Source organism: Crenalkalicoccus roseus, assembly GCF_004761865.1.
Classification (GTDB): domain Bacteria; phylum Pseudomonadota; class Alphaproteobacteria; order Acetobacterales; family Acetobacteraceae; genus Crenalkalicoccus; species Crenalkalicoccus roseus.
In genome coordinates this window covers 1-55,582 of the sequence record NZ_SJDM01000013.1, presented here as the reverse complement: position 1 = coordinate 55,582, position 55,582 = coordinate 1, and the positions used below count along the sequence as shown (strand labels likewise).

At 75.3% G+C, this 55,582-nt stretch carries 51 protein-coding genes and 1 pseudogene (1 of these 52 cut by a window edge); 38 read left to right on the top strand and 14 right to left on the bottom strand.

Features of this window, described 5'->3' with window-relative positions; all coding sequences use genetic code 11:
• Positions 1–187, bottom strand: partial view of a 2,3,4,5-tetrahydropyridine-2,6-dicarboxylate N-succinyltransferase gene (gene dapD, locus ET526_RS11380; RefSeq protein WP_135467819.1) — the beginning only. The gene continues 650 nt to the left of window position 1, outside the view; only the first 187 of its 837 coding nucleotides appear in the window; it begins with the start codon at positions 185–187; the stop codon falls past the left edge of the window.
• 201 nt (positions 188–388) lie between these two features.
• On the opposite strand from dapD, the gene ET526_RS11375 reads away from it, so the two are divergent.
• Both ET526_RS11375 and ET526_RS11370 read left to right on the top strand, forming a co-directional pair.
• A complete protein-coding gene (locus tag ET526_RS11375; protein ID WP_158295563.1) occupies positions 389–1,753 on the top strand; it encodes a sensor domain-containing diguanylate cyclase in 1,365 nt (454 codons plus the stop codon).
• Positions 1,750–2,931, top strand: a complete 1,182-nt coding sequence (locus tag ET526_RS11370; protein ID WP_135467817.1) for a DUF2336 domain-containing protein — start codon at positions 1,750–1,752, stop codon at positions 2,929–2,931. The genes ET526_RS11375 and ET526_RS11370 overlap by 4 nt, the downstream gene beginning before the upstream one ends.
• Positions 2,932–2,943: 12 nt before the next feature.
• Here ET526_RS11370 and argB read toward each other — a convergent pair whose 3' ends face one another.
• The 6 genes from argB to rpmH are packed head-to-tail and all read right to left on the bottom strand — an operon-like array spanning position 2,944 to position 7,204.
• Positions 2,944–3,825: an acetylglutamate kinase gene (argB, locus tag ET526_RS11365; RefSeq protein ID WP_135467816.1), complete on the bottom strand. Its 882-nt coding sequence runs from the start codon at positions 3,823–3,825 to the stop codon at positions 2,944–2,946.
• A gap of 58 nt (positions 3,826–3,883) precedes the next feature.
• Positions 3,884–4,552 carry a ribosome biogenesis GTP-binding protein YihA/YsxC gene (yihA, locus tag ET526_RS11360; protein WP_135467851.1) on the bottom strand — a complete coding sequence of 223 codons (669 nt, stop codon included), beginning with the start codon at positions 4,550–4,552 and terminating at the stop codon, positions 3,884–3,886.
• Between the two features lie 20 nt (positions 4,553–4,572).
• Positions 4,573–6,387 (bottom strand): membrane protein insertase YidC, encoded by a 1,815-nt coding sequence (gene yidC / locus ET526_RS11355; protein WP_135467815.1) that lies wholly within the window; start codon positions 6,385–6,387, stop codon positions 4,573–4,575.
• Between the two features lie 9 nt (positions 6,388–6,396).
• A complete protein-coding gene (gene yidD / locus ET526_RS11350; protein ID WP_135467814.1) occupies positions 6,397–6,678 on the bottom strand; it encodes a membrane protein insertion efficiency factor YidD in 282 nt (93 codons plus the stop codon).
• Positions 6,675–7,046, bottom strand: coding sequence for a ribonuclease P protein component (gene rnpA, locus ET526_RS11345; protein ID WP_135467813.1), 372 nt, complete (start codon positions 7,044–7,046; stop codon positions 6,675–6,677). Before rnpA ends, yidD begins: the two co-directional genes overlap by 4 nt.
• A 23-nt stretch (positions 7,047–7,069) precedes the next feature.
• Positions 7,070–7,204: a 50S ribosomal protein L34 gene (gene rpmH, locus ET526_RS11340; protein WP_135467812.1), complete on the bottom strand. Its 135-nt coding sequence runs from the start codon at positions 7,202–7,204 to the stop codon at positions 7,070–7,072.
• Positions 7,205–7,382: 178 nt separating this feature from the next.
• Between rpmH and ET526_RS11335 the strand changes: the two genes are divergently transcribed.
• From ET526_RS11335 to ET526_RS11310, 6 genes are all read left to right on the top strand, one after another.
• Positions 7,383–8,138, top strand: coding sequence for a TVP38/TMEM64 family protein (locus ET526_RS11335; protein ID WP_135467811.1), 756 nt, complete (start codon positions 7,383–7,385; stop codon positions 8,136–8,138).
• Complete coding sequence (locus ET526_RS11330; protein WP_135467810.1) at positions 8,131–9,582, top strand: dihydrolipoyl dehydrogenase family protein; 1,452 nt, start codon at positions 8,131–8,133, stop codon at positions 9,580–9,582. Before ET526_RS11335 ends, ET526_RS11330 begins: the two co-directional genes overlap by 8 nt.
• 32 nt (positions 9,583–9,614) lie before the next feature.
• Positions 9,615–10,409 (top strand): 3-hydroxybutyrate dehydrogenase, encoded by a 795-nt coding sequence (locus ET526_RS11325; RefSeq protein WP_135467809.1) that lies wholly within the window; start codon positions 9,615–9,617, stop codon positions 10,407–10,409.
• Entirely contained in the window at positions 10,406–11,524 is a 1,119-nt protein-coding gene (locus ET526_RS11320) for a patatin-like phospholipase family protein (RefSeq protein WP_240048363.1), read from the top strand. Before ET526_RS11325 ends, ET526_RS11320 begins: the two co-directional genes overlap by 4 nt.
• Before the next feature lie 104 nt (positions 11,525–11,628).
• Positions 11,629–12,411 (top strand): methyltransferase domain-containing protein, encoded by a 783-nt coding sequence (locus tag ET526_RS11315; protein WP_135467808.1) that lies wholly within the window; start codon positions 11,629–11,631, stop codon positions 12,409–12,411.
• 31 nt (positions 12,412–12,442) lie between these two features.
• Positions 12,443–13,837, top strand: a complete 1,395-nt coding sequence (locus tag ET526_RS11310) for an MmgE/PrpD family protein (RefSeq protein ID WP_158295562.1) — start codon at positions 12,443–12,445, stop codon at positions 13,835–13,837.
• Positions 13,838–13,982: 145 nt separating this feature from the next.
• Here ET526_RS11310 and ET526_RS22610 read toward each other — a convergent pair.
• Both ET526_RS22610 and ET526_RS11300 read right to left on the bottom strand, forming a co-directional pair.
• Positions 13,983–14,306 (bottom strand): annotated as a pseudogene (locus tag ET526_RS22610) (DUF3293 domain-containing protein); the annotation flags it as partial.
• A complete protein-coding gene (locus ET526_RS11300; RefSeq protein ID WP_135467805.1) occupies positions 14,303–15,502 on the bottom strand; it encodes a class I SAM-dependent rRNA methyltransferase in 1,200 nt (399 codons plus the stop codon). The pseudogene ET526_RS22610 and the gene ET526_RS11300, both read right to left, overlap by 4 nt.
• A gap of 64 nt (positions 15,503–15,566) precedes the next feature.
• Here ET526_RS11300 and panC point away from each other — a divergent pair, with 64 nt between their 5' ends.
• Positions 15,567–16,385, top strand: coding sequence for a pantoate--beta-alanine ligase (gene panC, locus ET526_RS11295; RefSeq protein ID WP_135467804.1), 819 nt, complete (start codon positions 15,567–15,569; stop codon positions 16,383–16,385).
• Positions 16,386–16,394: 9 nt separating this feature from the next.
• Here the strand turns inward: panC and ET526_RS11290 are convergent, their stop codons facing one another.
• On the bottom strand, positions 16,395–17,285 hold the full coding sequence (locus ET526_RS11290) for a DMT family transporter (protein ID WP_135467803.1): 891 nt from the start codon (positions 17,283–17,285) through the stop codon (positions 16,395–16,397).
• 52 nt (positions 17,286–17,337) lie between these two features.
• Between ET526_RS11290 and ET526_RS11285 the strand changes: the two genes are divergently transcribed.
• On the top strand, positions 17,338–18,537 hold the full coding sequence (locus tag ET526_RS11285; protein ID WP_158295561.1) for a phospholipase D-like domain-containing protein: 1,200 nt from the start codon (positions 17,338–17,340) through the stop codon (positions 18,535–18,537).
• 147 nt (positions 18,538–18,684) lie between these two features.
• Positions 18,685–21,534: a class I SAM-dependent DNA methyltransferase gene (locus ET526_RS11280; RefSeq protein WP_135467801.1), complete on the top strand. Its 2,850-nt coding sequence runs from the start codon at positions 18,685–18,687 to the stop codon at positions 21,532–21,534.
• Between the two features lie 6 nt (positions 21,535–21,540).
• On the opposite strand, the gene ET526_RS11275 is transcribed toward ET526_RS11280, so the two are convergent.
• Positions 21,541–22,530: a hypothetical protein gene (locus ET526_RS11275; RefSeq protein ID WP_135467800.1), complete on the bottom strand. Its 990-nt coding sequence runs from the start codon at positions 22,528–22,530 to the stop codon at positions 21,541–21,543.
• Positions 22,531–22,646: 116 nt separating this feature from the next.
• Here ET526_RS11275 and queA point away from each other — a divergent pair, with 116 nt between their 5' ends.
• Genes queA through ET526_RS11245 form a run of 6 tightly spaced genes read left to right on the top strand, consistent with a single transcriptional unit; the run spans position 22,647 to position 27,686 of the window.
• Positions 22,647–23,741, top strand: a complete 1,095-nt coding sequence (queA, locus tag ET526_RS11270; protein ID WP_135467849.1) for a tRNA preQ1(34) S-adenosylmethionine ribosyltransferase-isomerase QueA — start codon at positions 22,647–22,649, stop codon at positions 23,739–23,741.
• On the top strand, positions 23,738–24,907 hold the full coding sequence (gene tgt, locus ET526_RS11265) for a tRNA guanosine(34) transglycosylase Tgt (protein ID WP_135467799.1): 1,170 nt from the start codon (positions 23,738–23,740) through the stop codon (positions 24,905–24,907). The genes queA and tgt overlap by 4 nt, the downstream gene beginning before the upstream one ends.
• Positions 24,904–25,377: a preQ(1) synthase gene (gene queF / locus ET526_RS11260; protein WP_135467798.1), complete on the top strand. Its 474-nt coding sequence runs from the start codon at positions 24,904–24,906 to the stop codon at positions 25,375–25,377. Before tgt ends, queF begins: the two co-directional genes overlap by 4 nt.
• Positions 25,364–26,413 (top strand): tRNA epoxyqueuosine(34) reductase QueG, encoded by a 1,050-nt coding sequence (gene queG / locus ET526_RS11255; RefSeq protein WP_135467797.1) that lies wholly within the window; start codon positions 25,364–25,366, stop codon positions 26,411–26,413. The genes queF and queG overlap by 14 nt, the downstream gene beginning before the upstream one ends.
• Positions 26,410–27,114, top strand: coding sequence for a 7-cyano-7-deazaguanine synthase QueC (gene queC / locus ET526_RS11250; RefSeq protein ID WP_135467796.1), 705 nt, complete (start codon positions 26,410–26,412; stop codon positions 27,112–27,114). The genes queG and queC overlap by 4 nt, the downstream gene beginning before the upstream one ends.
• A 5-nt stretch (positions 27,115–27,119) precedes the next feature.
• Positions 27,120–27,686 (top strand): VUT family protein, encoded by a 567-nt coding sequence (locus ET526_RS11245; RefSeq protein ID WP_135467795.1) that lies wholly within the window; start codon positions 27,120–27,122, stop codon positions 27,684–27,686.
• Between the two features lie 4 nt (positions 27,687–27,690).
• Here ET526_RS11245 and ET526_RS11240 read toward each other — a convergent pair whose 3' ends face one another.
• The gene (locus ET526_RS11240; protein WP_135467794.1) at positions 27,691–28,314 is read right to left on the bottom strand and encodes a calcium-binding protein; all 624 of its coding nucleotides are present in this window, start codon (positions 28,312–28,314) and stop codon (positions 27,691–27,693) included.
• 337 nt (positions 28,315–28,651) lie between these two features.
• Between ET526_RS11240 and ET526_RS22395 the strand changes: the two genes are divergently transcribed.
• The 7 genes from ET526_RS22395 to ET526_RS11205 all read left to right on the top strand — a co-directional run bounded on the left by ET526_RS22395 (position 28,652) and on the right by ET526_RS11205 (position 38,476).
• Positions 28,652–29,428, top strand: a complete 777-nt coding sequence (locus tag ET526_RS22395; protein ID WP_158295560.1) for a calcium-binding protein — start codon at positions 28,652–28,654, stop codon at positions 29,426–29,428.
• A 129-nt stretch (positions 29,429–29,557) separates the two neighbouring features.
• Positions 29,558–31,666, top strand: a complete 2,109-nt coding sequence (locus ET526_RS11230; RefSeq protein WP_135467792.1) for a glycosyltransferase — start codon at positions 29,558–29,560, stop codon at positions 31,664–31,666.
• Positions 31,667–31,670: 4 nt separating this feature from the next.
• Positions 31,671–32,915, top strand: a complete 1,245-nt coding sequence (locus ET526_RS11225; protein ID WP_135467791.1) for a glycosyltransferase family 4 protein — start codon at positions 31,671–31,673, stop codon at positions 32,913–32,915.
• A gap of 33 nt (positions 32,916–32,948) precedes the next feature.
• Complete coding sequence (locus ET526_RS11220) at positions 32,949–33,677, top strand: hypothetical protein (RefSeq protein ID WP_135467790.1); 729 nt, start codon at positions 32,949–32,951, stop codon at positions 33,675–33,677.
• Positions 33,678–33,682: 5 nt separating this feature from the next.
• Positions 33,683–35,413 (top strand): ATP-binding cassette domain-containing protein, encoded by a 1,731-nt coding sequence (locus ET526_RS11215; RefSeq protein WP_135467789.1) that lies wholly within the window; start codon positions 33,683–33,685, stop codon positions 35,411–35,413.
• The gene (locus ET526_RS11210) at positions 35,410–37,110 is read left to right on the top strand and encodes an ATP-binding cassette domain-containing protein (RefSeq protein WP_135467788.1); all 1,701 of its coding nucleotides are present in this window, start codon (positions 35,410–35,412) and stop codon (positions 37,108–37,110) included. The genes ET526_RS11215 and ET526_RS11210 overlap by 4 nt, the downstream gene beginning before the upstream one ends.
• Positions 37,094–38,476: an HlyD family type I secretion periplasmic adaptor subunit gene (locus ET526_RS11205; protein ID WP_135467787.1), complete on the top strand. Its 1,383-nt coding sequence runs from the start codon at positions 37,094–37,096 to the stop codon at positions 38,474–38,476. The genes ET526_RS11210 and ET526_RS11205 overlap by 17 nt, the downstream gene beginning before the upstream one ends.
• A 163-nt stretch (positions 38,477–38,639) precedes the next feature.
• On the opposite strand, the gene ET526_RS11200 is transcribed toward ET526_RS11205, so the two are convergent.
• A complete protein-coding gene (locus tag ET526_RS11200) occupies positions 38,640–39,536 on the bottom strand; it encodes an MBL fold metallo-hydrolase (RefSeq protein WP_135467786.1) in 897 nt (298 codons plus the stop codon).
• Positions 39,537–39,647: 111 nt separating this feature from the next.
• On the opposite strand from ET526_RS11200, the gene ET526_RS11195 reads away from it, so the two are divergent.
• The 7 genes from ET526_RS11195 to ET526_RS11165 all read left to right on the top strand — a co-directional run bounded on the left by ET526_RS11195 (position 39,648) and on the right by ET526_RS11165 (position 44,637).
• Positions 39,648–39,962: an ArsR/SmtB family transcription factor gene (locus tag ET526_RS11195; RefSeq protein ID WP_192898685.1), complete on the top strand. Its 315-nt coding sequence runs from the start codon at positions 39,648–39,650 to the stop codon at positions 39,960–39,962.
• Between the two features lie 23 nt (positions 39,963–39,985).
• Entirely contained in the window at positions 39,986–40,513 is a 528-nt protein-coding gene (locus ET526_RS11190; RefSeq protein WP_135467784.1) for a rhodanese-like domain-containing protein, read from the top strand.
• An 87-nt stretch (positions 40,514–40,600) separates the two neighbouring features.
• The gene (locus ET526_RS11185; protein WP_135467783.1) at positions 40,601–41,389 is read left to right on the top strand and encodes a sulfite exporter TauE/SafE family protein; all 789 of its coding nucleotides are present in this window, start codon (positions 40,601–40,603) and stop codon (positions 41,387–41,389) included.
• A 35-nt stretch (positions 41,390–41,424) separates the two neighbouring features.
• Complete coding sequence (locus ET526_RS11180) at positions 41,425–42,195, top strand: substrate-binding domain-containing protein (RefSeq protein WP_135467782.1); 771 nt, start codon at positions 41,425–41,427, stop codon at positions 42,193–42,195.
• A 90-nt stretch (positions 42,196–42,285) separates the two neighbouring features.
• Positions 42,286–42,705, top strand: coding sequence for a CoA-binding protein (locus ET526_RS11175; RefSeq protein ID WP_135467781.1), 420 nt, complete (start codon positions 42,286–42,288; stop codon positions 42,703–42,705).
• A gap of 125 nt (positions 42,706–42,830) precedes the next feature.
• Positions 42,831–43,565, top strand: coding sequence for a DUF2076 domain-containing protein (locus ET526_RS11170; RefSeq protein ID WP_135467780.1), 735 nt, complete (start codon positions 42,831–42,833; stop codon positions 43,563–43,565).
• A 187-nt stretch (positions 43,566–43,752) separates the two neighbouring features.
• Positions 43,753–44,637 (top strand): LysR family transcriptional regulator, encoded by an 885-nt coding sequence (locus tag ET526_RS11165; protein WP_240048362.1) that lies wholly within the window; start codon positions 43,753–43,755, stop codon positions 44,635–44,637.
• Between the two features lie 11 nt (positions 44,638–44,648).
• On the opposite strand, the gene hemW is transcribed toward ET526_RS11165, so the two are convergent.
• Positions 44,649–45,803, bottom strand: coding sequence for a radical SAM family heme chaperone HemW (gene hemW / locus ET526_RS11160; RefSeq protein ID WP_135467779.1), 1,155 nt, complete (start codon positions 45,801–45,803; stop codon positions 44,649–44,651).
• Between the two features lie 241 nt (positions 45,804–46,044).
• Here hemW and ileS point away from each other — a divergent pair, with 241 nt between their 5' ends.
• From ileS to mutL, 7 genes are all read left to right on the top strand, one after another.
• On the top strand, positions 46,045–48,867 hold the full coding sequence (gene ileS, locus ET526_RS11155) for an isoleucine--tRNA ligase (RefSeq protein ID WP_135467778.1): 2,823 nt from the start codon (positions 46,045–46,047) through the stop codon (positions 48,865–48,867).
• Between the two features lie 11 nt (positions 48,868–48,878).
• On the top strand, positions 48,879–49,400 hold the full coding sequence (gene lspA / locus ET526_RS11150; protein WP_135467847.1) for a signal peptidase II: 522 nt from the start codon (positions 48,879–48,881) through the stop codon (positions 49,398–49,400).
• A complete protein-coding gene (locus ET526_RS11145; RefSeq protein ID WP_135467777.1) occupies positions 49,397–49,969 on the top strand; it encodes a DUF3035 domain-containing protein in 573 nt (190 codons plus the stop codon). Before lspA ends, ET526_RS11145 begins: the two co-directional genes overlap by 4 nt.
• A 68-nt stretch (positions 49,970–50,037) precedes the next feature.
• A complete protein-coding gene (locus ET526_RS11140; RefSeq protein WP_240048361.1) occupies positions 50,038–51,444 on the top strand; it encodes a M16 family metallopeptidase in 1,407 nt (468 codons plus the stop codon).
• Entirely contained in the window at positions 51,441–52,697 is a 1,257-nt protein-coding gene (locus ET526_RS11135) for a M16 family metallopeptidase (protein ID WP_135467775.1), read from the top strand. The genes ET526_RS11140 and ET526_RS11135 overlap by 4 nt, the downstream gene beginning before the upstream one ends.
• Positions 52,698–52,846: 149 nt before the next feature.
• A complete protein-coding gene (pgi, locus tag ET526_RS11130) occupies positions 52,847–54,505 on the top strand; it encodes a glucose-6-phosphate isomerase (RefSeq protein WP_135467774.1) in 1,659 nt (552 codons plus the stop codon).
• Between the two features lie 22 nt (positions 54,506–54,527).
• On the top strand, positions 54,528–55,582 hold a 1,055-nt coding region (gene mutL, locus ET526_RS11125), incomplete at its 3' end, for a DNA mismatch repair endonuclease MutL (RefSeq protein ID WP_135467773.1).

Sequence of the window (55,582 nt, the reverse complement as noted above, 5' to 3'; positions counted from 1 at the left end):
GCTTCAACCACTGGTTCACCCGCCAGCCGCCCTGCCCGTCCGGCTCGGCGACGCGGGCGCGGCCGGCGTCGAGCGCCTCCAGCGCCGCCTCCACCGCGGCGCGGTCCTCGCCGCCGCTCGAGGGGGAGAGCGTGTCGCGCCGCTCCCACAGGGCCTCGATGCGTGTCCTGAGCGTGCTGACATCCATTGCCGCCGATCCCCCGGGTGCAGAGCGGGCGGACCATGCCGAGGCCCCGGCGCCGCGTCAACGCGCCCAGGCCCGGCCTGTGCCGGAACCGAACCGAACGGGTTCCCGTGCTAACGGCGCATTCATCGGGCCGCCCGCAAGGTCGCGTCCATGCAGCCCGCCCCGCTCGCCATGACGCATCCCGCTTTGGAAGAGCAGCCCATGACGGCCACGGCACCGCCCCCCCGCGCCGGCCTGCCGCCGGCGGCGCACGGAACCCTGCTCGAATCGCGCCAGCGCTGGCGCGACTTCGCCGCCCTCTCCGCCGACTTCGCCTTCGAGACCGATACCGAGGGCAGGATCACCTTCGCCATGCCGGAGGCCGTGCTGGGCTGGCCCTCCTCGGCGCTGCTCGGCCACCCGGCGAACTGGCTGCTGCTGCAGCCCGAGCCCGACCCCTTCGCCCTCACCCACGAGGTGCGCGACCTGCGCGCCTGGCTGCGCCGCGCCGACGGGGAGGCCGCCTGCCTCAGCTTCAACGTCGCCCCGCTCGCCACGCTGGAGGGCGGCTTCGCCGGGCTGCGCGGCACCGCCCGGGACGTGACGGCGGAGATGCGCGAGATCGAGGCGCAGGCGAGCGCGCTGCGCCGGGCGCTCGCCGTGCAGGCGCTGGTGCGGCGGGTGCGCGAGGCGGCGCTCGCCCCGCGCATGCTGCCGGCGCTGATGCGCCTGCTGCCGGCCGCGATCGGCTGCGTCGGCGCGGCGGTGATCGCCTATGACGCGGACGGCCAGATCCGCGTCACCCACAGGGAGGACGGGGACCCGAGCGGCCTCCTGGCCTGCCTGCCGCGGCTCGAGGGCACGCGGCCGATCTTCGCCGAGGGGCCGGAGGGCGAGCGGCTCGCCCTGGTCGCCCAGCCGGTCGGCGCCAAGGACACCCAGGCGCTGCTGGTCTGGCGCGAGCCCGGCGCGCCGCCCTTCGACGAGGACGAGCGCCACCTGCTCTCCGTGCTGTCCGACCTGCTCGCCGTGGTGCTCGGCAACCACGTCCTGCTGCGCGAGCTCGAGCGCCAGGCGCGGACCGAGCCGCTGACGGGGCTGCTGAACCGGCGCAGCTTCCTCGAGGAGCTGAGCCGCCGCCTGGGCGGCCCGCGCCGCGGCGGGCGGGGCGGCGTGCTGCTGTTCCTCGACCTCGACAACCTCAAGCCGATCAACGACCGCCTCGGGCACGATGCGGGGGATGCCGCCCTCGTCGCCCTGGCCGGGCTGCTGGCCCGCTCCTTCCGCCCCTGCGACCTCGCGGCGCGCTGCGGAGGGGACGAGTTCGCCGTCTGGCTCGACGGGGCCGGGGAGGGGGTGGGCACCGCGCGCGCCGCCGCCCTCTGCCAGGAGATCGCCAGGCTGCAGGAGGTGCCGGCGCGCCTCAGCGTCAGCATCGGCTGCGCCGTGGTTCCGCCGGGGGTGCCGGAAACGCCGGAGGCGCTGCTCGCCCGTGCCGACGTGGCGATGTACGCGGCCAAGCACGACGGGGGCAATGGCTGGCGCCTCGCCGCCCCCGTCGGCGGCAGGGAGGCCGACCGGGCATGACGGCGGAGAACCAGCGCGACGCGAAGCGGATCGCCCGCAGCGGCACGCAGGCCGAGCGTGCCGCCCTGGCCGGCGAGGCGGAGACCGCGCCGGAGCTGCTCTACTACCTCGCGCGCGACCCGGACCGGGCGGTGCGCGCCGCGGTCGCGGCCAATACGGCGACGCCGCCGCAGGCCGACCGGCTGCTGGCGGGAGACGAGGACACGGCGGTGCGGGAGGCGCTGGGGCGCAAGCTCGCCCCCCTTGCGCCGGTGCTCTCCCAGACGCACCGGGACCGGCTGCAGCGCATGGCGTGGGAGACGCTCTGCCGCCTCGTCAGCGACGCGGCGGTGACGGTGCGCGCGGCGATCGCCGAGGCGCTGAAGGCGATGCCGGACGCGCCGCGGGAGACCATCCTGAAGCTCGCGCGCGACGCCTCGATGGAGGTGGCGGAGCCGGTGATCCGCTTCTCCCCCCTGCTGACCGAGGCCGACCTCACCGCGCTGGTGATGGGGCCGCCGGTGCCGGAGACGGTGGTGGCGGTGGCGCGCCGACCCGATCTGAGCGAGGCGGTCTCGGACGCGATCGCCGAGGCGGGGGACCCGGTCGCCATCACGGCGCTGCTCGGCAATTCCTCGGCCGCGATCCGCGAGGCGACGCTCGATGCGCTGATCGCCGGGGCCGGCCAGCAGGTCGCCTGGCAGGAGAAGCTGGTGGCGCGCCCCGGCCTGCCGAAGGGCGCGGCCCAGGCGCTGGTGATGATCGTCGCCGACCACCTGCTCGGCGCGCTCGCCGCGCGGCCCGATCTCGACCCGGCCGTGACCGCCTCGATCCGCCAGAGGGTGGCGGCCCGGCTCGCCGAGCAGGCGAACCCGCCCCCGCCCACCGCCGCGCGCTCGCCGGCGGAGAGCTTCGCCGAGGCGGCCCGGCTGGGCGACCGCGCCACCATGGTGCGCCTCCTCAGCGAGGGCGCGGCGGTGCCGGTCGCGGCGGTGCAGCGGGCGGTGCGCCTGCGCAGTGGCAAGACGCTGGTCAGCCTGTGCTGGAAGGCGGGGCTGACGCCGCGCTGCGCCCTGCTCGCCCAGACCGTGCTGGCCGGCATGCAGCCGAGCCTGAGCCTGGCGCCGCATGGCGGCTGGCCCTATCCGCCCGAGGAGATGAAGTGGCAGCTCGAACTGCTGGTCGAGGCCGCGTGCTGAAGGCCGCGGCCCTCAGGGCTTGATCAGCGTGCCCGCGCCGCGGTCGGTGAACAGCTCGCGCAGCACCGCGTGCGGCACCCGCCCGTCCAGGATCACCGCGCCCTTCACCCCGCGCTCGATGGCGTAGATGCAGGTCTCGACCTTCGGGATCATGCCGCCCGAGATCCAGCCGGCCTCGATCCCGGCGCGCACCTCGGCCACCGTCATCTCCGGGATCAGCCGCTCGTCGGGGCCGAGCACGCCGCGCACGTCGGTCAGCATCAGCAGCCGCTCGGCGCCGAGCGCGCCGGCGATGGCGCCGGCCACCGTGTCGGCGTTGATGTTGTAGGTCTGCCCGTCCGCCCCCACCCCCACCGGGGCGACCACGGGCACGATGTCGGCGCCGATCAGCAGGTGCAGCAGGCGCGTGTCCACCTGCTCCGGCTCGCCGACGAAGCCGAGGTCGAGCACCTGCTCGATGTTCGAGCCCGGGTCGCGCACCGTCCGGGTCAGCTTGCGGGCCCGGATCAGCCCGCCATCCTTGCCCGAGATGCCGACGGCGATGGCGCCGGCGCGGGTGATCGCCTCCGCCACCTGCTTGTTGACCGGGCCGGCGAGGACCATCTCGACCACGTCGAGCATCTCCGCATCCGTCACCCGCAGGCCCTGCACGAAGCTCGACTTCACGTTCAGCCGCTTGAGCATGGCGTTGATCTGCGGCCCGCCGCCATGCACCACCACGGGGTTCACCCCCACCTGTTCCAGCAGCGCGATGTCGCGGCCGAAGCGCAGCGCCGTCTCCTCCTCGCCCATGGCGTGGCCGCCGTACTTCACCACGATGATCTGGTCGTCGTAGCGCTTCAGGAAGGGCAGCGCGCCGGCGAGGATCTGCATCGGGTCGGGCGTGTCGGTCATCGGCGGGGATCCGGTGCGCGGGCAGGCGACCGGCCTCTAGAAGCGGGGGGGGTCGGGGTCAAGCGGGCGCGGCCAGGGCGGCGATCTCGGCGCGGATGTCGGGGATGCCCTCCCCGGTCTCGGCGCTGCTCACCAGCACCAGAGGGTGGCCTGCGGTGTGGGCGCGCGCCAAGCGCTCCGCCTCCTCCCGCCGCTGCCGCAGCCAGAAGGGCTTGGCGCCGTCCGCCTTGGTCAGCACGATCTGGAAGGGGACGGCGGCGTCGGTCAGCAGCTGCATCGCCGTGCGGTCGGCCGGCTTGGTCTCGATCCGCGCGTCCATCAGCAGCATCACGCGCCGGAGCGTCGGGCGGCCGCGCAGGTAGTCGAACATCAGCCCCTGCCAGTCCGCCTTCACGCTCTTCGGCGCCTGGGCGTAGCCGTAGCCCGGCATGTCCACGAGCACGAGCCGCCCGCCGAGGTCGAAGAAGTTGAGCTGCCGCGTCCGCCCCGGCGTGTGGGAGACGCGGGCGAGCGCCCGCTGCCCGGTCAGGGCATTGACCAGGGAGGACTTGCCCACGTTGGAGCGGCCGCAGAACGCCACCTCCGGCAGGCCGGGCGGGGGAAGCTGGTCGAGGCGCTGCGCCGCGTGGAAGAAGCGGCAGGGCCGGGCGAAGAGCAGCCGCCCGGCCTCCAGCAGCGCCGCCCGCTCCGCCGCGTCGGCGGCCTCGGCGAGGCCGCCCGGGGGCAGCGGCGCCGGCGGCGGCCGCGTCACCCCTTCTTCGGCTTCGCCGCCGCGGCGGGAGGCGGCGCCTCGGGCACCCCCGCCTTGGCATTGCGCTGCCGCTCCAGCCGCATGATCCACCACTGCTGCGCGATGGAGAGGATGTTGTTCCAGGTCCAGTAGATGATCAGCCCGGCCGGGAAGCTCGCCAGCATGAAGGTGAAGATCAGCGGCATCCAGGCGAAGATCTTGGCCTGGATCGGGTCCGGTGGCGTCGGGTTCAGCTTGAACTGCAGCCACATCGTGATGCCCATGAAGATCGCCCAGGCGGGCATGTGGAGGAAGGTGCTCCACGCCGCCGGGTCGAAGGGCAGCAGCCCGAACAGGTTGAACAGGTTGGTCGGGTCGGGCGCCGAGAGGTCGCGCACCCAGCCGAAGAAGGGCTGGTGGCGCATCTCGATCGTCACGAACAGCACCTTGTAGAGCGCGAAGAAGACCGGGATCTGGATCAGGATCGGCAGGCAACCGGAGGCCGGATTGATCTTCTCGGCGCGGTAGAGCGCCATCATCTCCGCCTGTGCCTTGGCCGGGTCGTCCTTGTAGCGCTCCTTGATCTCCTGCATCTTCGGCGCCAGCACCTTCATCCGGCTCATGGACTTGTAGGCCTTGTTGGCCAGCGGGAAGAAGGCGAGCTTCAGCGCCACGGTGAAGACCAGGATGGCGACGCCGAAATTGCCGAAGATCTCGGCCAGCCAGTGCAGCGCGTAGAAGAACGGCTTGGTCAGGAAGTAGAACCAGCCGAAATCCACCGCCTTGTCGAAGTCGGGAATGCCCAGCCGGTCGCGGTAGCTGTCGAGCAGGTGCACCTCCTTCGCCCCGGCGAAGAGCCGGGTCGAGAGCGCGGCCTGCCCGCCCGCCGGCACCGGCTGCGCCGAGGCGGGGGCGAGGTCCACCTGCCAGCGGTCGCGCCCGCCCTCGGGCACGTGGCGGTAGGCGGCGCGGTGGCGCAGGGAGGGGTCCACGGCGGTCAGCGCCGCCAGCCAGTACTTGTCGGTGATGCCGAGCCAGCCCGCACCCGTTTCCTGCTCCAGCGCCGGGCCGCGGCGCTTCTCCGCCTCGCTGCGCGCGTCGCTGTAGGTCATCTCGCGCAGGCGGCCGTCGAGCACGCCGGTGAAGCCCTCGTGCAGGATGAAGAAGCCCGCGGTCTGCGGCGTATGCTCGCGCCGCACCCGCGCCCAGGGCAGCACCTGCACCGGCTCGGGGCCGCGGTTGATCACCTGCTGCTCGGCGGTGAACATGAAGTTGTCGTCCACCGAGAGGATGATCCGGAACTCCTGCCCCTGCCCGTTCTCCCAGGATAGGGTGACCGGCCGCCCCGGTGCCAGCGGGCCGCCGCTCGCGCTCCACTCCGTCTCCAGACCCGGCACCGGGGTGCGGCCGTCGGCAGCGGTCCATCCCCATTGCGCGAAGTAGCCGGCCGGCGCGTAGCGCGGCGCGAGCAGGCGCACCTGCGGCGAGTCAGGGCGCACCGTCTCACGGTAGTCCTTCAGGATCAGGTCGTCGATCGCGGCGCCGCGCAGGTTCAGGGTGCCGGACAGGCGCGGCGTCTCGATGCGCAGCCGCGGCGCCTCGCGCTGCGGCTCGCCGATCGCGGCCGAGCGCTCGCCGGTGGGCGGCGTGATCAGGCCGGAGATCGGCCCGGGCGTCGGCACCTCCGGTGCCGCCGGCTGGGGGGTGACCTGCGCCATCTCCTGCTGGCGGCGCAGCTGCGCTTCCCGCGCCGGCTGGTTCCAGAGGATTTCGAAGATCAGCAGGATGCCGATCGAGATGGCGATCGCCGCGATGAGGCGCTTCTGGTCCATGGAGCGTGTTCAGCTTTCCGAGGCCGCCCGGCCGGGCCGGGCGGCGGGCGCGGGGGCGCCCCGGGGGGAGGCCGGAGGCACCGGGTCGTAGCCGCCCGGATGCCAGGGGTTGCAGCGCAGGATGCGCCGCCCGGCGAGCCAAGTGCCGCGCAGCGCACCGTGGGCCGAGAGTGCCTCCAGCGCGTAGTCGCTGCAGGAGGGGTAAAAGCGGCAATTGCAGCCGAGGACCGGCCGCAGGGTCCACTGGTAGGCGATGACGGCGCCCCGCAGCGCCAGGGTCGCAGGCCTCATGCGTCCTCTCCCTTCGCCTCCCGCCGGGGCGGCGTCACCCCCGCCTGGCGCAGCGCCGCGGCGAGGTCGGCGAGCAGCGCCGCGAAGGGCCGGGTCGCCGTCGCCTCGCGCGCCACCAGCACCAGGTCCCACCCTTCGGGGGGCGCGGCGCCGAGGGTCAGCCGCGCCGCCTCGCGCAGGCGGCGCTTGGCGCGGTTGCGCACCACCGCCCCGCCGATGCGCTTCGTGGCGGTGAAGCCGAGGCGCAGCGGTCCGCCCGTGCCGGGCAGCGCCTGCAGCAGCAGCCCCGGCCGCGCAATCTTGCGGCCCCGCCCGGCGACCCTCAGGAACTCGCGCCGCCGGGTCAGCCGTGGCGGACGGCCGGGCATCGCCCGCGCCCTCCTGCCTGCCCTCAGGCGGACAGGCGCTTGCGGCCTTTGGCCCGGCGGTTGGCGAGCACCTTGCGGCCGGCCGTCGTCGCCATGCGGCTGCGGAAGCCATGCCGGCGCTTCCGGACGAGCTTGGAGGGCTGGTAGGTACGCTTCACGGTCGGTCTCCGTCTGGGAAGGTGCCCGGCCCTGCCCGATCCGGGGCGATGGTGCGCGGACGGCCGGCGGCCACCCGGCGGCGCCCCGGCACAGGCCGGGACGTATAGGTATCCGGCGGGAGGCGCGTCAACCGCGGCCGGCGTAACGGCACCGCCGCCCGCGGCGAAGGAGGCCCGCTTGTCCCTGCCGCATGCCTGGCGCCGCCTCTGGCCGCTCGCCCTGGTGCTGGGCGGCCTGCTGCTCGCCCTGGCGCTCGGCCTGCACCGGGGGCTCAGCCTCGAGGCGCTGGCGGCGCACCGCGCGGCGCTGCTGGCGGCGGTGGCGGAGCGGCCGGTGCTGGCCGCGCTCGCCTATCTCGGCGCCTATGTCGCCGTCGTCGCCCTCTCCCTGCCCGGGGGAGCGGTGATGACGCTCGCCGGCGGCTTCCTGTTCGGCCCCCTGCTCGGCACCCTGCTCGCGGCGCTGGGGGCGACGGCGGGGGCCTGCCTGCTGTTCCTCGCCGCCCGGCACGCCCTGGCGGAGGCGCTGGCGGCCAGGGGCGGGGCGCTGCTCGCGCGGCTGCGGGAGGCGCTGCGGCGGGAGGGGTTCTGGTACCTGCTCGCCATCCGGCTGCTGCCGGTGGTGCCGTTCTGGCTGGCCAACCTCGCCCCGGCCCTGGCGGGGATGCCCTTCCGCAGCTATGCGCTGGCGACGCTGGTGGGGATCCTCCCCGCCACCGCGGTCTTCGCCGGGATCGGCGCCGGCCTCGGCCAGGTGTTCGAGGCCGGCGGGCGGCCCGAGCCCGGCCTGCTCCTCTCGCCCGGCATCCTGCTGCCGCTGGCCGGCCTCGCGGCGCTGTCGCTGCTCGGCGCCTGGTGGCGGAGGCGGCGGCGGATGGCGGGGCGGGGCCGGGGCGACGCGGGCGAGGAAGGGGGCGGAAGAGGGCATGGCTGACGTTGACGTGGCGGTGATCGGCGCCGGCGCCGCCGGCCTCTCGGTGGCGGCGATCTCGGCCGCGCTCGGGCGGAGGGTGGCGCTGATCGAGCGCGGGCGGATGGGGGGCGAGTGCCTGAACCACGGCTGCGTGCCCTCCAAGGCGCTGCTCGCTGCCGCCCATGCCGCCGCCGCCGCCCGCCGCGCCCCGCGCCTCGGCCTCCGCCTGCCCGAGCCGGAGATAGACTGGGGCGGGGTGCGCGCGCATGTGCAGGGCGCCATCGCCCGCATCGCGCCGAACGATTCCGCTGCCCGCTATCGCGGCATGGGGGTGGAGGTGATCGAGGCCCCGGCGCATTTCCTCGCCCCCGACACCCTCGCCGTCGGGGCGCGGCGCCTGCGCTTCCGCCACGCGGTCATCGCCGCCGGCTCGACGCCGGCGATCCCCGACCTGCCCGGTCTCGACCGCGTGCCCTACCTCACCAACGAGACGCTGTTCGGGCTGGAGGAGCCGCCCGGCCACCTGCTGGTCCTGGGCGGCGGGCCGCTCGGGCTCGAGATGGCGCAGGCCCATGCCCGGCTCGGTTGCCTGGTGACGGTGCTGGAGGCGGCGCCGCGCATCGCCGGGGGCGAGGATGAGGAGCTGGCCGAAGGGCTGCGCCTCGCGCTCCGCCGCGACGGGGTGGAGATCCGCGAGGGCGCGCGCGTGGCGCGGGTGGAGCCGCTCGACCCCGCCGCGCCGCCCGAGGCGCGGGGCGTCGTCGCCGTGCTCGCCGACGGCAGCCGCATCAGCGGCACCCATCTGCTGCTCGCGGTGGGGCGGGTGCCGCGCCTCGCCGGGCTCGACCTGCCGGCCGGCGGGGTGGAGGCCGGGCCGCGGGGCATCCGCACCCGGACCGACCTGCGCTCCGTCTCCAACCGCCGGGTCTGGGCGGCGGGCGACATCGCCGATCCGGAGGGGCTCGGGCCGCGCGCCTTCACCCATGTGGCGAGCCAGCACGCCGCCATCCTGGTCCGCGCCATGCTGTTCCGCCTGCCGGCGCGGCTCGACTACGCCGCCCTGCCGCGCGTCACCTACACCGACCCCGAGCTGGCCCAGATCGGGCTGACGGAGGAGGAGGCGCTGGCGCGGGGGGAGCGTGGCCTCCGCATCCACCGCTGGCCGCTGTCCGAGAACGACCGCGCCGTGGCCGAGGGGCGGCCGGAGGGGCTGGTGAAGCTGGTGGCGACCGCCCGGGGCCGGCTGCTCGGCGCCGGCATCCTCGCCCCCCATGCCGGGGAGATGGCGGGCGCCTACGGGCTGATGATCGGGCGGCGGATCCCGCTCTCCGCCCTCGCCACGGCGGTGCTGCCCTATCCGACCCTGGCCGAGGCCGGCAAGCGAGCGGCGGGCGAGTTCTACGCTCCCCGATTGTTGTCGCCCTTCGCGAAAGGTCTTATCCGCTTTCTCCAATGGCTGCCCTAGGCGTTGGGCCCGGGGGCGGAGGAACACGGCGCATGGAACGCGTACTTGAGGGGCGCTGCGCGCTCGTCACCGGCAGCACGAGCGGCATCGGCCTCGGCATCGCCCTGCTCTACGCGCAGGCGGGGGCGCGGGTGATGCTGAACGGCTTCGGCCGGCCGCAGGACATCGCCCGCGCCCGCGCCGAGGTCGGCGCGGCCCAGGGCGGCGGCGAGGCCCCCTATTCGGATGCCGACATCGCCGACCCGGCGGCGGTGCGGCGCATGGTCGCCGAGGCGGAGGCGACGCTCGGCAGGGTGGACATCCTCGTCAACAACGCCGGCATCCAGCATGTCAGCCCCGTGGAGGAGTTCCCCGAGGCGAAGTGGGATGCGATCCTCGCGGTGAACCTCTCCTCCAACTTCCACGCCATCAAGGCGGCGCTGCCGGGGATGAAGGCGCGGAACTGGGGGCGCATCGTCAACATCGCCTCGGCGCACGGCCTCGTCGCCTCCCCCTACAAGACCGCCTACGTGGCGGCGAAACACGGCGTGGTCGGGCTGACCAAGGCCGTGGCGCTCGAGGTGGCGCGCACCCCGATCACCTGCAACGCCATCTGCCCCGGCTTCGTCCGCACGCCCCTCGCCGAGGCGCAGGTGAAGCCGCTCGCCGAGAAGCACGGCGTCTCCGAGGAGGCGGCGCTGACCGACTACCTGCTGGAGAAGCAGCCCTCCAAGCGCTGGGTCGAGGTGGAGGAGGTGGCGCGGATGGCGCTCTATCTCTGCGGGCCGGACAGCGGCGCGGTGAACGGCGCGGCGCTGTCCATCGACGGGGGCTGGCTCGCCGCGTGACCGACCTCTCCCCTCCCGAGGCGCCCTCCCCCGCCGCCGCCCGGGAGACGGCGGGGCAGGCCGCACCGCTCTCCCGCCCCGCCGTGGCGCGCCCCGCCACCGTCCGGCGCGTGAACCTGGCGCTGCAGGGCGGCGGCACGCACGGGGCCTTCACCTGGGGGGTGCTGGAGCGCCTCCTGGAGGATGAGCGGCTGGAGGTGGACGCCGTCTCCGGCACCTCGGCCGGGGCGATCAACGGCACCATCCTGGTGCAGGGCCTGGCCGCGGGCGGGCGGCGGGGTGCGATCGCGGCGCTGGAGCGGCTGTGGACCGATGTCGGCCACCGCCTCGCCTTCAGCCCGCTGCGCAACACGCCGATCGAGAAGGCGATCTGGGGCTACGACCTCACCTACTCCTTCGCCTATCAGGCCTTCGACACGCTGACCCGCGTGCTCTCCCCCTACCAGTTCAACCCCTTCCCGGTGGAGTTCAACCCGCTGCGGCAGGTGCTGCAGGACAACCTCGACATCGAGCGGCTGCGCCAGGACCCGAAGGCGCTGCGGCTGTTCGTCTCGGCCACCAACGTGCGCACCGGCAAGCCCCGCGTCTTCTCCCGCCGGGAGATGAGCGTCGAGGTGCTGCTCGCCTCCGCCTGCCTGCCCAACATCTTCCGCGCGGTGGAGATCGAGGGCGAGCACTACTGGGACGGCGGCTATCTCGGCAACCCGGCGCTGTGGCCGCTCTATCACGAGCGCGGCGCGCCGGACATCGTGCTGGTGCAGATCAACGCCCTGCTGCGGCCGGAGCTGCCCACCACGCCGTCGGACATCATGAACCGGCTGAACGAGATCAGCTTCAACGCCTCGCTGATGGCGGAGATCCGCGCCATAGACTTCGTGCAGCGCCTGCTCGACGCCGGGCGGCTGGAACAGCCGCGCTACCGCCGCATCTTCCTGCACCTGATCGAGGACGAGGAGCGGATGCGGGAGTTCAAGCTCTCCACCAAGCTGAACGGGGATTGGGAGTTCCTGCAGCGGCTGCGCCGCTTCGGGCGCGAGGCGGCGGAACGCTTCCTCGCCGGCAGCCTGGAGGCGCTCGGCCGCGAGAGCACGCTCGACATCCGCCGGTTCCTGTAGGGGGTCGCGCCCGGCCGGAGCGGGGCGCCGGCGGCCGCCTTCGCGGCGCGGCAGGGGAGAGCCATACTGCGCCGCGCACACCCCGCGGCAAGGAGCAGAGCCCCATGAGCGGCAATCCCGGCTGGGATCCGAACCAGTATCTCCGCTTCGGCGAGGAGCGCCTGCGCCCCGCGCTCGACCTGATCGCCCGCATCCCGCATCCCGGCCCGCGCCGGGTGGTGGACCTCGGCTGCGGGGCGGGCAACGCGCTGCCGGCCCTCGCGGCGCGCTTCCCCGGCGCCACGGTGCGGGGCGTGGACGGCTCGGCCGAGATGCTGGCCAGGGCCGCCGCCACCGGCTTCGCCACCGAGCGCGCGGACATCGCGGACTGGGCGCCGGCCGAGCCGGTGGACGTGCTGTTCAGCAACGCCGCGCTGCACTGGCTGCCCGACCACGCGGCGCTGTTCCCCCGCCTGCTCGGCTGCCTCGCGCCCGGCGGGTGGCTCGCGGTGCAGATGCCGGCGATGCACGCCGCCCCCGTGCGCGCCGTGCAGGACCGGCTGGCCCAGGAAGGACCGTGGGCGGCGCGCCTGGCCGGCATCCGCAGCGCGCCGCCGATCCTCGACCCGGGCGGCTACTACGACCTGCTGGCGCCACGCTGCGCCGCGCTCGACCTCTGGGTCACCGAATACCTGCACGTGCTGCGCGGGCCGGATCCTGTGGCGCAGTGGGCGATGGGCAGCAGCCTGCGCCCCTATCTCGACGCGCTGGAGGGCGAGCCGGGGCTGCGCGAGGGCTTCCTCGCCGCCTATGCCGCGGCGATGCGCGAGGCCTATCCGCCGCGCGCCGACGGCGCGGTGCTGCTGCCCTTCCGCCGGCAGTTCATCCTGGCGCAGCCGCGCGCCTGAAGGGCGCGCCGCAAAGGGGGAGGAGACGCGCATGACCACGAAGGCACTGGCCGAGTTCGTCGCCGGGCTGCGCTGCGAGGACCTGCCGGATGCGGTCGTGGCGCAGGCCTGCCGCGTGGTGCTCGACGCCGTCGGCTGCGCCGTCGCCGCCTGGGCCGAGGATCCGGAGAAGGCGCGGGTGGCGCGGGGGATCGCCGCGCTCCACCCGGCCTCCCCCGGCGCGCGGGTGATCGGCGCCGCCGGCGTCGCGGCGCAGCCCGCCTTCGCGGCGCTGGCCAACGGCATCCTCGTCAACGCCGCCGACAACGACGACACGCACAAGCGCGCGCTGCTGCATGTCGGCTCGGTCGTGGTGCCGACCGTGCTCGCGCTCGCGGAGACGGAGCGGCTGAGCGGCCGGCAGGCGATCCTCGCCCTGGTCGCCGGCTACGAGGTGGCGGTGCGGGTCGGCATGGCGGTGATGCCGACGCATTACCGCTTCTGGCACTCGACCGCGACCAACGGCACCTTCGGCGCGGCGGCGGCGGCGGCGAAGGCGCTCGGCCTCGATGCGGAGGGCGTGCGGCGGACGCTCGGCCTAGCCGGGACGCAGGCGGCCGGCCTCAACGCCTTCTTCGAATCCGGCGACATGACGAAGAGCATCCATCCGGGGAAGGCGGCGCTGAACGGCGTGCTGTCGGCACAGCTCGCGCGGCTCGGCGCCACCAGCCCGCCGGACATACTGGAGCACCCGAAGGGCTACCTCGCCGCCTTCTCGCTGGAGCCGAAGCCGCAGGCGCTGGCCGCGGGCCTCGGCACGGAGTGGGAGATCCTGCAGAACGGCTTCAAATTCTTCCCCTCCATCCTCGCCAGCCACTCCCCCGTCCAGGCGACGCTCGCCCTGGTCCGCCGCCATCGCATCGACCCGCGGCGCATCGCCCGCATCACCAACGAGACCTACCGCACGGTGGCGACGCACTTCTCGAGCAAGGAGGTCGGCTCGGCCATGGCGGCGCGCGTCTCGGTGCCCTACTGCATCGCCGTCGCGGCGGTGGACGGCGCGCTGGGCCAGGCGCAATTCGCCCCGGCGCGCATCAACGACCCGCTGGTGCGACAGGTGCTGGCGCGGACCGAGGTGGTCGGGGACGAGGCGCTGGACAGGCTCTACCCCGACAATTTCCCGGCGCGGGTCACCATCGTCCTCGATGGCGGCGAGTCCTTCACCGAGACGGTGCTGCTGCCGAAGGGCGATCCCGGCGCGCCGCTGACCGAGGAGGAGCTGGCCGCGAAGTTCCGGGCCAATTGTGCGGCGCTGCTGCGGGAGGAGGAGGCCGAGCGGCTGCGCGGGGCGATCCTCCGCCTGCCCGAGGCCGGGTCGGTGGCGGAGGTGATGGGGCTGCTCGCGCCCGGTGCCCAGGGCCGATCCCCTTCAGGTGGACCCGCCTGAAGGGGTGACGATGCCCGCACATCGGGGGCGAAGCCTCTGCCGTGAGCCAGGGCGGGCGGAGAACGCTCTCGCCTCGCGCCGGCCGCCCGCGCAGCAGGAGGAGCCGCGCCGGCGCGCCCGCGCGCACCACCACGATCGCGTTCTGCCGGAAGCGCCGCCCGAGCACGGCGAGGCGGCGCGGATCGGCGCCGATCAGCAGGTGCCGCTCGCGCCAGCCGCGCCCGCGCCCCTCGCCCTCGGCCATCGGCAGGCGCCGCGCCGCCGCGCGCAGCCGCGCCAGCATCCGCGCGTTCCAGCCCTCGGGCATCCGGCGGCTCCACGGGTTCCAGGCGGTGACGAAGCCGCCCTGGCGCGCGCCGAGGCGGCGCAGCAGCGCGTCCACCGCGGCGTCGCGCCGGCCGATCCGCGCCACCGCACCTGCCGCCTCGTAGCCGGTGCGGCGATAGGCGGCGAGCAGGGCGCGGTTCATGCCAGGTGGAACAGCATCGCCTTGAGGTAGGCGCTTTCGGGCAGCAGCGGATGCACCGGGTGGTCCGGCCCGGCGCCGCCCTGGAACAGGATGCGCCCCTCCCGCCGGGCGCGGCCGATGCCCCACGCCGCCGCCTCGGCGAACTCCCCCGGCGCGACATGGTGGCTGCAGGAGGCGAGGAAGAGGAAGCCCCCCGGCGCCACCAGCGCCGCGGCGAGCCGCGCGAGCTTCGCATAGCCGCGCAGCGCCGCCCCCTGGTCCTTGCGGCTCTTGGCGAAGGCGGGCGGGTCGGCGACGACGATGTCGAAGCGCGCGCCCGTGCCGGCCAGGCGCTCCATCTCCTCCATCGCCTCGGCGCGGCGCGCCTCGACGCGCCCCGCGATCCCGTTCGCCGCCGCCGTGCGGAGCGCGAGGTCGAGCGCCGGCGCGCTGCGGTCGAGCAGCGTGACGCGCGCCGCCCCGGCGGCGGCGCAGCGCAGGCCGAAGCCGCCGGTGTGGCAGAAGGCATCGAGCACCGCCGCGCCGGTGGCGAGCCGCGCCACGCGGTCGCGGTTCTCGCGCTGGTCGTAGAACCAGCCGGTCTTCTGCCCGCCGAGCAGGTCCACGGCGAAGGCGAGGCCGCCCTCCTCCACCCGCGCCTCGCCGCCCTCGCCGAGCAGCGGGCGCACCTCCTCCGCCAGCCCCTCCAGCCGGCGCACCGCGGCGTCGTTGCGCGCCACGACGAGGCGGGGGGAGAGCAGCCCCCGCAGCGCCGCGAGCAGCGCGGGGGTCAGCCGCTCCATGCCCGCCGTGTTGGCCTGCAGGGCGATGGCGTCGCCGTAGCGGTCGAGGACGAGGCCGGGCAGCCCGTCCGCCTCGGCATGGACCAGGCGGTAATAGGGCGCGCCGAACAGCCTCTCGCGCAGCGCCAGCGCCTCCGCGAGCCGGGCGCGCGCCCAGGCGGCGTCGACCGCCGCGTCCGGGTCGCGGTCGAGGCGGCGGGCGGCGATCAGGCTGTGCGGGTTGAACTGCCAGGTGCCGTGCCGCGCCCCGTCATCGCCCTCGAGGCGCACCAGCGTCCCGGGCGGCAGCGCCCGCGCCGCCGGGGTCATGGCGATCTCGTTGGAGAAGGCCCAGGGGTGGCCGGCCTTCACCCGCCGGTCGCGGCCGGGCAGCAGGCGGATCAGGGGGCGGTCCGAAGGCGCGGGGTCGGGCATGGCGGCGCCAGATGGCGCGCGCGGGCTTGCCGTGCAATGCGCGGGAGGGGATTGTCTCGCCGCCATGCGCATCGCCCGTGACCTCCCGACCCTGCGCGCCGAGGTGGCGCGGCTCGGCCGCCTCGCCCTGGTGCCCACCATGGGGGCGCTGCACGAGGGTCACCTTTCCCTGCTCGCCGCGGCGCGGCGGGAGGGGGAGGCCGTCGCCGCCTCCATCTTCGTCAACCCGCTGCAATTCGGCCCGCAGGAGGATTTCGCCCGCTACCCCCGCGACGAGGCGGGCGACCTCGCCAAGCTGGAACGGGCGGGCTGCGACCTGGTCTGGATGCCCTCGGTCGAGGTCATGTACCCCCCCGGCCGCGCCACCACGATCGAGGTCGGCGGCCCGGCCGAGGGCTGGGAGGGCGAGGCGCGGCCCGGGCATTTCCGCGGCGTCGCCACGGTCTGCGCCAAGCTGTTCCTGCAGACCGGCGCGGCGGTGGCGGTGTTCGGGGAGAAGGACTGGCAGCAGCTCCAGGTGATCCGCCGCATGGTGACCGATCTCGACCTGCCTGTCCGGATCGTCGGCTGCCCGACGGTGCGCGAGGCGGACGGCCTCGCCCTCTCCTCGCGCAACCGGTTCCTCTCGGCCGAGGAGCGCGCCCGGGCCCCGGCGCTGCACGCGGTGCTGCGCCGGGTGGCCGGGGAACTCGCCGCCGGGGCGCTGGTCGAGGCGGCGCTGGCGGCGGCGCGGACCGATCTCGCGGCGCAGGGCTTCGCCGTGGACTATCTGGCGCTGGTCGCGCCGGAGACGCTCCGCCCCGCCGCCACCCTGCCCGGGCGGCTGATCGCCGCCGCCCGCCTCGGCAGCGTACGCCTGCTCGACAACATCGCCGCGCCCTGAGGCGCCGCCTCACCCCCTGGCCGCCAGCGCCACGCCGCCGAGGGTGAGGCCGAGCGCCGCCGCCTCCCGCCCCCCGAAGGGCTCGCCGAGCAGCAGCGCCGAGCCGAGCACCCCGACCACCGGCGCGATCAGCGTCCCCGTGGTGGCGAGCGTCGCCGGCAGGCGCCGGAGCGCGGCGAACCAAGCGAGGTAGCAGAGGCAGAGCGGCACCAGCGCGCCGTAGAGCAGCGCCGCCCAGCCGGTGGCGGAGAGGCCGGCGATGTCCGGCCGGTCGAACGCCAGCGCCGCCAGGCCGAGCGGCGCCATGCCGATCAGGAGCTGCCAGGCGACGCCCGCCGGCGGCGGCATCGGCAGCGGCCGCCGCTTGGTCAGCACCGTGCCGAGGGCGAAGAGCACCGCGCTGCCGAGCGCGAGCCCCACCCCCGGCAGCTTGGCGAGGCCGAGATCGAGCCCCCGCCCGGCGATCACCACCACGAGCCCCGCCAGGCCGAGGCCGAGCGCCAGCAGCCGCCGCCGCGTCGGCCGCTCCCCCAGCAGCGGCCAGGCGAGCAGCGCCGCCCAGATCGGCATGGTGTAGCAGACGAGGCAGGCCTCGCTGGCGTTCAGCCACAGCAGCGCGAAGCCCGCGAGCCCCATCCAGGCGGTGATGTTGAGCGCCGAGACCAGGAACAGCCGCGGCCACAGGCCGCGCGGCACGCGAAGGTCGGCCCCGGCGGCGCGCAGCGCCAGCGCCAGCGCCACGGCGCCCAGCACGCCCGGCCAGCCGCGCGCGGTCAGCACCGGCAGCTCCTCGATCAGCAGCTTCATCGGCGGCCAGTTGGAGCCCCAGCCCGCCACGGCCAGGACCAGCAGGAGCAGCCCGGTCGTCTCGGGTCGTTGATCGGCGGTACCGTTCGGCATGGGGCAAGACCTACCATCTGAACGGTGGCAAGCGGAAACGGAGCCTCCCGCCATGCATCTCTCCGCCGCCGATGCCCGGCTCGGCGACCCCCGTCTCGTGCGCCTGTTCGAGGAGGCGGTCGGCACCCCCTTCACCACGGGCAACCGGATCGAGCGGCTGCGCAACGGCGACCAGATCTTCCCCGCCATGCTGGAGGCGATCGCCGCGGCCGAGGGCTGCGTCGAGCTGCTCACCTACGTCTACTGGCACGGCGACATCGCCTGGCGCTTCGCCGAGGCGCTGGCGGCGAAGGCGCGCGAGGGGGTGACAGTGCGGGTGCTGCTCGACGCCTGGGGCGCGGCCACCATGTCGCGCGACCTGGTGCGGCACATGGAGGCGGGCGGCGTGCAGCTCCGCTGGTTCCGCCCGCTGCGGCGGCTGCGCCTGCACCGCAACCTGCGCCGCACCCACCGCAAGGTGCTGGTGGTGGACGGGCGCGTCGGCTTCACCGGCGGCGTCGGCATCGCCGAGGAGTGGTGCGGGGACGCGCGCAACGAGCGGGAGTGGCGCGAATCGCATTTCCGCGTGCGCGGCCCGGCGGTGCGCGGCCTGCGCGGCGCCTTCTACGGCAACTGGGCCGAGGCGGTGGCGGAGGAGGAGGGCGCGGCGTGCCTCGCCGAGGCGCTCGCCTGCGGCGAGGACCGGATCGAGCGCGCCGGCGAGGCCCCGGTGCAGGTGGTGCGCTCCTCGGCGAGCTACGGCTGGTCCGACGTGGCGGCGATGACCGACGTGGCGATCGCCGCGGCGCGGCGCTCCCTGCGCATCGGCACCGCCTACTTCACCCCGGACGCCGCCACCACGGGGCGGCTGATCGAGGCGGCGCGGCGCGGCGTGGCGGTGGAGATCCTGCTGCCCTGGCCGCAGATGGACGCGCGGATCAGCCAGCTCGCGGGGGCGGAGGCGATCGCGCCGCTGCTCGAGGCCGGGATCACCATCCACGTCTTCCAGCCCACCATGTACCACGCGAAGCTGATGGTGCTGGACGAGGCGGTCGCCATCATCGGCAGCGCCAATTTCAACCGACGCTCCGCCTGGCAGGACGAGGAGGTGTGCCTGGTCTGCCTCGACCCCGCGCTCGCCGCCGTGCTGCTGGCGGACTGGGAGGAGGACGTGGCGCGCTCCGAGCCGATCGTGCTGTCCCGCTGGCGCCGGCGCGGCCTGTGGCGGCGCGTGCAGGAGGCGGCGGCGCGGCTGCTGCACCCGATGGTCTAGCGCCCGATCCGCGAGGGCGGGAGCGGCGGATCGCGGCGCGGCCCCCGCCCGGCCCCGCGGGACCGGTCCGGGATCGCATCCTGGCCGCCCCATGCCCTAACCTTCCCCGCATCCGCCGAAGGAAGGCATCGCAGGTCCGGGAGCCGCATGACGCCGGAGCAGTTCATCGCCAAGTGGCAGGCGAACACGCGCAGCGAGCGCGCCGCTTGTCAGGAGCACTTCATCGACCTGTGCCACCTACTGGACGAGCCGACCCCCAACACCGACCCGACCGGCGCGACCTACGCCTTCGAGAAGGGCGCCACCAAGGCGACCGGCGAGGACGGCTGGGCCGATGTGTGGCGCAGGGAGCGCTTCGCCTGGGAATACAAGGGCAAGCGCAAGGACCTGGACGCCGCCCACCGCCAGCTCCTGCTCTATGCCGGCGCGCTCGGCAACCCGCCGCTGCTCGTGGTCTCCGACATCGCGCGCATCGTGATCCGCACCAACTGGACCAACGCGGTCTCCGAGCGCCACGACATCCTGCTGCCCGAGCTGGCCGACCCGGCGAAGCGGCAGCTCCTCAAGCACGTCTTCTCCGACCCCGAGCGTCTGCGGCCCGGCAAGACGCGCGAGGCCCTGACCGCCCAGGCGGCCGGGGAGTTCGCGGAGCTGGCGGCGCGGCTGCGCCGGCGGGGGCACGACCCCCAGGCGGTGGCGCATTTCGTCAACCGCCTGGTGTTCTGCCTGTTCGCGGACGATGTGGGGCTGCTGCCGCCGGGGCTGTTCGAGCGGATGCTGGCCGCCGCCCGCAAGGCCCCGGCGCGCTTCACGGACTATGCGCGGCGCCTGTTCCGCGCCATGGCGGAGCGGGGCGGGGAGGTGGACTTCACCCCCATCCCCTGGTTCAACGGCGGCCTGTTCGACGACGACGCGGCGCTGCCCCTGGACGCGGAGGACATCGCGGCGGTCGCGCGCGCCGCGGCGCTGGACTGGGCGGAGATCGACCCCTCCATCATGGGCACGCTGTTCGAGCGCGGGCTCGACCCCGAGAAGCGCGGCCAGCTCGGCGCCCACTACACCGATCGCGACAAGATCATGCGCCTGGTCGAGCCGGTGGTGCTGCGCCCGCTGGCGGAGGAGTGGGAACAGGCGAGGGCCGAGATCGCGGCGCTGATGGAGAAGGCCGGCGCGGCGCGCGGCCCCGCCGCCCGCGCCAGGGCGGGGCGGGAGGCCGCCGCGCGCTTCCGCGCCTTCCTCGACCGGCTGCGCGGCGTGCGGGTGCTGGACCCCGCCTGCGGCTCGGGCAATTTCCTCTATGTGTCGCTGCTGGCGCTGAAGGACCTGGAGCACCGGGCGATGATCGAGGCCGAGGCGCTCGGCCTGCAGCGGGAATTCCCGCAGATCGGCCCCGAGGCGGTGCTCGGGATCGAGGTGAACCCCTACGCGGCGGAGCTGGCCCGCGTCTCGGCCTGGATCGGGCACATCCAGTGGGCGCGCCGGCACGGCTATCCGCCGCCCTCCGACCCGGTGCTGCGCCCGCTCGCCACCATCGCCTGCCGCGACGCGCTGCTGGACCCGGACGGCGCCGAGGCGGCGTGGCCGGAGGCGGAGTGCATCCTCGGCAACCCGCCCTTCCTGGGCGGCAAGATGCTGCGCCGCTCCCTCGGCGATGCGGCGGTGGACCGGCTCTTCGCCGCCTATGACGGCCGCGTGCCGCGCGAGGCCGACCTCGTCTGCTACTGGTTCGAGAAGGCGCGGGCCGCGATCGCCGCCGGCAGGGCGCGGCGCGCCGGCCTCGTCGCCACCAACTCCATCCGCGGCGGCGCCAACCGCCGCGTGCTCGACCGCATCGCGGAGACGCCGGGCCAGGCGATCTTCGAGGCGTGGTCCGACGAGGACTGGGTGAATGAGGGCGCCGCCGTGCGCGTCTCCCTCCTCTGCTTCGGCGCGGCGCCGGGCGCGCCGCGCCGCCTCGACGGCCGCGCCGTGCAGGCGATCGGCACCGACCTGACCGGTGGCGGCCTCGACCTGACGCGGGCGCGGCGGCTGCGGGAGAACGCGAACGTCGCCTTCATGGGCGACACCAAGGGCGGCGCCTTCGACATCCCCGGCGAGACGGCGCGGGCGTGGCTGCGCCTGCCGCTGAACCCGAACGGCCGGCCGAACGCGGATGTGCTCCGCCCCTGGGTGAACGGCCTCGACGTGACGCGCCGGCCGCGCGACATGTGGATCGTGGATTTCGGCTGGACCATGGGCGAGGCCGAGGCGGCGCTGTTCGAGGCGCCGTTCGCGCATGTCGAGGCCGCGGTGAAGCCCGAGCGCGCGAAGAACAACCGCGAAGCCTATCGCCGCTTCTGGTGGCGGCATGTCGAACCGCGTCCTGGTATGGCAGCAGCGGTTCGGAAACTCCCACGCTTCATCGCTACACCTCGCGTTGCGAAGCACCGGATCTTTGTATGGCTCTCAAACCCCACATTGCCGGACAGCCGCATCTTTGTATTTGCGAGCGACGACGACACCATTTTTGGCATCCTGCACAGCCGTTTCCACGAGGCTTGGACGCTGCGTACCTGCCAGTGGCACGGCGTGGGCAACGATCCGCAGTACTCCCTGGATGCCTGCTTCGAGACCTTCCCCTTCCCGGACGGCCTCACCCCCGACCGCCCCGCCGCCGCCTATGCCGAGGACCCCCGCGCCCGGGCCATCGCCGCCGCCGCCCGGCGCCTCGACGAGTTGCGCGCCCAGTGGCTCAACCCGCCCGACCTGATCCGCCGCGAGCCCGAGGTGGTGCCCGGCTTCCCCGACCGCCTGCTGCCGAGGGACGCGGCGGCGGCGAAGGAACTCGCCAAGCGCACCCTCACCGCCCTCTACAACGCCCGCCCCCGCTGGCTGGCCGATGCCCATGCGGCGCTGGATGCGGCGGTGGCCGCCGCCTATGGCTGGCCCGCCGACATCCCCGGGGAGGAGGCGCTGGCGCGGCTGCTGGCGCTCAACCTCGCCCGCGCCGGGACGTGAGCGGGCTCAGCAGGGCGGCGGCGCCGGCCGGTCGGCAGGGCCGATCAGGCGGAAGCGGAAGGGCTCGGCCGCATCGGGATCGGCCGTCACCAGCACGGCGCGGGTGTCGCCGTCGCCCGGCACGACGATGCGCGTGAGGTTGGGCAGGTCGGGCTCCGGCCGGTCATGCCACCAGGAATGGCTGTCTCCCTGCAGCAGCAGCACCGGCCGGCCGAGGCGCCGCGCGCCCTCGGCCAGGGCGCGGCGGGTGTCCAGGTAGCCCTCCACCCAGCCCCGGCCGCAGCGGTCGCGGTAGTAGAGGTCGGCCTGCATCGCCACCACCACGGCGCGGTGCCCCTCCCGCGCCGCCAGGGCGAAGCCCTCCGCGATCCAGGCCAGGTTGGCGCGGTTGCGCGCCGCGTATTCCGCCGCCGCCTCGGGGCGGGCGGGGCCGCCCTCCAGCGGCAGGTTGTTGTTCGAGCCGGGCACGTGGACGGTCAGGAACAGCACGCCGTTCCGCTCCCAGCGGGCATTCTCGACGTAGAGGCGATGCTCCGGCATGACATCCGCCTGCCGGATGAGCGGGATGGGCGCTTGGCCGAGGCTCTGGGGGCCGGGGAAGAAGCGCTCGCGGATGCCGGCGAGCAGGGCGAGGGGGTCGTGCCCGCCGGCGCGCGCCTGCCAGCAATCGGTCCATTCGTTGTCGCCGGGGGTGTAGATCAGCGCCCCTTCCACCTGGCCCATCCAGGCGAGGGTGCGGCCGAAGACGATCGCCTCCGTGCAGGGCTCGCCGCCGCCCTTGGTGTCGCCGAGGAAGATGGAGAAGGCCGGGCGGGCGGCGTTGATCTCCGCGATCAGCGCCGTGACGCGCGCCACCTCGCCCGGGCAGGCCTCGGGGGCGCGGGGGCTGCAATAGGGCATGTCGCCGAAGGCCACGAACTCGAAGGGCTGGGCCGGGGCGGCCCGCGGCAGGGCGAGGGCGAGCAGGGCGGCGAGCAGCAGGCCGGGCAGGCGCATCGGCGGGGTCCCTCCTTCGGGTGGCCGGGCCGGGCGCTAGCGCAGGCGGCGGGGTTCTTCCACCTCGCCCCCGTTGCATCGGGGGGAGGGAGGGGCTACCGACCGCCATGCCCGACATGCCCGCCCCGGCGGACCCGCCCGCCCTGCGGACGGAGGATTTCGACTTCGCCCTGCCCGAGGCGCTGATCGCCCAGGCCCCGGCCCGGCCGCGCGACGCCGCGCGGATGCTGGTGCTCGGCCCGGACGGGCCGCCGCAGGACCGGGGCGTGCGCGACCTGCCCGCCCTGCTCGGCCCCGGCGACGTGATGGTGGTGAACGACACGCGGGTGATCCCGGCGCGGCTGCGCGGCCGGCGCGGCGCGGCGCGGGTGGAGATCCTGCTGAACCGCGCCGAGGGGGGCGGGCTGTGGCAGGCGCTGGTGCGCAACGCCCGCCGCCTCCGCCCCGGCGACGCGGTGGCGATCGAGGGGGCGGAGGGGCTCGCCGCGCGCGTGGTGGAGAATGCCGGGGACGGCACGGTCACGCTCGATTTCGGCCCCGACCAGGCGGCGCTGGCCGCGGCGCTGGAGCGGGCGGGGGAGGTGCCGCTGCCCCCCTACATCGCCCGCCCCGAAGGCCCGCGCCCGGAGGACCGGGAGGACTACCAGACCGTCTTCGCCCGCCGCCCCGGCGCCGTCGCCGCCCCCACCGCCAGCCTGCACTTCACCCCGGCCCTGCTGGCGGCGCTGGAGGCGCGCGGGGTGCGGCGCGCCACCGTCACCCTGCATGTCGGCGCCGGCACCTTCCTGCCGTTGCGCACCGAGGACCCGCGCGCGCACCGCCTGCACGCCGAATGGGGCGAGGTGACGGAGGAGGCGGCGGCCCTGATCAACGCCGCGCGGCCGGCGGGCGGGCGCATCCTCGCCGTCGGCACCACCGCGCTGCGCCTGCTGGAGACGGCGGCGCAGGGCGTGGAGGACCCGGCGCGGCCGGTGCGCCCCTTCCGCGGCCTGACCGACCTCTACCTGCTGCCCGGCCACCGCTTCCGCGCCGCCGACCTGCTGATGACCAATTTCCACCTGCCGAGGAGTACGCTGTTCATGCTGGCCTGCGCCTTCGCCGGCACCGCGCGGGTGAAGGCCGCCTACGCCCATGCGGTGGCGGCGGGCTACCGCTTCTACAGCTACGGCGACGCGACCCTGCTCGCCCACGGGCCGGAGGCCGCGCCGTGACGCTGCGCTGGACGCTTCTGGCGCGGGACGGCGCCGCCCGCGCCGGGGTGCTGCACACCGCCCATGGCGCGGTGGAGACGCCGGTGTTCATGCCCGTCGGCACCGCCGGCACGGTGAAGGCGATGACGGCGGATGCGGTGCGCGCCACCGGGGCGCGCATGGTGCTCGGCAACACCTACCACCTGATGCTGCGCCCGGGGGCGGAGCGGGTGGCGCGGCTCGGCGGCCTGCACCGCTTCATGGACTGGCACGGGCCGATCCTGACCGATTCCGGCGGCTACCAGGTGATGAGCCTCTCCGAGCTGCGGGAGATGGACGAGGGCGGCGTCACCTTCCGCAGCCATGTGGACGGCTCGCGCCACCGCCTGACGCCCGAGCGCAGCGTGGAGATCCAGCGCCTGCTCGGCGCCGACGTCACCATGTGCCTCGACGAGTGCACGCCATACCCGGCGACGGAGGCGGAGGCCGCCGCCTCCATGCGCCTGTCCATGCGCTGGGCGGCGCGCTGCCGGGAGGCGTTCCTGCCGCGCGAGGGGCACGGGCTGTTCGGCATCGTCCAGGGCGGGGTCCATCCCGCGCTCCGGGCGGAGAGCGTGGCGGCGCTGACCGCGATCGGCTTCGAGGGCTACGCCATCGGCGGCCTCGCCGTGGGCGAGGGGCAGGCAGCGATGTTCGCGGTGCTGGACGCGACGGCGCCGCTGCTGCCCGAGGGGGCGCCGCGCTACCTGATGGGGGTGGGCACGCCGCAGGACCTGCTCGGCGCGGTCAGGCGGGGCGTGGACATGTTCGACTGCGTGATCCCGACGCGCTCCGGCCGCACCGGCCGCGCCTATACCAGCCGCGGCGTGCTGAACCTGCGCAACGCCCGCCACGCCGAGGACCCCCGCCCGCTCGACCCGGACTGCGCCTGCCCCGCCTGCGCGCGGCATTCGCGGGCCTATCTCCATCACCTGTTCAAGGCGGAGGAGATGCTGGGGCCGATGCTGCTGACCTGGCACAATCTCCACTACTACCAGACCCTGATGCGCGGCCTGCGCGAGGCCATATGCCAGGGACGGCTGGAGGCGCAGGCGGCGGCGCTCGAGGCCGGCTGGGCGGCGGGGGACACGCCGTCGGACGCCGCCGCCGCGGCGGAGCGCGCCGAGGATCGCGAGGCACTGGCATGAGCGGCAGCCCCGAAACCGACACCTCCGGCCTGACCCTGCTCGGCCGCCCCGCCCGCCTGCCGCGCAGCCCCGAGGAGGCGGTGCTGGAGCGGGTGCCGAACCCGCATCCCGGCCACCGCTACTGCGTGCGCTTCACCGCCCCCGAGTTCACCTCGCTCTGCCCGCTGACCGGGCAGCCGGATTTCGCCCATCTCGTTCTCGACTACGTGCCGGGGGAGTGGCTGGTGGAGAGCAAGTCGCTGAAGCTCTACCTCTCCGCCTTCCGCAACCACGGCGCCTTCCACGAGGCCTGCACCGTGGCGATCGCGCGGCGGCTGATCGGGGAGATCGCGCCGGTCTGGCTGCGCATCGGCGGCTACTGGTATCCGCGCGGCGGCATGCCGATCGACGTCTTCTACCAGAGCGGGGAGCCGCCCGCCGGGGTGTGGATCCCGCCGCAGGAGGTGCAGCCCTACCGTGGACGGGGGTAGCGTCGCGACCGCGAAGGAAGCCATCCGCGCCGAGGCGCTGCGCCTCGGCTTCGACGCCGTCGGCTTCGCCGAGGCGCACCTGCCGGAGGAGGCGCGGGCGCGGCTCGACGCCTTCCTCGACGCGGGGATGCATGGCGAGATGGGCTGGATGGCGGCGCGGGCCGACCAGCGCGCCCATCCGCGCGCGCTCTGGCCGGAGGCGGTGAGCGTGATCTCGCTCGGCCTCAGCTACGCGCCGGAAGAGGACCCGCTGGCGGCACTGGCGCGGCGCGACCGCGGCACGATCAGCGTCTATGCGAAGGGCCGCGACTACCACGACGTGGTGAAGTCGCGCCTGAAGGCGCTGGCGCGCTGGATGGTGGCGCGCTGGCAGGGCACCGACCTCAAGGTGTTCGTGGACACGGCGCCGGTGATGGAGAAGCCGCTGGCGCAGCGCGCCGGGCTCGGCTGGCAGGGCAAGCACACCAACCTGGTCTCGCGCACGCACGGCTCCTGGCTGTTCCTGGGCGAGATCTTCTGCACCCTGCCGCTGGAGCCGGACCCGCCCGAGGCGGACCATTGCGGCTCCTGCCGGCGCTGCCTGGACATCTGCCCGACGGATGCCTTCCCCGCGCCCTACCGCCTCGATGCGCGGCGCTGCATCAGCTACCTCACCATCGAGCACAGGGGGCCGATCCCGGAGGCGCTCCGCCCCGCCATGGGCAACCGCATCTATGGCTGCGACGACTGCCTCGCGGTCTGCCCCTGGAACAAATTCGCCCGTGCCCATGCCGAGCCCGCCTTCGCCCCGCGCGCCGCGCTGACCGCGCCGCGCCTGGCGGCGCTCGCCGCGCTGGACGATGCCGGCTTCCGCGCCCTGTTCAGCGGCAGCCCGGTCAAACGCATCGGCCGCGGCCGCTTCGTGCGCAACGTGCTGGTGGCGATCGGCAACTCCGCCGATGCCTCGCTGCGCCCCGCCGCGCAGGCGCTGGCGGAGGACCCCGACCCGGTGGTGGCGGAGGCGGCGCGCTGGGCGGCGGCGCGGCTTCCGGCATGAGCGAGGGCGCGCTGGTGCTGTTCTCCGGCGGGCAGGATTCCGCCACCTGCCTCGCCTGGGCGCTGGCACGGTTCGGGCGCGTCGAGACGGTGGGCTTCGACTACGGCCAGCGCCACCGCGTGGAGCTGGCGTGCCGCGACGCCTTCCGCGCCCGACTCGCCGCCGCCTTCCCGGCCTGGGCGGCGCGGCTCGGCGAGGACCACCTGCTGCGCCTCGACGCGCTCGGCGCCATTTCCGACACCGCCCTGACGCGGGAAGCGGAGATCGCGCTCCGCGCGGATGGGCTGCCCAACACCTTCGTCCCCGGGCGCAACCTGATCTTCCTCGCCTTCGCCGCCGCCCTCGCCCACCGCCGCGGCCTGCGCCACCTGGTCGGCGGCATGTGCGAGACCGACTATTCCGGCTATCCGGACTGCCGCGACGACACGCTCAAGGCGATGCAGGTGGCGCTCAACCTCGGCATGGCGAGCCGCTTCGTGCTGCACACGCCGCTGATGTGGCGCGACAAGGCCGCCACCTGGGCACTGGCCGAGCGGCTCGGCGGCGCGGCGCTGGTCGAGGCCATCGCCGAGGACACGCACAGCTGCTATCTCGGCGAGCGCGGCCGGCGCCATCCCTGGGGCCATGGCTGCGGCACCTGCCCCGCCTGCGCGCTGCGGCGCCGGGGCTGGGAGGCCTGGCAGGGCGGCGCTTCGGAGTGAGTGGGATGGATCGTCTGGCGGCGCGGCGCCGGTGGGAGGGCGCGCTGTTCCTTCTCGGCTTCGGCCTCTGCATCCCGGCGGCCAATTGGCTGATCGGCAATGCCGGCACGGTCTGCGTGCCGGACGGCCCCTGCCTGATCCCGGTGGCGCCGGGGGTGATGGCGCCCTCGGGCGTGCTGATGATCGGCCTCGCCCTGGTGCTGCGCGACCTGGTGCAGCGGCGCCTCGGCGTCGCCTGGGGGCTGCTGGCGATCCTGGCGGGGACGGCGATCTCGGCGCTCTACGCGCCGCCCGCCCTGGTCGTGGCCTCGGCGCTCGCCTTCCTGCTGAGCGAGACGGCGGATTTCGCCGTCTACACCCCGCTGCAGCGCCGCGGTCTGGTGCGCGCCGTCGCCGCCAGCAGCGTGGTGGGGCTGGTGGTGGACAGCATCGTGTTTCTGTGGGTGGCCTTCGGCAGTCTCGACTACCTGGCGGGCCAAGTGATCGGCAAGGCCTGGATGGTGCTGCTGGCCCTGCCGCTGGTGCATTGGCTGCGCCGCCGCGACGCCCGTCTCGGCCTTGCCCCGGCCTGACTCCTCAGCCGAAGGTCCAGTCCGCAAGGCCCGGCATGGCGCCGTTGGCGAGGGTGATCACGTCCACGATCAGGCCGTCCCAGGAGCGGATTTCCCAGGCGAAGCCGCCGATGTGCTCGAACCGCGCGCCGCCCGCGAGGCTGCCATAGCCGAGGAACAGCAGTCGGTCGCCTTCCAGCGCGTTGAAGTCGGTGACGATGTCGCCCTGCGCCTGTCCGGCGTGGAAGACGAACAGGTCGGCGCCCGTCCCGCCGGTCAGCACGTTCTCGCCCGCGCCGCCGACCAGGGTGTCGTTGCCGCCGCCGCCCTCGATGTAGTCGTCGCCGTCGCCGCCGAACAGCCAGTTGGCGCCGGCATCGCCGATCAGCACGTCGTCGAAGGAGGAACCGATCAGGCTGTGGATGTTGAGCAGCCGCGTGCCGCTGCCAAGCTCGAGCCCGGCCTCGAGCAGCACCGTCACCCCCGCCTCGCGCCCGGCGAAGCTCGCGGTGTTGCGCCCCGCCCCGCCGTCCAGCGTGTCCTGCCCCGCCGCGCTCACCAGCGTGTCGTTGCCGCCGCCGCCGGTGATCTCGTCATCCTCTGGCGTGTCCCACAGCATGTCGTCGGCGGACGTACCGATGATGAGCATGCCAGCTTCTCCGGGCGATCTCCGGCGGCCCTGCGGGGGCGGCCTACCTCTGGGCGATTTTCATATTTGCTTTACAACTTATGGTGAAGTCGCCACACTGTCTTGAAATGTTGCGCCTCCGGAGTCGCGGCACGGCCGCAACCGACCAGGGTGCGGCCCGAACTCGTAATGAGTTGTTAAACCCCAACGGGTTGAGATTGACCTGAATACAACCATTGGTTAGCAAGAGGTCAAACCGAGGCATCTGTCGGGTGCCTCCCTCAACCGTGAGGCAAGGCCCATGTCCGACTACGCATCCCTCATTGGTGGCGGCTCCGACACGATTCCCATCACCGGCGTGGATCCGAACGGATCCTACGCCTACTTCTGGTCGAGCGGGGACATCTTCATCGACCTCGGCAATGGCAGCGACCAGTGGATCAGCTCCAACACCACCGGCAACGAGACGGTGCTCGGCGGCAACGGCGACGACTCGATCTTCTCCGGCACCGGCGATGACGTACTCGGCGGCGGCAACGGCAACGACCTGATCAGCACCGCCGGCGGCAACAACACGATCAGCGGCGGCAACGGCGACGACACGCTGGTCGGCGGCGGCGGCAACGACCTGATCAGCGGCGACAACGGCAACGACAGCATCGCCGGCGGCGGCGGCAACGACACCCTGATCGGCGGCAACGGCGACGACCAGCTCTTCGGCGGCGACGGCCAGGACGTGCTGTTCGGAGGCAGCGGCAACGACACCCTCTGGGGCGGGGACGGCGACGACGTCCTCTACGGCGGCAGCGGCAACGACTTCCTGGTCGGTGGCGCCGGCAACGACACCCTCTGGGGCGGCTCGGGCAACGACGTCTTCTTCTTCGACAGCAATTTCGGCAACGACGTGATCGCGGACCTCGCGGCCGGCGACCAGATCTGGCTGAAGGCCGACATCAACGGCTCGGGCATCGCCAGCGCCAGCGACCTGGTGACCCAGGGCCTGGTGAGCGGCGGCGTCGAGAACGGCAAGGCCTACACCCTGATCCAGATAGGCTCCGACTCGATCCGTATCGAGAACATGGACGCCGAGGCCTTCAAGGCTGCGATCGCCACCTGGGTGAAGATCCAGTTCTAGACGTGATGGCGCCCGCCCCGCCGGGGCGGGAAGGAGCGGAGCCTGGACACGATCCTGCACAGCGCGGCGGCATCCTCCGGTGCCGACGCGGCCGCCGCGGCGGAGCTGATCGCGCTGTCGCCGGGCATCGTGCTGATCTGTTTCGCAGGCGAAGCATCCGGCCTCGACCCTGCCGGGGTCTTCCTCCGCCCCGACTCCGAGCCGGTCCGCCCGCCGCTTTCCTGGCACCGCCTCGCCACCGCGCGCGGCCCCGCCCTGCTGCTGCTCTGCCGCGCCCAGCCCTGCGTCCGCCCCGGCGCCGCGCTCGAACTCGGCAGCGGCGACGGCCGCTCGCTGCGCCTGCGCCTCGGTGCCCCCGCCCCGCTCGACGCCCTGGCCGGGGGCCTGCCGCCATCCGCGGTGCAGGAGCTGCTCCGCTTCATCGCCGCGAAGGCCACGGGCATTCTGCGCCACAGCGAGGATGACGGCCTCGCCGAGGCCTGCCACCGCGTGGCCGAGGCGGTGATGGCCCCGGACCGCTGCGCCCTGCCCGTGGCGCTCTGCGGGCACGACATGGTGATGTGGGCGCTGCCCAGGGGCGTGACGGCCGAGGGCGCCTGCTACGCCCTCAGCCGCCGCCGGCTGCGCCGCGTGACGGTCTCCGGCGGGGTGGTGGCGCTGCGCGACCGCCAGTTTGAGGGCGGCTACCTCCTCGCCCCGGATGGCGGCGGGCCGATCCACCTCGCCCCCGCCGGCGGCCCCCTGCCCTCCCTCGCCGAGCTCGGCCGGCGCAAGGACGCGCGGAGCCGCGCCTGGTACCGCAGCGGCCTCGCCGAGCTCTCGCGCCGCGCCGCGGCGGACCCCGAGGCCAGGCGGCGGCTGCGCGACCTGCAGCTCCTCCTTCCCACCGGGCGCCCGCACCACCTGGCCCAGCCGGACCGGCCGCTTGGCGCCTCGCTGGAGATGGCGGTGTGCGACCACGGGGGCGGCGTCTTCCTCCGCGGCTGGATCCGCGACCCGCTCGGCCTCGTCGCGGCGCTCGCGCTGCGCGGCCCGCATGGCGAGCAGCCGCTGCCCATGGCGGCGCTGGAGCGGTTCGGCCGGCCCGACCTCGCCGAGCAGTTCGCCGGCGCGCCGCATGGCGGAGCGGGCCCGAAGCCGGGCTTCGCCCTGCACCTGCCCGAAGCGGCGCGCCGCCCGGTGGCGCAGTGGTCGCTGCGCGTCGCCCTGACCACGGGCGATTCCCTCACCCTGGTCGCGCCGCCCGCCATCATGCACCCGCAGGGGGCGCGCGACGCGGTGCTCTCCGCCATCGCCCCGGCGGAGGTGACGCCGGCGCTGATGGAGCGCTGCATCGCCCCGGCGGTGGAGCGGCTGCACCGCGCCGCGCTCGCCGGCCGGCCGGAGCCCGAGGTGGTGCGCATCGGCACGCCGCCGCGGGCGCCCGCCGCCTCCATCGTGGTGCCGCTCTACCGCAACCTGCGCTTCCTGCGGCCGCAATACGCGAGCTTCGCGCGCGACCCCTCGCTCGGCGGGGCGGAGCTGATCTACGTGCTGGATTCGCCCGAGCAGCGGCGGGAGGTGGAGCACCTGCTGCGCGGCCTGCACGGGCTCTATGCCCGGCCGCTCACCCTGCTCGTGCAGGGCGGCAATTACGGCTACGCCGCCGCCTGCAACGCCGGCGCCGCCGCGGCGCAGGGCGGCGTGCTGGTGATGCTGAACTCCGACGTGGTGCCGGCGGCGCGCGGCTGGATCCGCCCCCTGCTCGGCGCCCTGGCGCGGCGGCGCCTCGCCGCGGTCGGGCCGAAGCTGCTGTTCGAGGACGGCTCGCTGCAGCACGCCGGGCTGTTCTTCGAGCGCGGCCCCGAGGGCGAGTGGCACAACAGCCACTACTGGAAGGGCTGCCCCCGCCACTTCCCGCCGGCGCAGCGGGCGCGGCCGGTGCCCGCCGTCACCGGCGCCGCGCTCTGCGTCCGCCGCGCCGCCTTCGAGGCGGTCGGCGGCTTCAGCACCGACTACGTGATCGGCGACTACGAGGATTCCGACCTCTGCCTGAAGCTGCGCGAGGCGGGCGGGGAGATCGCCTACGTGCCCGGGGCGGAGCTCTACCACTTCGAACGGCAGTCCATCCGCGACCACGCGGGCTACGCCCGCACCCTCGCCGCCGCCTACAACCGCCGCCTGCACCACCGCCGCTGGTCCGAGGCCATCGCGCGGCTGATGGCGCGGGGGTCGCCCCACGCCGCGAGGGAGGGCTGAGGCGGTGCGCCTGCTCTTCCTCTGCCACAACCACCCCGCCCTGCAGCCCGGCGGCACCGAGACGGTGGCCCGCCTGCTGTTCCGCGAGCTGCGCGACCGGCACGGGGCGGAGGGGCTGTTCCTCGCCGCCGTCACCGGCGCGCACCGCGAGCGCCGGCCCGGCACGCTGCTGCAGGCGCTGGACGGGGCGGCGGACGAGATGCTGGTCTGGCTCGGCCATTTCGACCGCTTCTTCCTCTCCCAGCCGGACACCTACGGCCTCGCCACCCTCGCCCCGGTGATTACGCAGGCGAGGCCCGAGGTGGTGCACATCCATCACCCGCTGCTGTTCGGGCTGGAGACGCTGGACCTGATCCGCCGCGTCGCGCCGCGGGCGCGGATCCTGTTCACCGCGCACGACTTCTTCCCGCTCTGCCCGCAGGAGGGCCAGCTCCTCACCACCGACGGGCGGCTCTGCCACGGCCCCTCGCTCGACGCCTGCCGGCGCTGCTTCCCCGCCCGGCACGGCGCCGACTTCGTGCTGCGCGACCTCGCGGTGCGCGACGCCTTCCGCGCGGTGGAGCGCATCCTGCTGCCGAGCGCCTTCGCGCGCGACCGCTACCTGGCCGCGGGCTGGCCGGCGGAGCGCCTCGCCGTGGTGCCGAACGGTGTCCCCGAGGCGGCGCCCGCCCCGCACCGCCCGGCGCCGGACGGGCGACGCGACCGCTTCGGCTTCTTCGGCCACATCAACCGCTTCAAGGGCAGCGTGGTGCTGCTGCAGGCCTCGCGCCTGCTGAGCGCGCAGGGGGTGGAGCACGGCGTGGCGCTGAACGGCGGCAGCGCCCACCAGTCCGAGGCCTTCATGCAGGAGTTCGAGGCCGCGCTCGCCGCCGCGCCGGCGGCGCGCCGCCAGGGGCCCTACGCGCCGGACGGGCTGCCGGGGCTGATGGCGCAGGTGGACTGGGTGGTGGTGCCCTCCGTCTGGTGGGAGAACGCGCCGCTGGTGATCCTCGAGGCCTTCCGCCACCGCCGCCCGGTGATCTGCGGCGGCGTCGGCGGCATGGCCGAGCTGGTGCGCGACGGCGTGGACGGGCTGTACGCCCCGGTGGGCGACCCGGCGGGCCTCGCCCGCGTGATGCGCCGCGCCGCCGAGACCGAGGGGCTTTGGGAACGGCTGGTGGCGGGCATCCGCCCGCCGCCCGCCATCGCCGAGATCGCAGAACGACATCTGAGGCTCTACCGCGATTCGAGGACGGCGCTCGCCGCCTGAGCGGGCGGGAGCGCCGATGGGAAGATGGAACGCATGAAGCTCAGGCCGGTCCCCACCGTCGGGCGGGCGCCCCGTCCCGCGCCGCGCGCGGCCCCCGCCGCCCGCGCCGCGCCCTCCGAGGTGCGCGGACTCGTGGACAACGCCACCGCCGAACGGCTTTACGGCTGGGCCTGGGATGCCGCGCACCCCGCGCGCCGGCTGCGGGTGGAGCTGCGCCTGGCCGGCGAGGCGGTGGCGAGCGCCGTCGCCGACCTGGCGCGGCCCGACCTCGCCGGCAACGGCGTCGGCGACGGGCGGCACGCCTTCGAGTTCCCGCTCGATCCCGCCTGGCTCGAGCGCCGCGGCGAGCTCAGCGTGGTCGCCTTCGGCGCCGACGGGGCGGAGGCGCCGATCGCCATGCGCATCCGCCGCGCCGAGGACGCGCAGGCGGCGGCGCAGCTCCGCCGCGCGGTGGAGGAGCTGGCCGAGGAGCAGCGCGACCTCCGCGCCGGGCTCGCCCTGCTGCGCGAGCGCGCGGCGGCGCTGCCCGAGGCCGCCGCGGTGGCGGCGATCGGCGCGGCGCAGGAGGAGCTCGCGCGCAAGGTCCAGGCGCTCGAACTCTGGCTCACCCGGCTGGACGGCAGGCTCGGCGAGGCCGCCTCCGCCCGCGAGGCCCGCGGCGAGGGCCGGCTCGACGGCTGGGAGGCGGCGCTGATCGCGGTGCTGGCCGCCGCCGCCGCCGCGGCCCTCGCCGTCGCCGCCGCCTTCCACTGGATGGCCTGACCGGGATGGCCGCGACGGGCAGCAGGACCGGCAGCGAGGCGCTGCTCCAGGCCGCGATCGGGGAGGTGCGCGAGACGGTGCGGCGCTGGCTGTGGCTGCTGCTCGGCCTCGGCCTGATGGCCACCCTGCTCGCCCTCGGCGTGCTGATGACGCGGCTGTTCCTGATCGCCTTCGTCGCCTACACCCATGACGAGGCCTCGCTGCGCTCCGCCGTCGTCTACTGGACGCTGGCGACGGTCGGCGTCGTCGCGCTGGGCAGCCTGCAGGCGGGCGCGGTGGCGCGCATCGCCCGCTACGCGGCCGAGCGCCTGGCGGTGCCGGCGGTGCTGGCCACGGCGCAGCGCGCCGGGCGGCCGGAGACGCTCGCCAACCAGGCGATCCGCGAGGTGGAGACGATCCGCGCCACCCTCTCGGGCCAGGCCACCTCGGTGCTGCTGCACGCGGTGCTGACGCCGGTCTACCTCGCCTTCGCCTTCGCCATCCACTGGGCGCTCGGGGTGGTCTCGCTGGCGTTCTGCGCGCTCGCCGCCGTGGTCAGCCTGCTCGTCACCCGCGCGCGCGGACGCGCGGCGGCGCTCGGCGGTGAGGACCGCGCCCGCGCCTTCGGCCTCGCCGCCGACGCCATGCGCGCGGGCGAGGCGGTGCTGGCGATGGGGATGCTGCCGCGCCTGGTGCGGGAGTGGATCGCCGTCGGCACCGCCTCCGCCGCCGAGGCTTGGCAGCACGAGCGCCGCGCCTCGCTGCTGCGCAGCTTCCTCGACGCGGTGATGAGCAAGTACCGGCTGATCCTGATCATCACCGGCACGGCGCTGATGCTCGCGGGCGAGGAGCGGTCCTTCTGGATGATCGGCTGCACCTTCGTCCTGATGCGCATCCCGGAGCCCTTCGCGCTGATCGGGGAGCACTCGCAGGATCTGGCCGAGGGGTTCGGCGCCTGGCGGCGGCTGCGCGCGCTGGTGCGCGCCAGCCCGGCGCCCTCCGAGGGGCTCGCCTTCCCCTGCCCGCGCGGGCGGCTGGTGGCGGAGCGGCTGAGCTTCGGCTTCCGCGGCCCGCAGCCGCCGCTGTTCCGCGGCCTCGACCTCGCCGTGGAGCCGGGGGAGGTGGTCGGCATCGTCGGCGCCTCGGGCAGCGGCAAGTCGACGCTGCTGCGGCTGCTGATCGGCATGTACGCGCCGGGCGGCGGCGGGGTCTATCTCGACGGCCAGGCGACGCACCAGTGGGACCGCCAGGCGCTGGCGCGGCATGTCGGCTTCCTGCCGCAGGAGCCGCTGCTCTCCCGCGGCAGCGCCGCCGAGGTGATCGCGCGGCTCGAGGAGCCGGACATGGACCTGGTGCTGGACGCGGCGCGCCGCGCCGGCGCGCACGAGGCGATCGTCGGCCTGCCGCTCGGCTACGCCACGCCGCTCGCGGGCGGCCACCAGCTCTCGACCGGGCAGCGCCACCGCATCGCGCTGGCCCGCGCCCTCTACGGCCGGCCGCGGCTGCTGGTGCTGGACGAGCTCGCCGCCTCCCTCGACGCGGAGGGGGAGGCGCATGTCGCCCGCCTGCTCGCGGCGCTGCGCGAGGAGGGGAGCGCGGTGGTCTTCACCACCCACCGCCCCGCCCTGCTCGCGGTGGCGGACCGGGTGCTGGCGCTGCGGGGCGGCGTGCTGGTCCCGGCGGCGGAGGAGCCGGCGCCGCGCCTGGCCCGGCCGCAGCCGCGCCTGGCCCGCGCGCCGGAGGAGGCGCGGGCATGAGCGCGGCGGCGCAGGCCATGGCCGGGCTCAGGCTGCGCGACCACGGCGCGACGCCGCTCTGCCTGCTCGCCCTGCTGCTGCTCACCCTGGGCGGCCAGCTCGGGCTGCTCAGCTTCGTGCTGCTGCTGCTGCACGTCGCCGACGGCGTCGCCGAGACGCGCAACGTGGACACGCTGATCGGCTTCGTGCTGCTGTTCCTGTTCTTCACCGTCCTGTCCTGGATCTTCCACCACCTGCGCACGGTGATCCTGGCGGCGATGGCGGAACGCCTCGGGCTGCGGCTGCAGGCGATGGCGCTGCAGGCGGCGGTCCGCACCGCGGTGCGGCAGGACGCGGTGGAGGGCGCGGCGGTGCTGCAGGACATCGCCACGGTGCAGTCCTTCCTGCGCGGCCCCGGCCCCGCCGCCCTCCTCGACCTCTCGGTGTCGCTGACGGCGCTCGGGGTGATGTTCTACATGGACAGGACGCTCGGGCTGATCGGCACGGGCGGCATCCTCGCCGCGCTGCTGCTCGGCCTGCTGCTGCACCTCGCCACCCGGCGCGTGACGGCGGAGGCGAAGCGGCGCCTCGCCGCCACCTCGGCCGAGCTTGGCGGCCAGCTCGTGCATCCCGACCTGGTGCGCGGCCTCGGCATGCTGCGCCCGACCATGCTGCGCTGGCAGCGCCGCTACGCCGGCGCGCTCGCCAGCCTCTACCGCGTCAACCGGCGCACCAGGGCGCTGAACGGCCTCGATGAGCTGGTCTTCGCCGCCTACTTCATCGCCGCCAAGGTCTACATCCTCTACCTGATCTTCGACCATGTCGGCACGCTCGGCATGCTGGTCGCGGCCTACCTGATCTGCGGGGTGGCGGTGATGCCCTTCGGCGCGCTGGCCCGCAGCTGGCAGGGGACGGGCTTCGCCCTGCAGTCCTGGCGGCGCCTGCGCGAGGTGCTGCGCGACCAGGCGGAGCCGGCGGCGCTGCCGCCCGACCCCGAGGCGCCGCCGGGGCTGCTGGCGGAGGCGCTCTCCTTCCACCCGCCGGGGCGGGAGCGGCCGATCATCGGCGCGCTGACGCTCCGCCTCGCCCCCGGCACGGTGGCGACCGTCGAGGGGCCGAACGGCGCCGGCAAGAGCACGCTCGTGCGCCTGCTCCTCGGGCTGATGCCGCCGACCGCGGGGCGGGTGCTGCTCGACGGGCAGGACACCTGGCGCTGCGACCGCGGCGCGCTCGGCGCGCGCATCGGCTACCTGCCGCAGGACGTGCAGCTCCTCGACGCGAGCGTGCTGCACAACATCGGCCGCGGCCCCGACGCGGCGCCGGAGGCGGTGGTGGAGGCCGCCCGCGCCGCCGGGGCGCACGAGATGATCGGCCGCCTGCCGCTCGGCTACCAGACGCCCTCCGGCGCCACCTCCGGCCTCTCGGCCGGGCAGCGGCGGCTGATCGGCCTCGCCCGCGCCCTCTACGGCCGGCCGCGGCTGCTGGTGCTGGACGAGCCGGAGGTGGGCCTCGACGGTCAGGCGCGCCTCGCCCTCCGCGCCGCCGTCGCGGCGCTGCGCGAGGCGGGCGGGGTGGCGCTGGTCGTCACGCACGAGCCCGGCACCTGGCGCGACCTCGCCGACCTGCGGCTGCTGCTGGAACCGGGCGGCGCCTGGCAGGTGCGCCCGGCGCGCGACGCCGACGAGACCATGGGAGCCCCCCTTGCCGCCCTCGACTGATCCTGCCGGCCGCGCGCCGGCGCTGCCCGGCGCCGCGCCCCCCTCCCCCCCGCCGATCGGGGCGCAGCTCGAGGCCGCGGTGGCCGCGCCGCCGATCGGGCGGGTGGTGCGCACCTCGCTCCTCGTGATGGCGCTGACGCTGACACCCTTCTTCGGCTGGGCGACGATGACGACGCTCGAGCGCGCGGTGATCGCGCCCGGCCAGCTCATCCCGGAGAGCCGGCGCAAGACCGTCAACCTGCTCGAACCCGGCATCCTGCGCCGGCTGCTGGTGCGGGAGGGCGAGGCGGTGGAGGCCGGCCAGCCGCTGCTGCAGCTCGACGTCACCCAGGCGGAGGCGCTGGCCGAGCAGGCGCGCGCCCAGGTGTGGAGCGGGCGGGCGCGCATCGCCCGGCTGCGCGCCGAGCAGGCGGAGAGCCGCGACCTCGCCTTCCCCGAGGAGCTGCGCCGCGCCGGGACCGCCGACCCGGCGGTGCGCGTCTTCCTCGAGGCCGAGGAGGCGCTGTTCGCCGCCCGCTGGCAGGCCTTCGACGGCCAGGTGGCGGTGCAGGAGCGGCAGATCGCGCAGTTCCAGGAGCAGATCGCGGGCGCCCGCGCGCAGCGCCAGGCGGCGGAGCGCCAGCTCCGCTCGGCGCGCGAGCAGGTGGCCAGCCTGCAGGAGCTGCTGAAGCAGGGCTTCGCCGCCCGCTTCCGGGTGCTCGAGATGCAGCGGGTGGAGCAGGGCTACATCGCCGCCGCCGGCCAGGCCGCGGCGCAGGAGGCGCAGTTCCGCGAGGCGGTGGCCGGGGCGGAGAAGCAGCTCGCCACGCTCCGCCTCGCCCGGCTGTCGGAGATCGCGGCCGATCTGCAGGCGGCGGAGACGCAGGTGGCGACCGCGGCGCAGCAGCTCCGCGCCGCCGAGGACGTGCTGGCCCGCCGCGAGGTGCTGGCGCCGGAAGCCGGCAGGGTCACCGCGATCCGCGCCTTTACCCCGGGCAGCAGCATCGCCTCCGGCGAGGCGATCCTCGATCTGGTGCCGCTGCGCGACCGCTTCGTGGTCGAGGCGCAGATCAGCCCGACGGACATCGAGCAGGTGGCGGTGGGGCAGCGGGTGAACGTCCGCCTGGTTCCCTTCCGGGTGCGGCATGTCCCCCTGATCCCGGGCCGGATCATCCATGTCGCGCCCGACGCCGCGGCCGACCCGGCGGGGCGGAGCTACTACCTCGCGCGCGCCGAGCTCGACCCCGAGGTGCTCGACAGGGTGCCGGAGGTGGTGCTGCACGCCGGCATGCCCGCGGAGGTCTTCGTGCTGGGCGAGGAGCGGACGCCGCTCTCCTATCTGTGGTCGCCGATCCGCAACGCCTCCCGCCGCGCCTTCCGCGACTGACGCCGGATCCCGTCAGGCACGGCCGCGCCCGCCGCGGATCGGGCGCTCCTGCGGCGCAGCCGGGCCGCGCGCCGGCGCCCGAGGGCGGATCGGCCGCGATCCGCGGGGCCCGGCGTGACGCCCCCGGCGGCGCGGCCGCGCCGGGGGCCGTCCGCCCCGCCCGTCAGGCGCCGAGGGCGCTCGCGGCCCCGCCCCTGGCCTTCACCGGAATGCGCAGGTAGCGCACGCCGTTCTCCTCCGCCTCCGGGAAGCGGCCGGCGCGGATGTTGACCTGGATCGAGGGCAGCAGCAGCAGCGGCGCGGCGAGCTTGGCGTCGCGCTCGGTGCGGAAGCGCACGAACTCCTCCTCCGTCACGCCGTCCTTCACGTGCGGGTTGTGGGCGCGCTGCTCGGCCACCGTGCTCTGCCAGGCGTAGTGGTCGCGCCCCGGCGCCTTGTAGTCGTGGCACATCCAGAGGCGGGTCTCCGGCGGCAGGGCCAGCAGGCGCCGGATCGAGCGGTAGAGCGCCCGCGCGTCGCCGCCCGGGAAGTCGGCGCGCGCCGTGCCGTAGTCGTGCATGAACAGCGTGTCGCCGACGAACACGTCGTCGCCGATCCTGTAGGCGACATCGGCCGGGGTGTGGCCGGGGACGTGCAGCACCTCCACCTCCAGGGAGCCGAGGGGGAAGCGCTCGCCATCCTTGAACAGCCGGTCGAAGTCCCCGCCCTCGGGCTTCAGGTCGCGGGCGTCGAAGACCGGGCGGAAGATGCGCTGCACCTCCTTGATGTGCTCGCCGATGCCGATCGGCGCGCCGGTCTTGGCCTTGATGTAGGGGGCGGCGGTCAGGTGGTCGGCATGGGCGTGGGTCTCCAGCACCCAGGCGATGCGCACCCCCTCCTCCTCGGCGGCCTTGAGGATGCGGTCGGCGAAGGCGGTGTCGGCCTCGCCGGAGCGGTGGTCGTAGTCGAGCACCGGGTCGATGACCGCGCCCTCCCGCGTCGCCGGGTCCCAGACCAGGTAGCTGACGGTGTTGGTCGGCTCGTCGAAGAAGGCGCGGATCCTGGGGGTTCCGTTCTGCATCTCGTCCTCCGCTTGGGTGGCCCCGGTGGGGGCTTGACGGCAATATAAGGCGATACTTAATAAGCGCAAGCTTATCGAACGGCGGATACGGAGATGGTCGCACCGGCGGGAATGATAGCCACGGACCTCGCGGCGCTGCAGGCACAGGCGGCGGAGGCGGCGCGGATGCTGCGCCTCCTCGCCAACGAGAACCGGCTGCTGCTGCTCTGCCACCTGGCGGGCGAGGGCGAGATGACGGTGGGGCGGCTGGCGGAGGCGATCGGCCTCTCCCAGCCCGCGCTCTCCCAGCACCTCGCCCGGCTGCGCGAGGACGGGCTGGTGGCCACCCGCAGGGAGGCGCAGGCGGTGTTCTACCGCCTGGCCGACCCGAAGGCCGCCCGGCTGCTCGCCGTGCTGCGCGACCTCTACTGCCCGCCCGAAGCCTGACCCCCATGCCGCAGGAGACCGACATGCTGAAGACCGTAACCCCCGAGGAGGCCGCCCGGATGCTGCGCGAGGGCGCGACGCTCGTGGATGTGCGCGAGCCCGACGAGCACGCGCGCGAGCGCATCCCCGGCGCGCGCAACCTGCCGCTGTCGCGGCTGGAGGAGGCGGAACTCGCCGTCCAGCAGGGCCGGCCGGTGCTGTTCCACTGCCGCTCCGGCGCCCGCACCGAGGGCAATGCCGCACGGCTCGCCGCCAAGGCGGGCGGCTGCGAGGCCTATGTGGTCGCGGGCGGGCTCGAGGCCTGGAAGCGCGCCGGCCTGCCGGTGGCCGAGGACCGGCGCCAGCCGCTCGAGCTGATGCGCCAGGTGCAGATCGCCGCCGGCTCGCTGGTGCTGCTCGGCGTGCTGCTCGGCGCGCTGGTCTCGCCCTGGCTCTACGGGCTTTCCGCCTTCGTCGGCGCCGGGCTGGTCTTCGCCGGCCTGACCGGCACCTGCGGCCTGGCGCGGCTGCTGCGGCTCATGCCCTGGAACCGCGCCCTGGCCGCCGCCTGATCCCACCCCGGTCGCGCCGCGGCCGGGATCCCGCCCCGATGCCCATCGCCCGCCGCGCCCGCCGCGGCGGGAAGGAGCCTTCGTGCCATGCACAGCCTCTCGCTGCTCCAGGGCCTGCTCGGCGCCGCCTCCGGCGTGCTGGTCGGCTTCTCGCTCGGCCTGGTCGGCGGCGGCGGCTCGATCCTCGCGGTGCCGCTGCTGGTCTATCTGGTCGGCGTGCCGGTGCCGCACCTCGCGATCGGCACCAGCGCGGTGGCCGTCGCGGCGAATGCGGCGATGAGCCTGATGAACCACGCCCGCGCCGGCAATGTGCGCTGGCCCTGCGCTGCGGTCTTTGCCGGCGCCGGCGTGCTCGGCGCCTTCGCCGGGGCGCAGCTCGGCAAGCGGGTGGACGGGCAGGCGCTGCTCGCCGCCTTCGCGGTGATGATGGTGGTGGTCGCCCTGCTCATGCTGCGCCGGCGCGAGCCGGGGCAGGACCGGCGGGTGCGGCTGAACCGCGGCAACGCGCCGGCGCTGGTCGGCACCGGCCTCGCGGTGGGGGCGCTTTCCGGCTTCTTCGGCATCGGCGGCGGCTTCCTGATCGTGCCCGGGCTGATCCTGGCGACGGGGATGCCGATGCTGCAGGCGGTCGGCACCTCGCTGGTCGCGGTCACCGCCTTCGGCCTGACCACGGCGACGAGCTACGCCTGGGCGGGGCTCGTGGACTGGACGCTGGCCGCCGTCTTCGTCGGCGGCGGCGTGCTCGGCAGCCTGCTCGGCGCCCGCGCGGCGCGGGCGCTGTCGCGCCGGCGCGGCCTGCTCACCAAGGTCTTCGCCGGGCTGATCATCCTGGTCGCCGCCTACATGCTGGCGCGCAGCCTCGGCCTGGCCGGCTGAGGCCGCGGCCCCTTTCCGGCAACGGAGCCATGACCATGCACCGCAGGACCGCCCTCGCGCTTTCCCTCGCCCTGCCGGCCATCGCCCGGCATGCCGCCGCCGCCGAGCCGGTGCGCGCCTACGGCCCGGGCGGCCCGGCGCCGGCGATGCGCGCCGCCGCATCCGCCTTCCGGCAGGCGAGCGGCATCGCCGTGGAGGTGACCGCCGGACCGACACCGCAATGGAGGGAGCGTGCGCAGGGCGACGCCGACCTGCTGTTCTCCGGCGCCGAGTACATGATGAGCGAGTTTTTGGCGCAGTTCCGGGATCAGGTGGACACCACGACCGTGACGACGCTCTACCTCCGCCCCTCGGCGCTTCTGGTGCGCAAGGGCAACCCGCGCCGCTTCGCCGGCCTGCGCGATTTGCTCGCGCGCCCGCGGGAGGAGTCGCGCCTGATCGTCACCCAGGGCGCCGGCCAGGTGGCGATGTGGGAGGACGTCGCCGGCCGCACCGGCGAGGTGGCGCTGGTGCGCGCCATGCGCGAGCGCATCGCCCTCCTCGCCCCGAACAGCGCCGCCGCGCTGCAGGCGTGGCGCGGCAGGCCGGAGGCCTACGACGCCTGGCTCATCTGGAACATCTGGCAGGTCGCCAACCCCGACGACGCCGATCTGGTGGAGATCGAGGAGCCCCTGCGCATCTGGCGCTCCACCGGAACGGTGCTCACCCGCCGCGGCGCCGCGCGCGAGGAAGCGCAGCGCTTCGTCGCCTTCCTCGCCGCGCCCGAGGGTGCGGCCATCTTCCGCCGCTTCGGCTGGAGCGGGTAGGCATCCCGGGCGCGGCGTGCCAGCCTCGGCGCGCAGGATGAGGGCGGGGCCCCGCAGACCACGTGCGAATTCGGGCGAAGGAGCCGGGATGTGACCGACGACGAGATCCGCGACCTTCTTCTCGCCACGCGGCGCATCGCCGTGGTCGGCGCCTCGGACCGCCCCGACCGGCCGAGCTTCGGCGTCGCCCGCTTCCTGGTGGAGCGCGGCTACGATGTCACCCCCGTCAACCCCGCCCTGGCCGGGCGGGCGCTGCACGGCCGCCCCGTCGCCGCGGACCTCGCCGCGGCGGCGCCGCTCGACCTCGTGGACGTGTTCCGCCGCAGCGAGCTGGCCGGCGCGGTGGTGGACGAGGCGATCCGCCTCGGCGCCCGCGCCGTGTGGCTGCAGCTCGGCGTGGTGGACGAGGCGGCGGGGGCGCGGGCGCGTGCGGCGGGGCTGCGCTTCGTGCAGGACCGCTGCCCGGTGATCGAGTGGCGCCGCCTCGGCCTGCCCGCGCGTCTTGCCTGATCCCGCCCCGCCCGCTTGAAAGCCCGCGCGGTCCGGGCCACCTCGCGCCGTGGCCTCAGGCCCGGAACGTCCGCCGCGCGGGCGGCCGGATCGGGGGGCTTCGGGCCAAGGGAGACGGAGACATCATGACCGACGAAGAGCGCCGGATCATCACCGAGTTCGTGCAGCGCGTGGCGGGCGCCTCCGCCCCCGCCCGGGCGGCCGGACCCTGGGGCGGCAGCGTGCCGAGCACCCAGGCACGCCCGCCCCTGCCGCCGGTGGACCCGGAGGCGGACGCGCTGATCGCCGACCTCTTCAGCCGCTACCCGGAGGCGCGCTACCGCCTCACCCAGACCGCCTTCGTGCAGGAGCACGCGCTGACCCAGGCGCAGAACCGCATCCAGGAGCTGGAGTGGGAGCTGGAGAACGCCCGCCGCCAGGCCCAGGCGGCGCAGGGCCGGGGCGGGCTGCTCGGCGGGATGTTCGGCGGCGGCGCCGGCCGCGCGGCGCCGATGCCGCCCCGCCCGCAGCCCCTGCCCCCGCCGGGCGGGGTGAACCCGGCGGCGATGCAGCCCGGCCGCAGCGGCCCCGGTTTCCTCGCCACCGCGGCGATGACCGCGGCCGGCGTCGCCGGCGGCATGGTGCTCGGCAACATGCTGATGAACGCCTTCTCCGGCGGCGGCATGGCGCAGGCCGCGGGCATGGATGCCGGCGCCTTCGGGCAGGAGGCGGTGCCGGCCTCCTCCCCCTGGACCGATCCGGGTGCGGCCGCGGCCGAGCCGGGCTTCCAGCCCGCCGGCGGCCAGGACGCCTGGGGCGGCTACGAGGACGAGGGCGGCGCCGGCTACGACGATGCCGGGGGCTTCGACGAGGAGATCTGACACCCGCGCGGCGGCGGCCCCTGCGGCGTGATCCGCACCGGCGGATCGCGCCCGCTTCCCGCCGGGCGGCCGGGGCGCCGCTCCGGCGGGCCTGCCTCGGGCGCCGGAGCGTTTGCCGTGAGCCCCGGCTCGTGGCGAAGGCTCCGGCCGTCTCCCATGAAGGCGCCTCATTGATGCTGCGCGAGCCATGGGCCAGATCCATGGCATGCGCATTCCGGACCTCGACCTCGACATGCTGCGCTGCTTCGTCACCGTGGCGGAGCAGGGCGGCTTCACCGCCGCGGGCGGCGTGCTGGGCCTCACCCAGTCCGCCGTCAGCCTGAAGATCAAGCGGCTGGAGGAGCTGGTGGGGCGGCGGGTGCTGGAGCGCACCAGCCGCAGCATCGCCCTCACGCCCGAGGGCGAGACGCTGCTCGCCTATGCCCGCCGCATCCTGGCGCTGAACGACGAGGCGGTGCGCCGCCTGGTCGCCCCGCCCCTCGCCGGGCGGCTGCGCCTCGGCGTCGCCGACCATTTCGTGCCGCGCAGCCTGGCGCCGCTGCTCGCCCGCTTCGCCCGCACCTATCCCGCGGTGCGGCTGGAGGTGGAGGTCGGGCGCAGCCACGAGCTGCGTGCGGCGCTGGAGCGCGGGGCGCTCGACCTCGTGCTCGGCAAGCGCCGCGACGGGGAGAGGGAGGGCCGCCCGATCTGGACCGAGCATGTCGCCTGGGTCGCGGCGCCGGGCTGGACCCCGCCCGAGGACCGGCCGATCCCGCTCGCCATGCTGCCCGCGGGCTGCATGTTCCGCGACCGCGCGCTCGCCGCGCTGGCCCGTGCCAACCTGGCCTTCGAGGTGGTCTATACCTCGGCCAGCCTGCTCGGCGTGGCGGCGGCGGCGCAGGCGGGGCTGGCGCTGACCGTGCTCGGCCGCAGCGGCCTGCCGCCGGGCCTCGTGGAAGTGCCGGGCCTGCCGGAGCTCGGCACGGCGGAGATGTGCGTGTTCGGCGACCTCGCCGGCCGCGGCCAGCTCGTCGAGCCGCTGATCCGCATGATCCGCGAGACGCTGACGGGGCCGGAGCAGGCGGCGGCCTGACGGCCCCGCCCTCAGCGCAGCAGCGCCGGCAGCAGCGCGTCCAGCCGGAGGCGCCCCTCCTCCGTCGCCCGCAGCCGGCCCTCGGGGGTCCAGGCGAGGTAGCCCTCCTCCAGGCAGGCGGCGAGGATCGCGGGGTCCACCGCCTCCTCGAGCGCGCGGCCGCTGCGCGCGCGCAGCCGGGCCGGGTCCACCCCCTCCGCGAGGCGCAGCCCCATCAGCAGCGCCTCCCGCGCCCGCTCCTCGGGAGAGAGCGCCTCCTCGGCGGTGATGGCGTGGCCCTGCCGCTCCACCCGCGCCAGCCATTCCTCCGGCGCGCGGTGGCGGCGGGCGGCGCGCAGCGTCCCCCCGAGCGTCAGGCGCTGATGCGCCCCCGGGCCGATGCCGAGATAGTCGCCGTAGCGCCAGTACTGCAGGTTGTGCCGGCTCTCCGCCCCCGGCCGGGCGTAGTTGGAGACCTCGTAGGGCAGCAGGCCGAAGCGCGCCGCCTCCTCCGCGGTCGCGGCGTAGAGCCGCGCGGCGGCCTCGCCATCGGGCAGGGCGAAGGCGCCGCGCGCGTGCTCGGCGGCGAAGCGCGTGCCCGGCTCGATGGTGAGCTGGTAGAGGGAAAGGTGGTCGGCGGCCAGCGCCAGCGCCTCGCGCAGCTCGGCCCGCCACGCCGCCTCCGCCTGGCCGGGGCGGGCGTAGATCAGGTCGAAGGAGAGGCGGGGGAACAGGCCGCGCGCCAGCTCCAGCGCCGCCACCGCCTCGGCCGCGCCGTGGCGGCGGCCGAGGAAGCGGAGTTGGTCCTCGCGCAGCGACTGCACGCCGAGCGAGAGGCGGTTCACCCCGGCGGCGCGGAAGGCGGCGAGCGTCCCGGCTTCGGCGCTGGTCGGATTGGCCTCGAGGGTGATCTCGACCTCTGGCAGGGGGTCGAACAGGGCGCGCGCATCCGCGATCAGCGCCGCCGCCGTCTCGGGCTCCATCAGGCTCGGCGTGCCGCCGCCGAAGAAGATGCTGGCCAGCGGCCGGCGGCCGGCGCGGGCGGCCTCGAAGGCCAGTTCGCGGCGCAGCGCGGCGCGGAAGCGGCCCTGGTCCACCCGCTCCCGCACATGGCTGTTGAAGTCGCAATAGGGGCACTTCGCGGCGCAGAAGGGCCAGTGGATGTAGAGCGCCAGGGGTTCGGCCATGGCGGGGATATGGGGCGCCGGCGGGGCGGGCGTCGAGCGCGCTGCTTGACCCGGCCCGGCCGGCATCCCCATAACCCGCCCGATGGCCCAGATGGCGATCCTGCGAATTAGCGGCCCGGCCTTCGCCCGCGCCGGCCGGTAGCGGACCACCGCCCGAGGCCGGGGCGAGGGCCGGGGACCCCTGCCCGCGCCACGCCCGCACGACCCGCCGCCGCCCCGCCGGCCGCCCGGAACCGCACCGATGACCGACAGCCCCGCCGACGCCGAGACCCGCGACTATCGCGGCACCGTCTTCCTGCCCCGGACCTCCTTCCCCATGAAGGGCGACCTGCCGCGGCGCGAGCCGCACTGGCTGGAGCGCTGGCAGCGCCTCGGCCTGTGGGAGCGGCTGCGCGAGCGGTCGCGGGGGCGGGAGAAGTTCGTGCTGCACGACGGACCGCCCTACGCCAACGGGCCGCTGCACATCGGCCACGCGCTGAACAAGATCCTGAAGGACGTGATCAACCGCGCCGCGCAGATGGCAGGCAAGGACGCGGACTACGTCCCCGGCTGGGACTGCCACGGCCTGCCGATCGAGTGGAAGGTCGAGGAGGAGTACCGGGCCAGGGGCCAGGACAAGGATGCGGTGCCGGTGCTCGACTTCCGCGCCGAGTGCCGCGCCTATGCCGAGCACTGGCTCGGCGTGCAGCGGCAGGAGTTCATCCGCCTCGGCGTCGCCGGCGACTGGTGGCGGCCCTACGCCACCATGGACTTCGCGGCGGAGGCGGCGATCGCGGCCGAGATCGGCAAGTTCCTGATGAACGGCTCGCTCTATCGCGGCCTGCGCCCGGTGATGTGGAGCCCGGTCGAGAAGACCGCGCTGGCCGAGGCGGAGATCGAGTACCACGATCACGTCTCCCCCACCCTCTGGGCGCGCTTCCCGCTGCTGCGCGCCGCCGCGGCGGACCTGGTGGGCGCGAGCGTGGTGATCTGGACCACCACCCCCTGGACCATCCCCGGCAACCGCGCCGTCGCCTACGGGGAGGAGATCGACTACGCGCTCGTGCATGTGGAGGGGGTGGCGGAGGGCAGCCAGCTGCGCGTGGGCGAGCGGCTGCTCGTCGCGCTGCCGCTGCTGCCGCAATTCGAGAAGGACGCGGGCCTCGGCGCCCATACCATCCGGCGCGTGCTGAAGGGGGCGGAACTCGCCGGCGCCGTCGCGGCGCACCCGCTGCGCGGGCGCGGCTACGAGTTCGAGGTGCCCCTGCTGGCGGGCGACTTCGTCACCACCGAGGCCGGCACCGGCTTCGTCCACATCGCCCCCGGCCATGGCGAGGACGACTTCGCCCTCGGCCGCGCCCACGGCCTGCCGGTTCCGGAGACGGTGAACGACGACGGCACCTTCACCGACCAGGCGCCGGGCTTCGCCGGGCTGCACGTGTTCAGGGCGCATGAGGCCATCTACGCCGCCTGCGAGGCGGCCGGGACGCTGGTGGCGAAGGGCAGGCTGACGCACAGCTACCCGCATTCCTGGCGCTCCAAGAAGCCGGTGATCTTCCGCGCGACGCCCCAGTGGTTCATCGCCATGGACGACGCCAACCGCATCCGCGAGAAGGCGCTGGCGGCGATCGCGGCGACGCGCTTCGTCCCCGAGGCGGGGCGGAACCGCATCGGCAGCATGGTGGCGGCGCGGCCGGACTGGTGCATCAGCCGCCAGCGCGCCTGGGGCGTGCCGATCGCCGTCTTCGTCGAGCGGCGCACCGGCGAGCCGCTGCGCGACGAGGCGGTGATGGCGCGCATCGTCGCCGCCTTCCGCGAGGAGGGCGCCGATGCCTGGTACAAGCCGGGCGCCGCGGCGCGCTTCCTCGGGCCGGGCCGGAACCCGGACGAGTACGAGCAGGTGACGGACATCGTGGACGTGTGGTTCGAGAGCGGCTCGACCCATGCCTTCGTGCTGGGCGAGGCGGGCGGGCGCGGCCTGCCCTTCCCGGCCGACCTCTACCTGGAGGGCTCGGACCAGCACCGCGGCTGGTTCCACTCCTCGCTGCTGGAGAGCGTCGGCACCAACGGCGTCGCGCCCTTCCGCGCGGTGCTGACGCACGGCTTCACGCTCGACGAGCAGGGGCGGAAGATGTCGAAGTCGCTCGGCAACGTCACCGCGCCGCAGGAGGTGCTGAGGCAGTACGGCGCCGACATCCTGCGCCTGTGGGTGATGAACACCGAGTTCACCGAGGACCAGCGCATCGGGCCGGAGATCCTGAAGCAGCAGGCGGAGCTCTACCGCCGCATCCGCAACACGCTGCGCTGGCTGCTCGGCAACCTCGACGGCTTCACCGATGCCGAGACGGTGCCCTACGCCGCGCTGCCGGAGCTGGAGCGCTGGGTGCTGCACCGCCTGACCGAGCTCGACGCGCGCCTCCGCCGCGCGGTCGAGACGCATGACTGGACCGGCGTCTATCCCGAGATCCACGCCTTCTGCGCCACCGACCTCTCGGCCTTCTACTTCGACATCCGCAAGGACGCGCTCTACTGCGACGCGCCGGACAGCCCGCGCCGGCGCGCCGCGCGCACGGTGCTCGACGTGCTGCACCGCTGCCTCTGCGCCTGGCTCGCCCCGGCGCTGGTGTTCACCGCGGAGGAGGCGTGGCTCGCGCGCTTCCCGGACGAGGAGGGGTCGGTCCACCTGCTCGACTTCCCCCTGGTGCCGGAGGGGTGGAAGGACGCGGCGCTGGCGGAGCGGTGGGCACGCATCCGCGCGCTGCGCGGCCTGGTGACGGCGGAGCTGGAACGGGCGCGGGCGGCGGGGGAGATGGGCGCCAGCCTGCAGGCGGCGCCGGTGCTCCACCTGCCTGCCCCCGACCGGGCGCTGCTGGCGCCGGAGGAATGGGCGGAGGTCTGCATCGTCTCCGGCTTCGCCCTGGCCGAGGCCGAGACGGAGCCGAGGGCGGTGTTCCGCCCCGCCCCCGGCGCCAAGTGCGAGCGCTGCTGGCGCGTGCTGCCCGAGGTCGGCGCCTCCCCCCGCCATCCCGGCCTGTGCCGCCGCTGCGAGGCGGTGGTCGAGGCGCTGCCCCGGCAGGCGGCGTGAGCGGCGCGGCGATGCGGGCGGCGGTGGGCGCGCGGGGCCGGCTCGGCCTCGGCCTCGCCGTGGCGCTCGCCCTGCTGGTCGCCGACCAGCTCAGCAAGTGGTGGATCCTGGAGGTGGCGCGGCTGCCGGAGGTGCGGCACATCCCCCTCCTCTCCCTCGGGCCGGTCGGGCTCGACCTCACCATGGTCTGGAACCGCGGCGTCACCTTCGGGCTGCTGGCCGGGGAGGGGCCGCTGAACCACCTGATCCTGGCCGTGCTCGCCGCCGCCATCGCCCTGTTCCTGCTGCGCTGGATGGCGCGGGCGGAGACGCGGCTGGTCGCCGCCGCCCTCGGCGCCGTCATCGGCGGCGCGGTCGGCAACATCATCGACCGGCTCCGCTTCGGGGCGGTGGTGGACTTCGTGGATGTCCACGCCTGGGGCTGGCACTGGTACGTCTTCAACCTGGCCGACGCGGCCATCGTCTGCGGGGTCGCGGTGCTGCTGGCCGATGCCTTGTTCGGCCGCCGGGCGCAGACTAAGGATTCGCCATGACCCTACGCCGCCCCCTGCACGGGCTCCTGGCCCTGGCCGCGCTGGCCGCGCTCGCCGCCTGCGGGCCGAACACGGCGCGCCAGTTCGGCTTCACCCGCGACGCGCCGGACGAGTTCCAGGTGACGACGCGCGCGCCGCTCTCCATGCCGCCCTCGCTCGGCGATCTGCCCTCGCCGCGCCCCGGCGCCGCCCGCCCGCAGGAATACACCCCCCGCCAGGCGGCGGAGGCGACCCTGGCGCCGGGCGCCCTGCTTGGCGGCAGCCAGGTGCCGACGGCGGGCGAGGCGGCGCTGCTCGCCCAGGCCGGCGGGCCGGTCTCCTCCGACATCCGCCGCCGGGTGGACGAGGAGAGCCTGCGGCTCGAACGCGGCGACCGGGCGCTCGTGGACCGGCTGATGTTCTGGCGCGAGCCCGAGCCGCCCGGCATCGCCGTGGATGCGCGGCGGGAGAGCCAGCGGCTGCGCGAGAACGCCGCCCTCGGCCGCGACCCGACCGAGGGCGAGACGCCGGTGGTGCAGCCGCGCCGCAGCAGCAACCCGATCACCCGCCTGTTCGAGAGCATCTTCTGACCCGGCCGGGGCGCGCCCCCACCCTTTGCGCCGCGGGACGCGCGGCCCATCTGGAGGCGATGCCGCCGATGACACGCCGCACCGCCCTCCGCACCGCCGCCGCCCTGCCCGCGGCGCTGGCGATGCCCGCCATCGCCGACCCCGCCCTCGCCCCCGACCGCCAGGCGGAGGCGCTCGCCGAGCGCCCGCTGTTCGGCGCCCTCGCCTGGACCGAGGCGAACGGGCTGCGCGTGGTGCTGGCGGAGAGCCGCCGGGTGCCCGTGGCCGCGCAGTACCTGTTCTACGCCGCCGGCGGGGGGGAGGACCCGCCGGGCCGCTCGGGGCTCGCGCATTTCCTCGAGCACATGATGTTCAAGGGCAGCCGCAACGTCCCCCCCGGCGCCTTCTCCCTCGCCGTGGCGCGCGAAGGCGGGCAGGACAACGCCTTCACCTCCCGCGACGTCACCGCCTACCACCAGCATGTCGAGGCCTCCCGCCTGCCCCTGGTGATGCGCATGGAGGCCGACCGCTTCGCCGCCCCGCTGATCCCCGAGGACCAGGTGGAGCCCGAGCGCGCCGTGGTGCTGGAGGAGCGCCGCCAGCGCACCGACAGCAACCCCCGCGCCCGCTTCGTCGAGGCCTTCGACGCCGCCCTCTGGGGCCCGCAGCACTGGCGCGGCCGGCCGATCATCGGCTGGGAGGAGGAGATCCGCGCCATCACGCGCGAGGACATGCTCGCCTTCTTCGAGCAGCGCTACGCCCCCGCCAACGCCGTGCTGGTGGTGGCCGGGGACGTGCGGGAGGCGGAGCTGCGCCGCCTCGTCGAGCAGTTCTACGCCCCCGTCCCCGCCCGCCCCCACCGCGCCCGCGACCGCGCCCCGCCCCCCGCCGCGCCGCTCGAGCCCCGCCTGGTGCGCGAGGACCCGCTGGTGCGCGAGGCGCTGCTGCTGCGCAGCTTCGCCGCGCCGAGCCTGACCTGGGGCGATCCGGACCAGGCCTGGGCGCTCGAGGTGCTGGCGCATCTCCTCGGCGGCGGGCCGGGCAGCCGGATGCATGCGGCGCTGGTCGAGACCGGCCTCGCCACCACCGCCGCCTGCTCCTACCACGGCGAGGTGGCGGGGGCGGCGACCTTCGCCCTCTCCGCCACCCCCCGCCCCGGCGTCGCGCCCGACCGGCTGGAGGCGGCGCTCGATGCGGTGCTGGAGCGGCTGCTGCAGGAGGGACCGACCGCGGCGGAGCTGTCGCGCGCGGTGCGCCAGATCACCGCCGGCGCGGTGCTGACCCTCGATTCCATCGGTGCCGTGCCGCGGCTGATCGGCAGCGCGCTCGCCATTGGCCTGCCGCTCGAACTGGTGGAGTTCTGGCCGCGCCGGCTGCGCGAGGTGACGCTCCCGCAGGTGACGGAGGCCGGGCGCGCCGTGCTCGGCAACGGGCTGCACGCCACCGGCTGGCTGCTGCCCGGCCCGGCCGCCCCGCAGCGGGGAGGCCCGGCGTGAGCGGGCGCGGCTTCACCCTGCCGATCCAGGAGGTCCGCGCCGCCGGCCTGACCGCCTGGCTGGTCGAGGACCACGCGATTCCGGTGGTCGCCCTCTCCTGGTCCTGGCGCGGCGGCGCCGCGCTCGACCCGGAGGGGCAGGAGGGCACGGCCGGCATGGCCGCCGCCCTGCTGACCGAGGGGGCGGGACCGCTCGGCGCCGTCGCCTTCGCCGATGCGCTGCGCGACGCCGCGATCGGGCTCACCTTCTCCGCCGGGCGCGACAGCTTCGACGGCGGCTTCCGCACCCTGGCCGACGCGCTGCCCGAGGCGGTGCGGCTGGCGCGCCTCGCCATGGCCGAGCCGCGGCTCGACGAGGACGCGGTGGAGCGGGTGCGCGCCCGCGCCATGGCGGCGGCGCGGCGCACGCTGGAGACGCCGCGCGGCCAGGCCGGCCGCGCCTTCTGGGCCCATGCCTTCCCCGCCCACCCGGCCGGGCGGCAGAGCGGCGGCACCGAGGAGAGCCTCGCCGGCGTCACCATCCCGGCGCTGCGCGCGGCGCTGGACCGCCAGATCCACCGCGAGGGGCTGCTGATCGGCGCCGCCGGCGCCATCACCCCCGCTCGCCTCGCCGAGGCGATGGAGGCGCTGTTCGCCCCCCTGCCGCCCGGCGCGCCGCCCGCCCTGCCGCCCCTGCCGCCCTTCCGCCCCTTCGGGCAGGAGGTGATCGGCCTCGCCTCCCCGCAATCCGCCGTGGTGTTCGGCCAGGACGGGCTGCCGGTGCGCGACCCGGAGTGGGAGGCGGCGCAGGTGGCGCTGCGGGTGCTGGCGGGGGGCGGCTTCACCTCCCGCCTGATGCAGGCGGTGCGGGAGCGGCGCGGCCTCGCCTACGGCATCGGCGCCGGGCTCAGCGTGCTGTTCGGCCACGCCGTCATCGCCGGCAGCGTCGCCACCGAGAATGCCCGCGTCGCCGAGACGCTCGCGGTGCTGCGCGAGGAATGGGCGCTGATGGCGGCGAACGGCCCCTCGGAGGCGGAGCTCGCCGACGCCGTCGCCTTCCTCACCGGCTCCATGCCGCTGCAGTTCAGCGACAGCCGGCGCATCGCCGACACGCTGGTCGCCATGCGCCAGAACGGCCGGCCGCTCGACTGGCTGGAGGGGCGCGCGGCGCGCCTCGCGGCGCTGACCCGGGGGCGGGTGGCGGCGGTCTCGGCGCGGCTGCTGCGGCCGGAGACGCTCTCGGCGGTGGTGGCGGGGCAGCCGGTCGGGCTGTAGGGGGAGGGCCGGGGGCGCGGATCCGCCCCCCGGCATGGTGCCGCCACGGGCGGAACGGGCCCGGGCGCGGCCCCGCAGGCGCTTGATCGGCCCCTCTCCCGGGGCCGCTGGTATAAGCGACCGGACAGGGAGAAGGAGGAGCGCGGGCGATGGCGGAGAGCGTGGCGGCGTGCTGGGCACGGATCGGCGCCCTGGCGGGCACCCCTCGGCGGGACGGCTCGGCGCCGGGCGCCATCCGCCCGCTCTTCGCGGCCGATCCGGAGCGCTTCGCCCGCTTCTCCCGCCGCGCCGGCGAGCTGCTGCTCGACCTCTCCAAGACCTCGCTGACCGAGGAGGTGCTGGCCGCGCTCCTCGACCTCGCCCGCGCCGCCGAGCTGGAGGGCAAGCGTGCCGCCATGGCGGCGGGGAAGAAGGTGAACGCCACCGAGGACCGCGCGGTGCTGCACATGGCGCTGCGCGCCCCGCGCCGGGCCGCCTTCCGCGCCGGGGAGGAGGACGCCTCGAAGGAGGTGCACGCCACCCTCGCGCGCATGCGCGCCTTCACCGAGGGCGTGCACGGCGGCGCCATCCGCGGCGCCACCGGGGAGCGCTTCACCGATGTGCTGAACATCGGCATCGGCGGCTCCGACCTCGGCCCGGCCATGGTGGCCCGCGCGCTGTGGACCCCGGCCTGCCCGATGCGCGCCCACTACCTCGCCAATGTGGACGCCCATGCCTGGGAGGAGGTGCGGCCCCGCCTCGACCCGCGGCGCACCCTGGTGCTGGTGGCCTCCAAGACCTTCACCACCCAGGAGACCATGACCAACGCCGCGCTGGTGCGGGAGTGGCTGCGCGCCGCGCTCGGGCCGCAGGCGGTGGCGGAGCACATGGCGGCGCTGTCCACCAACCTGCACGCCACCTCGGCCTTCGGCATCCGCTCCGACCGCGTCTTCCCCTTCCGCGACTGGGTGGGCGGGCGGTTCTCCCTGTGGTCCTCGATCGGCCTTTCCCTCGCGCTGGCGCTCGGTTGGGAGGGGTTCGCCCGGCTGCTTGCCGGGGCGCGGGCGATGGACGAGCATTTCCTGTCCGCGCCGCTCGCCGACAACCTGCCGGCGCTGCTGGCGCTGGCGGAGGTGTGGCACGTCAACGGCCTCGGCTACCCGGCCCGCGCCGTGCTGCCCTATGACGAGCGGCTGGCGCGGCTGCCCGCGCATCTGCAGCAGCTCGAGATGGAATCCCTCGGCAAGCGGGTCACCCTCGCGGGCACGCTGGTGGCGCACGCCACCGGCCCGGTGGTGTTCGGTGAGCCGGGGACCAACGCGCAGCACAGCTTCATGCAGCTGATCCACCAGGGCACCACGCCGGTGCCCTGCGATATCATCCTGGTGGCGCGCCCCGACCACCCCCACGCCGACAGCCACCGCAAGCTGCTCGCCAACGGCCTCGCCCAGGCCGAGGCGCTGATGCGCGGCAAGACCGCGGCCGAGGCGAAGGCGGAGATGCAGAAGGCGGGGCTGGCGGAGGCCGAGGTGGCGCGCCTCCTGCCGCACCGCGTCTTTCCCGGCGACCGGCCGAGCGCGGCCATCCTGCTGCCGCACCTCGACGCCTTCACCCTCGGCCAGCTTGTCGCGCTCTACGAGCACAAGGTGTTCTGCCTCGGCGCGCTCTGGAACATCAACGCCTTCGACCAGTGGGGGGTGGAGCTCGGCAAGCAGCTCGCCGGCGCCATCCTGCCGGAGCTGGAGGCGGGCGCGCCCCGGCCCGGCGCGCACGACGCCTCGACCGAGGGGCTGATGCGGGAGATCCTGGCCGCGGCCCAGGGCGGCTGAAACGGCCCTTCCCGCCGCACGCATGGGCGCCATCCGCATCCTCCCCGAGACCACCGCCAACCGCATCGCCGCCGGCGAGGTGGTGGAGCGGCCGGCGGCGGTGGTGAAGGAGCTGGTGGAGAACGCCCTCGACGCCGGCGCGACCCGCATCGCGGTGACGCTGGAGGAGGGCGGCATCGGCCGCATCCTCGTGGAGGATGACGGCGCCGGCATGGGGCCGGAGGACCTCGCCCTCGCCGTGGAGCGGCACGCCACCTCCAAGCTGCCGGAGGAGGCGGCGCTGTTCCGCATCGCCACCCTCGGCTTCCGCGGCGAGGCGCTGCCCTCGATCGGCGCGGTGGCGCGGCTTGCCATCACCTCCCGCCCGAGGGGGGGCGATGCGCACGCCATCCTGGTCGAGGGCGGGCGCAAGGGGGCGGTGGCGCCCGCCTCCGGCGCTCCCGGCACGCGGGTCGAGATGCGCGACCTGTTCCACGCCGTGCCGGCGCGGCGGAAATTCCTGCGCTCCCCGCGCGCCGAGGCGGAGCAGGCGGTGGAGGCGGTGCGCCGTCTGGCGCTGGCCTGGCCCGGCGTCGCCTTCCGCGTCGAGAGCGAGGGGCGGGAGGTGCTCGCCCTCGCCCCCGCCGACCGCGAGGGGCGCATCCGCGACCTGCTCGGCTCCGATTTCGCCGCCGCCGCGGTGCCGGTGGCGGCCGAGGCGGGGGGGATGGCGCTCTCCGGCCTCGCCGCGCAGCCCGCCTACACCCGCGCCACCGGGGCGGAGCAGCACCTGGTGGTGAACCGCCGTCCGGTGCGCGACCCGCTGCTGCGCACGGCGCTGCGCGTCGCCTACCGCGACCTGATCGCCGCCGGCCGCCACCCGGTCGCGGCCCTGTTCCTCGAGATCCCGCCCGAGGCGGTGGACGTGAACGTCCACCCGATGAAGACCGAGCTGCGCTTCCGCGACGAGGCGGCGGTGCGCGGGCTGCTGATCGCGGCGCTGCGCCGCGCCCTGGCGGCGGGGGCGGGCGGGGCGGTGCCGGCGCCCTCCCTCCCCCGCCCTGGCGCCTGGCGCCGCCCCCCGCCCGCCGCGCCGCT

What these genes read in the sequence shown, in the direction of transcription:
- ET526_RS11375 (WP_158295563.1), top strand. Translation starts at nt 389, where the DNA reads ATGACGGCCACGGCACCGCCCCCCCGCGCCGGCCTGCCGCCGGCGGCG.
- ET526_RS11370 (WP_135467817.1), top strand. Translation starts at nt 1,750, where the DNA reads ATGACGGCGGAGAACCAGCGCGACGCGAAGCGGATCGCCCGCAGCGGC.
- argB (WP_135467816.1), bottom strand. Translation starts at nt 3,825, where the DNA reads ATGACCGACACGCCCGACCCGATGCAGATCCTCGCCGGCGCGCTGCCC.
- yidC (WP_135467815.1), bottom strand. Translation starts at nt 6,387, where the DNA reads ATGGACCAGAAGCGCCTCATCGCGGCGATCGCCATCTCGATCGGCATC.
- yidD (WP_135467814.1), bottom strand. Translation starts at nt 6,678, where the DNA reads ATGAGGCCTGCGACCCTGGCGCTGCGGGGCGCCGTCATCGCCTACCAG.
- rnpA (WP_135467813.1), bottom strand. Translation starts at nt 7,046, where the DNA reads ATGCCCGGCCGTCCGCCACGGCTGACCCGGCGGCGCGAGTTCCTGAGG.
- ET526_RS11330 (WP_135467810.1), top strand. Translation starts at nt 8,131, where the DNA reads ATGGCTGACGTTGACGTGGCGGTGATCGGCGCCGGCGCCGCCGGCCTC.
- ET526_RS11325 (WP_135467809.1), top strand. Translation starts at nt 9,615, where the DNA reads ATGGAACGCGTACTTGAGGGGCGCTGCGCGCTCGTCACCGGCAGCACG.
- ET526_RS11315 (WP_135467808.1), top strand. Translation starts at nt 11,629, where the DNA reads ATGAGCGGCAATCCCGGCTGGGATCCGAACCAGTATCTCCGCTTCGGC.
- ET526_RS11310 (WP_158295562.1), top strand. Translation starts at nt 12,443, where the DNA reads ATGACCACGAAGGCACTGGCCGAGTTCGTCGCCGGGCTGCGCTGCGAG.
- ET526_RS11300 (WP_135467805.1), bottom strand. Translation starts at nt 15,502, where the DNA reads ATGCCCGACCCCGCGCCTTCGGACCGCCCCCTGATCCGCCTGCTGCCC.
- panC (WP_135467804.1), top strand. Translation starts at nt 15,567, where the DNA reads ATGCGCATCGCCCGTGACCTCCCGACCCTGCGCGCCGAGGTGGCGCGG.
- ET526_RS11290 (WP_135467803.1), bottom strand. Translation starts at nt 17,285, where the DNA reads ATGCCGAACGGTACCGCCGATCAACGACCCGAGACGACCGGGCTGCTC.
- ET526_RS11285 (WP_158295561.1), top strand. Translation starts at nt 17,338, where the DNA reads ATGCATCTCTCCGCCGCCGATGCCCGGCTCGGCGACCCCCGTCTCGTG.
- ET526_RS11280 (WP_135467801.1), top strand. Translation starts at nt 18,685, where the DNA reads ATGACGCCGGAGCAGTTCATCGCCAAGTGGCAGGCGAACACGCGCAGC.
- ET526_RS11275 (WP_135467800.1), bottom strand. Translation starts at nt 22,530, where the DNA reads ATGCGCCTGCCCGGCCTGCTGCTCGCCGCCCTGCTCGCCCTCGCCCTG.
- queA (WP_135467849.1), top strand. Translation starts at nt 22,647, where the DNA reads ATGCCCGCCCCGGCGGACCCGCCCGCCCTGCGGACGGAGGATTTCGAC.
- queF (WP_135467798.1), top strand. Translation starts at nt 24,904, where the DNA reads ATGAGCGGCAGCCCCGAAACCGACACCTCCGGCCTGACCCTGCTCGGC.
- queC (WP_135467796.1), top strand. Translation starts at nt 26,410, where the DNA reads ATGAGCGAGGGCGCGCTGGTGCTGTTCTCCGGCGGGCAGGATTCCGCC.
- ET526_RS11245 (WP_135467795.1), top strand. Translation starts at nt 27,120, where the DNA reads ATGGATCGTCTGGCGGCGCGGCGCCGGTGGGAGGGCGCGCTGTTCCTT.
- ET526_RS11240 (WP_135467794.1), bottom strand. Translation starts at nt 28,314, where the DNA reads ATGCTCATCATCGGTACGTCCGCCGACGACATGCTGTGGGACACGCCA.
- ET526_RS11220 (WP_135467790.1), top strand. Translation starts at nt 32,949, where the DNA reads ATGAAGCTCAGGCCGGTCCCCACCGTCGGGCGGGCGCCCCGTCCCGCG.
- ET526_RS11215 (WP_135467789.1), top strand. Translation starts at nt 33,683, where the DNA reads ATGGCCGCGACGGGCAGCAGGACCGGCAGCGAGGCGCTGCTCCAGGCC.
- ET526_RS11210 (WP_135467788.1), top strand. Translation starts at nt 35,410, where the DNA reads ATGAGCGCGGCGGCGCAGGCCATGGCCGGGCTCAGGCTGCGCGACCAC.
- ET526_RS11200 (WP_135467786.1), bottom strand. Translation starts at nt 39,536, where the DNA reads ATGCAGAACGGAACCCCCAGGATCCGCGCCTTCTTCGACGAGCCGACC.
- ET526_RS11195 (WP_192898685.1), top strand. Translation starts at nt 39,648, where the DNA reads ATGATAGCCACGGACCTCGCGGCGCTGCAGGCACAGGCGGCGGAGGCG.
- ET526_RS11190 (WP_135467784.1), top strand. Translation starts at nt 39,986, where the DNA reads ATGCTGAAGACCGTAACCCCCGAGGAGGCCGCCCGGATGCTGCGCGAG.
- ET526_RS11185 (WP_135467783.1), top strand. Translation starts at nt 40,601, where the DNA reads ATGCACAGCCTCTCGCTGCTCCAGGGCCTGCTCGGCGCCGCCTCCGGC.
- ET526_RS11180 (WP_135467782.1), top strand. Translation starts at nt 41,425, where the DNA reads ATGCACCGCAGGACCGCCCTCGCGCTTTCCCTCGCCCTGCCGGCCATC.
- ET526_RS11170 (WP_135467780.1), top strand. Translation starts at nt 42,831, where the DNA reads ATGACCGACGAAGAGCGCCGGATCATCACCGAGTTCGTGCAGCGCGTG.
- ET526_RS11165 (WP_240048362.1), top strand. Translation starts at nt 43,753, where the DNA reads ATGGGCCAGATCCATGGCATGCGCATTCCGGACCTCGACCTCGACATG.
- hemW (WP_135467779.1), bottom strand. Translation starts at nt 45,803, where the DNA reads ATGGCCGAACCCCTGGCGCTCTACATCCACTGGCCCTTCTGCGCCGCG.
- ileS (WP_135467778.1), top strand. Translation starts at nt 46,045, where the DNA reads ATGACCGACAGCCCCGCCGACGCCGAGACCCGCGACTATCGCGGCACC.
- lspA (WP_135467847.1), top strand. Translation starts at nt 48,879, where the DNA reads ATGCGGGCGGCGGTGGGCGCGCGGGGCCGGCTCGGCCTCGGCCTCGCC.
- ET526_RS11145 (WP_135467777.1), top strand. Translation starts at nt 49,397, where the DNA reads ATGACCCTACGCCGCCCCCTGCACGGGCTCCTGGCCCTGGCCGCGCTG.
- ET526_RS11140 (WP_240048361.1), top strand. Translation starts at nt 50,038, where the DNA reads ATGACACGCCGCACCGCCCTCCGCACCGCCGCCGCCCTGCCCGCGGCG.
- pgi (WP_135467774.1), top strand. Translation starts at nt 52,847, where the DNA reads ATGGCGGAGAGCGTGGCGGCGTGCTGGGCACGGATCGGCGCCCTGGCG.